We start from the raw sequence: 55962 nt of genomic DNA on the forward strand, positions 1-55962 counted from the left end.
GGGGGGGGGGGGTGGGGGGGGGGGGGGGGGGCGGGGGGGCTGGGGGGGGGGGGGGGGGCCCCCCCCTGGCCCCGGGGGGGGGGGGCCCCGCGCCCCCGCCGCGCCCCCACGGCGACTGCACGGTCACGTCGAGCAGACAGACGCTGACGAGGCGCGCGACGGTGGCGAGGTCGTCCGGATCACCACCTGCCGGCACCCGGTAACCGGCTGCCGGCGCGAGTCGTACCGGCACGGTCCCGGCCTTCCCCGGCTTCAGGAGGAGCGCTGATCGGCTGGGTGCCCGTGGTGTAGACGAGGTCGAAGCGACCGACGCCCAGGGCCTTGGTGGCACGGGCCATCTTGCGGGCGACCGTCTCGGGTGAGCCGATGTAGAGGGAGCCGTGCTCGATCTCGGCCTCGTACTCCTCCTTGCGGATCAGCGGCCAGCCCCGCAGCGCGCCGATGCGGTCACGGACGACCTTGTAGTGCGGCCAGTGCACCTCCCGGGCCTCGTCATCCGTGTCGGCGATGAAGCCCGGCGAGTGCATCCCGACCGGAAGTGTGCGGGTCATGGTGTGTCAGCTGTTACGAGGGCGGGTCTTCTGCCGCCTGTGCGGCTGCCGTGTCGAGGTCCAGCCATGCTTCCTCGGTCAGATCGGTGGCGGCCCAGCGGGCAGCGGACACGACCTCCTCAGGGGTACGGAAACCTGCGACCACGCAGGCCACGCAGGGGTCGCGCAGCGGAAACCGCAGGGCGGCGTGGGGGAGTGCGGTGCCGTGTCGACCGGATACCCCGGCAAGGAGCCGAGTACGACGCAGTGCCGATGCGGAGGCGGGGCCGTAGTCGAAGGTGGCGTCACTCGCGGGGTGAGGACGGCTGAGCAGACCGGAGTTGAACGGGGCGGCGGCCGCCACCGCGACCCCACGTTCGGCGCACGCGTCCAGCAAGGGGCGAGCGGTGCGGTCGAGAAGGGTCCACCGCCCGGCCACCATCACGGCGTCGACCTCCGCCTCTGCGACGATTCGCAGCAGCGGGGCGACCGTGTTCATGCCGACACCGACGGCACCGATGACACCTTGGTCGCGCAGAGCCGTCAACGTGGGCAGGGCATGGTCGAGGGCAGCGTCCAGGTGATCGTCGGGATCATGGACGTAGACGATGTCCACATGGTCCAGTCGCAGGCGATTCAGGCTGCCTTCCAGACTTCGCAGTACACCGTCCCGTGAGTAGTCGGGGCGGCGGACCAGCGTGTCGGGTACAGCGAAGCCTCCTGCTGTCAGGTCGGATCCGGTGGGTGCCGGGTGGGGTTCCAGCAGTCGGCCGACCTTGGTGGAGATGGTGAACTCCGTCCGTGGACGGTGAGCGAGGGCGTCGCCGAGCCGCCGTTCGGACAGTCCGAGTCCGTAGTGCGGGGCGGTGTCGTAGTAGCGCACCCCCTCGTCCCAGGCGACCTCGAGGGTGGCCTGTGCCTGGCAGTCGTCGAGCGGGCTGTAGAGATTGCCGATAGGGGCGGCACCGAATCCCAGCGTGCTGACACGGACGCTCGTACGACCGAGCGTGCGGGCCTTCACGCGGGGATTCCATACCAGCGCGCCGCCGTTGTCCCGAAGACCGCTTCCCGTTCGTCGGCGCTGAGCTCGTCGGTGAGTGATTCGGCGACGGCCGCAACCTCGTCGTACTCGGCGGCGAGCAGGCAGACCGGCCAGTCCGAACCGTACATGAGGCGGTCCGGTCCCATCGTCGCGAACAGTACGTCCGCGTAGGGGCGCAGAGCAGCGGCCGGGGCCCCGCCGGTCCGGGTGACCAGGCCGGACAGCTTCACCGTCACATTCGGGCACTCGGCCAGATCGGTCAGCAGCGCGGTCCAGGAGACGAGGCCGTCCGGACTCACGACAGGATTGCCGGCGTGATCCAGCACGAACCGGACGTCGGGCAACTCGCGCACGGCCCGCACCGCGGAGGGCAATTGGTCGGGGCGGACGACAAGGTCGTAGACGAGGCCCGCTGCCGCGACCGAGGCGATGCCGCGGCGGACCTCGGGGCGCGCCGGCCACTCCGGGTCCGTCTCGTCCTGGATGCCGTGCCGGATACCGACGAGCGCGGATCCTCCGGGTTGCTCCCGCAGTTCCGCGAGGCGGTCGGCGATGCCGGGTTCGGTCAGGTCGGTCCAGCCCACGACCGCCCGCACATGCGGGTCGGTATACGTCAGGGCCAGCAGCTCCGGTGTCTCCTCCGGCACGGCGACGGTCTGTACGACGACGGTGGCGTCGATCGCGTTCCGCTCGAGCGCCGGCCTCAGTTCAGCGGCGGTGAAGGTCCGGCGCAGCGCAGGCACGTCGCTGGTCCACGGCTGATCGCGAACTGACAGATCCCACAGGTGGTGATGAGCATCGATACGCACGGTTCGGTCCTTGAGCGTCGAGAAGGACTGGCGAGGGAAAGGCGCACGCACCCGCCGGGAGGAGCGCGGCGCGGGAGCGCCCTCCTCGCAGCGGCTGAAGCGTGAGGTGCGGCCCGCGGACGGCTCCGGCGTACGTGAGCTCTCAGTCAAGGTGGAAGATCTCCTCCGCGGGGACCCACCACTGTCCCTCGGCCGCGCTGTCCAGGGGCCGCTGGCACGGGTCCGTCAGCGCCCACCACTCGCGCGAGATCGGGTCGGCGGCGATCGCCCCGGTGTCAGCGGCGTAGTCGGTGCCCGTGTACTCGAGGTAGCTGAACAGCAGGCCGTCGCGCAGGAAAATGGAGTAGTTACCGATGTTGGCATGCCTGAGGGCTGCCAGGACGTCCGGCCACACGGCGGAGTGGAGCGCGCGGTACTCCGCCTCCTTCTCCGGACGCAGCCGGATCACGGTAGCGAAGCGCTGTACTTTCATCAGCCCTCCTTCCGCAGCCGCAGCCCGTCCATACCGCCGTCCACGGCCAGGGCGGTGCCCGTGATGGATGCGGCGCCGGGCGAAGCCAGATAGGCGACCGCTGCGGCGACCTCGTCCGCACTGACCAGACGGCCGTGCGGTTGCCGGGCGGCCAGCGCCGCGTGCTCCGCCGCCGGGTCATCCGCCCGGTCGAGGAGCCGGTTGACCCACGGTGTGTCGGCGGTGCCGGGACTGACGGCGTTGACCCGGATCCTTTCGGGCAGCAGGTCGGCGGCCATCGCCCGGGTCAGGGAGAGCACCGCGCCCTTGCTGGCCGAGTACAGCGCCCGCTGCGGCAGGCCGGCTGCCGCAGCGATCGAGCTGATGTTGACGATCGCCGCGTGGGCCGATGCGCGCAGTGACGGCAGTGCGGCCCGGGTGACACGCACAAGCCCTAGGACGTTGATGTCCAGAACCCGGTGCCACTCGTCGTCGGTGTTGTCCTCGATACCGCCCTGCGCACCGATCCCGGCATTGTTGACCAGGACGTCCAGCCCACCGAGGGCTGAGACGGCTTGCTCCACGGCTGTCACGACCGAGGGATCGTCGCCGATGTCGGCCCGGACGTGGACGGCGAAGCCCTCAGCCGCCGCTTCGGCCCGATCGAGCACGGCGACGCGCGCTCCCTGCGCGGCGAGCAGCCGGGCGCTGGCCAGGCCGATGCCCGAGGCACCGCCGGTGACCAGGGCACTGAGTCCGTCGAACGTACCCATGTCAGGTCTGCCCGGATGTCTGGCGCTGCTGGCCGCCGCCGATTCCCACTTCCACGATGTCTCCTTCGTGCCGGGTCGGAGGTGCCCTTGTCCCACTGGCCGCCGCGTGCGGGGGCCGCCCGGCATTGCGTACCGCATGGGGAAGGATCTGCTTCATCTGGCAGGCAGGACCTTAAGGATGGCATCCATTCTGCGCAACATCCTGACAAGTGTGCGTAGTTTCTTGGGGTTTGATGAGATCTTCGCAGGGCTTCTGTCTGAACGTATGTCTGATCTCTTCCCAACGCGTAACGGCAGTGTCATATTGGCCGCCACCAATGAATCAGATTAATACGTGGTGCAAGAGGGGGTTCGCCTTGGGCGACTCGACACAGGCTGCCGGCAAGGGAGATGACGCGACATCGACGTCACATCCCTACCGTCCGGGGTATGAACTGGTCGCGGAACAACTGCTGAACTACATCGCCCAGGAGAACCTGCGGCCCGGCGACCGCCTCCCCACCGAACAGGGTCTGGCCCAGATCCTGGGAGCATCCCGCAACGTCACCCGGGAGGCCGTGAAGGTCCTGGCCGCCATCGGCCGGCTCAATGTGCGGCGAGGCGCCGGTATCTTCGTCGCCGCCTCGGTCGGCGGGCTGCTGGACGACGAACTCTCGCACTTCCGGCCGACCGGCATGGAAGACGTCCGCATGCTCCTGGACTACCGCAAGGTGATCGAGTCGGAGACAGCACGCCGTGCCGCCTCCCTCGCCACCCCGATCGAGGTCCGGGCCATACGGGAGAGCGCGGAGAGCACCCTCGCAGCGGCCACGATGAACGACGTGGACACCTTCGCCAAGGCTGATGCGGCCTTCCACGACGCGGTGGGCGCCGCCTCGCACAACGTGTTCCTGAGGTCGAGTGTCGCCGGTGTGAGGCGCTTGGCATCCCAGTCCGACGTGCTGCTCTTCCACGGTGACGTGCCCGGATCGCTGGAAGTCGCCGCAGGGCAGCATCTGGCCATAGCGGAGGCGGTCGCCGCGGGGGCGGCCGATCTAGCGGAGCGACTGATGGTGGAACACATCGCCACCACACAGAGCCAGTTCGAGAAGAAGATCCGCGACCGGCTGTTCAATCCCGGCACTGACGCGATCCCTTAGGCGCCCCCGGAGCCTGCGAGGAGCGGCAGCTCCGGGACTCCGCCGCCGTCCGCGGAGACGGCGGCCTCGTCATCCGGCCGACCGCGCATGTGCCGTGGCACAGCGGCCGAGCCGCCCAACGCCCTGGGAGCCCCGGCGGACGACCGGGACTCCCAGATACCACCTCCCTCAGGCGATTGGATACGTGTGTCTCATCCGTCTGCGCGCAGGGGCGTCTTCGCGCCGCTGCGAAGAAGTTTCACGGCCGCCTTCTCGGTGGCCGCAGTGGCAGCCCTGCTGACTGCCGTGCCGGCCCAGGCGGCTCCCCCGTCGCCGGACCTCGATGTCTATGTCTCTCCAACCGGCCGGGACGTGGGCTCCGGTACCGCCGCACGCCCCTTCAGGACCCTCGACCATGCGCGGGACTACGTACGCGACGTCGGGCAGAAGGCCAAAGGCGACATCCATGTCCGGCTCATGTCCGGCACCTACCGGCTCAGCCATACGTTCGCCCTGACCGCACAGGACTCCGGCCGCGACGGACACAGGATCGTCTACGAGGCCGCCCGCGGCGCGCACCCGGTGATCAGCGGAGGCGAGCGGATCACCGGCTGGGTTCCGGCCGACGGAACAGGACGGGTGTACAAAGCCAAGGTGGGCGACATCGACACCCGCCAGCTCTATGTGGACGGCGAATTCGAGACCCGGGCGCGGAGCGCCAAGAACCCCTCCGGCTTCAGCCAGACGTCCACCGGCTACACCTTCACCGACGCCGGCCTCAACACCTACAAGCGTCCCTCGGACCTGGAGGTCGTCAGCTCCTGGGGCTGGAAGCTGATGCGCTGCCCCGTGCAGTCGATCGCCGACAACAAGATGACCATGCAGCAACCCTGCTGGCACAACGCCCATCTCCAGCAGGGCCAGGAGATCCAGAACCCGACCTGGCTGGAGAACGCCCGCGAACTGCTCGACACCCCCGGCGAGTGGTACCTGGACAAGGGCGAGGGCGAGATCTACTACATGCCAAAGGCCGACCAGAACCTGTCCACCGCGACCGTCACCGTGCCGCTCGTGCAGGACCTGGTGGACCTCAACGGCACCAGGACCGACCCGGTCAGCAACGTGTCCTTCCGAGGCATCACCTTCTCCTACTCCACCTGGCTCGCGCCCAGCTCCTCCGAGGGTCTCATCGAGGGCCAGGCCGGCTTCCGGATGGTCGGCAACGACCCCGACTTCGACGCGACCCGCCTGAAGTGGCAGAAGACGCCCGGCGCCGTCAATGTCAGCTACGGCCACGGCATCGGCTTCGAGGGCAACACCTTCACCCATCTCGGCGCGGTCGGGCTCAACCTGAACACCGGTACGCAGGGCTCCTACATCACGGGCAACGTCTTCCGCCAGATCGCCGCCACCGGCATCCAGATCGGCGGGGTCGCGGTGATCGACGCTCACCCCGACGACTCCCGGGACACCACCAAGGACACCAGGGTCGACAACAACGTGGTCACCAAGGTCGCCGACCAGTACAACGGCTCCATCGGCATCCTGGCCGGCTACACCGACCACACCGTGATCACCCACAACAAGGTCTACGACCTGCCCTACACCGGCGTCTCCGTCGGCTGGGGCTGGGGCCTCACCGACAAGGGCGGCAACAGCAACTACCCGGGGAATCTGGGCGTACCGGTCTGGGACACCCCCACGACCAGCCGCGACACCGAGGTCACGGACAACGAGATCTACGACATCATGAAGTCGCAGGCCGACGGCGGTGCCGTCTACACGCTGAGCTCCAACCCGGGCGGCGTGGTGGCCGGCAACTACATCCACGGCATACCGTCGCCCGCCTACGGCGCGATCTACCACGACGAAGGCAGCCGGTACTGGACGAACACCGGCAACGCTCTGTGCGACGTCGCATACCAGTGGCTGTTCCTCAACCACGGCATGGACATCAATGCCACCGGCAACTTCACCACCCAGCCCGCCTACTCCGCCCAGGCCAACAGCACGGGCAGCAACATCAGCGGCAACACCACCGTGGGTTCCTGCGACCAACTGCCGGCTTCCGTGGTCGACAACGCAGGCCTCCAGCCGAGTTACCGCCACCTCGACCCGGGCCCCGATGTCCCCGACCACCAGGCGCCCAGCAGGCCCGGCACTCCGATCGCAGTCACCGATTTCCCGACGGTGGCAGACCTCACCTGGGCGGCATCCACCGACGACACCGCGGTCACGGGCTACTCCGTCTACCGCGACGGCAAGCTGATCAGCGCCACCGGCAAGACCTCGGTGCGCCTTCCGGGCCTGACCGCCGGGAAGACATACACCTTCCGGATCACCGCCCGTGACGCCGCCGGCAACGAGTCCGAGCCCAGCCAGGCGCTGAAGGTCACCATGCCTTCCGGCTCCGACCTCGCACTGAAGAAGCCGGTCACCGCCTCTTCGTACTCAGAGGACAACACCCCCCGAAAGGCGGTGGACGGTGACCCGTCCACGCGCTGGGCGCAGGGCCTCGGCCTGCCCGACCCGTCCTGGATCCAGGTCGACCTCGGCGCTTCGTACGACGTGAACGGTGCGATCACCACCTTCGAGAAGAACAACGGCTACAAGTACCGCATCGAGGTGTCGCCGGACGAGGTCCACTGGAAGACGGTCGAGGACCACACCACGGCCAACACCACGACGATGACCGACTACGCCCATACCGACGATCCGGTCGCCGGCCGCTTCGTGCGGCTGACCGTCACCGGATCCAGCTGGAACGGCGGCAGCATCTACGACTTCCAGGTCTACGGCACTCCCAGGACCGTCACGGACCATACGGCCCCTACGGCACCCGGACAGCCCACGGTCAAGCCGCTGCTGCCCGGCCTGGTGGATGTCAGTTGGTCCGCGGCCACCGATGACACCGGCGTGACCAGCTACGTCGTCTACCAGGACGGCAAGCGGATCGGTGTCACCGACGCCACGACACTGCGGGTTTCCGGCCTGGCCGCCGACACGGAGTACTCCTTCACCGTCGTGGCACGCGACGAGGCGCTGAACGCCTCCGACCCCAGCGAAGCGGCTGTCGTCACCACGCCGGCCGACCACGACCTGGCCCTGAACAAGCCGGTCACCGCCTCGTCGTCGTACTCCAAGGACTACGCGCCCGAGATGGCGGTGGACAGGGATCTCTCCACCCGCTGGGCGCAGGGCGCGGGCCTGCCCGACCCGTCCTGGATCCAGGTCGACCTCGGCAAGGACACCGGCGTCTCCAGCGTGGTGACCACCTTCGAGAAGGCCGACGGCTACAAGTACCGCCTGGAGTACTCCACCGACGGCACGACCTGGTCCATGTTCGAGGACCACACCTCCGGCACCACCTCGTCGTCAGCTGTCTACTCCTTCGCCGACAAACCCATCACCGCACGCTACCTGCGCCTGACCGTCACCGATTCCAGCGGGAACGGCGGCAGCATCTACGGGCTCCAGGCGTACGGCGGCTTCTGAGCACTCCGCTTCCGAGCCGGCACCTTTCATACAGAAAACGAAAGCCAGGATGAAAATCACCCATGTCGAAGTACACCGGATCGATGTTCCGGCAGCCAGTCCGCCCTTCCGCTGGCGCGACGGGCTGAGCGGAAGCGCTCCGGCGGGCGACGGCGCAGTCCTGCGCATCGGGACGGACGAGGGAGCCGAGGGAGTGGCGGTATTCGCTCGTCCGGGCGCCCACTCCACCCTGCGGGACCTGGTGGACCGGGTCTTTCGTGCGGAACTGGTCGGAGCCGACCCGTTCCAGCGGGAATGGTTGTGGCACCGGGTGTGGGAGCTGGACCGTATCCACGAACTCCCGCTTCCCACCCTGGGCCTCATCGACATCGCCTTGTGGGACCTGGCCGGCCGCTACCACGGCCAGCCGGTCTGGTGCCTGCTCGGCGGCTTCCGAGAAGCCATCCCCGCCTACGCCTCCACCTCGACGTTCTCCAGTATCGCGGAATTCCTCGACGTGGCGGACCAGTGCCTGGCCCTGGGGTATCGCGGTATCAAACTGCACGCCTGGGGCGACGCCCGCCGCGACGCGGAACTGTGCCTGGCCCTGCGCGACCACGTCGGTCCGAGCGTCCCTCTCATGTACGACGGATCAGCGGGCTTCGACCTGCCCGACGCGATCCGGCTGGGGCGGGCACTCTCCGAGGCCGACTATCTCTGGTACGAGGAGCCGATCCGCGAATTCAGCATCTCGGCCTATCAGAAGCTTGCCGAGACCGTGGACGTACCGCTTCTGGTGGCAGAGACCTCCGACGGTGCGCACATGAACGCGGCGGACTTCATCCGGGCCGGTGCCGCCACCTTCGGTGTCCGGGCCGGCACCACCCTTCGGGGCGGTATCACCGGCGCCATGCGCACCGCGCATCTCGCCGACGCCTACCGTCTGCGGGCCGAGGTGCACGGTTCGGACATCCCCAACCACCACCTGTGCATGGCCATCTCCAACACCACCTACTACGAGTCCCTGGTGACCTCGGTGAACGTTGTCCGTGAGCGCCACGTGGACGACCAGGGCCTGGTGCACGCCCCCGCGGGGCCTGGCATAGCCCTTCCCCTCGATTTCGGCTACGGCAACGAGCTCCTGCCGTTCGTCGAGCAGCCGCGCTGACCGGCGCAAGAACAGAAAGGCAAGGCAAGACAATGGGGTCTTCCCGATCTCCGAGAACCGGCCGGCGTCACTCGCTGCTCCGCACGGCGGCGGTCACGCTGTCCCTGGCCACCACGGCCGTCCTGGCAGGCTGCGCCAGCGCCGACACCACCAGCCGTTCCTCCTCCGGGCAGTCGGTGTTCAAGCCGGTCGCGCAGAAGGAGGGCTCGCGGATAACGGTGTGGGCCGACTCGACCAGACTGCCGTCGGTGCAGGCGTACCAGAAGTCGCACCCCGACGTGAAGATGAAGATCGTCACGTACGACGGCGGAGCCGACGGATCGACGTATCTGCAGTCAAAGGTGCAGCTGTTCGACAGGACCGGCAGCGGGTGGCCGGACGTGGTGTTCGGCGCGCCGACCGACGTGACCTGGGCGTCGGAGGCAACCAAGCCCGGCGCGCAGCCGTTCGCCGCACCCCTGGACGAGAAGCTCGTACCGCAGAGCACTCTGGACGGGTTCGCCAAGGGGTCGCTGACGCCCTGTCAATTCAAGGGCCGTACCTACTGCATGCGCAATGACATCGCGCAGGTCCTCCTGTGGTACAACAAGCCCCTCATGGACAAGTGGGGATACAAGGTTCCCACCACGTGGCAGGAGTACGAAGCCCTCGGCAAGCAGGCCGCCAAGGACCATCCGGGCTATCTGGTCGGCTCGGTCGGCGACACCAACTCCCATGAGTCGTACTTCTGGTCGGGCCAGTGCCCCGCGTTCAGCCTGGTGAAGCCCGACACCCTGCGCACCGACCTGCGGGACTCGAAGTGCACCCGGATGGCGAAGCTGCTGGACAACCTGATCAGCGCCAAGGCCATCGCCACGCAGGGCTTCTTCAGCCAGGGATTCGCCAAGAACAGCGGCAGCAAGGTCCTGATGGCCTACGGCCCTTCCTGGTACGGCCAGTACCTCTTCAAGGCCGGCTTCAAGACCCCGGCCAAGCAGATCGCCGCGGCGCCCCCTCTGACATGGAAGGGAGAGAGCACGACTGCCACGGGCAACGTCGGCGGCGGCGTGTGGATGGTGTCCTCGCACAGCGCCAACCTCAAGGCGTCCACGGACCTGGTCACCTGGCTGACCACCTCCGACGAGAACCAGGCCACCGCGCCCACCTATCCGGCCTACACCCAGGCCGCGAAGGCCTGGCTGGCCAACCCGGCCAACAGGAACTACTTCGCCAACGATGTGAGCGAGCCGTTCAAGCAGGCCGCGAACGAGGTGTGGACCGGCTGGTCGAACACCAGGTTCTCGGACTCCACCGCCTGGTCCAGCGTCGTCCTGCCGGCTCTGACCTCCGGAAAGAGCCTGACCGACACGCTCCCGGCCTGGCAGCAGGAGATCGCAGGCGAGGCCAGGACCCAGGGCTACAAGGTGGTCGATCAGTGACCTTGCTGGAGACCGAGCGCGTCGCCGTCTCCCCCTCGCGCCGCGGCACCACGCCGCGGCGCAAGGGCCGCGGTCGCGCGGGCTACTTCTTCGTCGCCGGCTACGCGCTGCTGCTGCTCGCATTCGGCGTCTTCCCCACCGGGTACGCGTTCTACCTCGCGTTCACCAATGATCGGGGCCAGTTCACCGGGCTCAACCAGTTCGTGAAGGTCATCAAGGACTACCGCTTCGCCCCGGCCTTCAGCCACATGCTGGTCTATCTGGTCATGTGGCTGGTGACCCTCGTCGTCCTGGTCGTGCTGACCGCTGTGGTCCTGCGCAGCCGCGTGCGTCCGGGCACATCGGCGCTCTTCCGCTTCCTGTACTACATCCCCGGCGCCCTCGCCGGAGTGGCGAGCGTTCTGGTCTGGCTGTTCATGCTGGACCCCGACGTCAGTCCGGTGTCCTGGCTGCTCACCGAGATGGGGTTGAAGACGTTCGCCGCCGTCCTGGCGCCCGGCAACCTGCCACTGATCCTCATGCTGATCGCCTTCTGGACCGGCGCCGGAGGCTGGATGGTCGTGATGTACGGGGCTTTGAACAACATCCCCGACGAGGTGCTGGAAGCAGCCCGCATGGACGGCGCGGGACCGTGGCGCACCGCCTGGCACATCCAGATCCCGATGATCCGACAGTGGATCGTCTACATGACAATCATGGCTTTTGCGACGGGCACCCAGTTGTTCGTCGAGCCCCAGCTTCTCCAGACCGCCAGCCTCGGCAGGGTGAGTCCCACCTGGTCGCCGAACCAACTCGCCTACGTCTACGCCTTCCAGCAGGGCGACTTCAACGGCGCCGCTGCCATCTCCGTCGTCCTCCTTGCCGTGGGCCTCCTCGCTGCCGGGCTGCTGGTCGCTCGCTCGAACCTGTTCAAGCTGGATGAGAAATGACACAGACCGCTCTCTTCCTGACGGCCGTGAGGCGGCGTGTCCGTCCTTCCAGGACCCTCCCCTTCCTGGTCGTAGGACTCCTCCTGGCCTTGCTGCTGTTGTTCTTCGTACTGCCGGTGATCTGGCTGCTGCTGGCACCGTCGAAGACCGCCGGCGAAGTGGTGCGGGACAATCCGCTCTCCTTCGGGTCGTTCCATCAGATCGGCACGGCCTGGCGGCATCTGTTCGCCTTCCAGGACGGCGCCATGATGACGTGGCTGCGTAACTCGGCCGTCTACTCGGGCGGTTCGCTCGTCCTGACGCTGGCCGTCAGCGTTCCGGCCGGCTACGCGCTGGCGCTGACGAAGTTCCGGGGACGCAAGACGCTCCTCGTGATCACCCTGGTCACCATGATCATGCCGCAGGCCACCCTGGTGCTGCCGATCTTCCTGGAACTCAACCGCTTCCACCTGATCGGCACCATCTGGTCGGTGATACTCCCGTTCTCCTTCTATCCGTTCGGCGTGTACCTGGTCTACATCTACTTCGGGAGCAGCCTCCCCAGGGACCTGCTGTCCGCCGCGCGGATCGACGGCTGCACGGAGTGGCAGCTCTTCTCACGCATCGCGCTCCCGCTCGCCAAGCCGGTGGTCGGACTGGTCGCGTTCTTCAGCTTCGTGGGCAACTGGAACAATTTCTTCCTGCCGTATCTCGTCCTGCCGAACAGCGAGCAGTTCCCCGTCCAGGTGGGCCTCAACCAACTGCTGACCTCGACGCCGTCCTTCAACCCCGTCGCCGGCGCCGGACTGAACGTCACCATCCCCGAACTCGCCCTGGCCATCATCATCGCCATCCTGCCTGTGCTGGTGCTCTTCGTCTTCTCGCAGCGCACTCTGGTGTCCGGGATGCTCGCCGGAGCGAGCAAGGAATGAGCGGCTTCGCGCCACCCTCTTCGCCACCTGTGTCCATGACGCCGTCCACCCGCCCACCGCGATCGCCCACGGCCACCGCAGAGGGTCATCGGCCGCCCGTCCCCGTCACGACCGCGCCGCCTTCCCGCCTCACTGACGCCCTGTCCGCAAAGGAGACCGTGTGTACCGGCTCGATCCGCGCTACCCCACCGCCCCGCAGGCCGTCCTCCACACGGGATGGCAGGCAGTGGCCTCCCAACTCCCCTACAGCCCTGCGGTGGTGGCCATCGAGGGACCCCCGTCCGTCGACTGGTCCCTCCTCGCTGATCGCCTCGAACACGAGCTGACCGGGCGCGGTACTCCCGTCACTCTGCTCGACATGCGGAGCCACTACGCACGGCCCGCGCACGTCAGGAGCCGTACCGAACGGCCGGCAGACGCCGACGACCCCTACTTCCGCAGGCTCGCCGACAATCCCCTTGACGACCTCTTCGAGATCGTCCCTGTATCCGCACCGCCGAAGGAAGGCCTGCTCCTCGTCTACGGGCCCGGCGCCGCCCTCGTGGATCACGACCTGCTCTGGTATGCCGATGTGCCCAAGCGATATGCGGAGGCCGCCGTCGGCGCCGGTGAGCTGGGCGTCAACCTCGGTCTGCCGGGCGAGAAGCCCGACTTCAGACGGCTGTTCTACATCGACTGGCCGATGATCGACCAGCACCGCGACTCGCTCGCACACCGCCTCGATGCCTGGCTCGACATGCAGCGCCCCGACCAGCCGACGTGGATCGACGGAGCTGGCCTGCGCGCCACGTACGCCGCTCTGGCCCGCAAGCCCGTGCGCACCCGCCCGTACTTCAACTCCACGCCCTGGGGAGGCCATTGGGCACAGCGCGAGCTCGGCTTCAACCCCGACGCCCGCAACACCGCGCTCGGCTACGAACTGATCGCGCCCGAGGCCGGCATCCTCATAGGCACCGGACCGCAGGATCAGGCCGAGGTGCCGTTCCAACTCATGTGCGTGCTGGAACCGGACAACGTGTTGGGGGCACAGGTGCACGCCCGCTTCGGCACGTCTTTCCCGATCCGCTTCGACTACCTGGACACCGTCGGCGGTGGCAGCCTCTCCGTGCACTGCCACCCGAAGGAGTCATATATGCGGGAGCGTTTCGGCTGGGCCTACACCCAGCACGAGACGTACTATCTGACCCTCGGCAGCACCGACACCAAGGTGTTCCTCGGCCTGCGTGAGGATGCCGACGTGGACGTCTTCCGCAAGGAGGTGGAGAGGGCCGTCACCGACGGAGTGCCCATGGACCCTGAGGACCACGTCCTGGCCTTCCCCGCCGAGCAGGGCCAGCTGTTCATGATCCCGGCGGGCACTCCTCACGCCAGCGGTGCGGGCAACCTCGTGCTGGAGATCAGCGCCACCCCCTATCTGTACAGCCTGAGGTTCTACGACTGGCTGCGGCCCGGTGCCGACGGCAACCCGCGCCCCGTGCCCTACGAGCACGGGTTCGCCAACCTGGAGACCGGACGACGCGGTGAGGCCGTCGCCCGCGACCTGGTTCAAAAGCCGCGCACCCTGCGCGAGGGCACCGGTTGGCGGGAGGAGGTCATCGGCGAGCTGGCCGAGACGTTCTATGAGGTCAGGAGGTTCGTGCTTGACGCCGAGGCCGAGGCCGCCGACGACACGCAGGGACGGTTCCACATACTGAACGTGGTGGAAGGGGAAGGCCTCACGCTGCACACGGCGGCCGGAGACCGGCACGAACTCGCTTACGCGGAGACGCTCACCGTGCCGGCCGCGGTCGGCCGCTACACCCTGCGAGCGGCCGGTGGCGGCCCGGTGCGTGTCGTGAAGGCGTTGGTCCGTTGATTCCTGTCCTGGAGATCGGCGGCACCCATGTCACCGCGGCGCTCGTCGACCCGCGCGACGGGCGTGTCACCAGCCGTACGCGCAAGCCGCTCGACGCGGACCGCGATGCCGAAGACATCCTCGGCATCGTACGAGACTGCGCCGACGGGCTGTCGGTACCTCCTGGTGCGCGGTGGGGCGTGGCGTTGCCCGGGCCGTTCGACTACGCAAGGGGGGTCGCCCTCTTCAAGGGCGTGGGCAAGTTCGACGCCCTGTACGGGATGGACATGCGAGCAGCACTCCTCGACGGACTGCGGCAGCGTCCCAGCGACGTCGTGTTCCTCAACGACGCCCACGCCTTCCTGACCGGCGAGTGGTCCGCAGGTACCGTCCGTGGGCACCGCCGCGCCGTGGGCATCACGCTCGGCACCGGTGTCGGCTCGGCGTTCCTCGCCGACGGCCGCATCTGCAACAACGGCCCCGGCGTACCACCCGAGGGGCGGATGGACCTCACCGAGATCGATGGCCGGCCGCTGGAGGTCACCGTCTCACGCCGGGCGATCCTCGCCCGCTACGGCGATCCCGCCGCCGATGTGCACGACATCGCTGGACGAGCCAGAGCGGGGGAGGAGCGGGCCCGATGGGTGCTGGATGACGTCTTCACCCGACTGGGCGTCGTGCTGGGCCCGCGCTTGGTGGACTTCGGCGCGACCGCCCTGGTCGTCGGAGGCTCCATCGCCCGCTCCTGGGACCTCGTCGCCCCCGCTCTGTCCACCGGTCTCGTGACCGGAGGCTGGACGCCGGACGACCCGCGCGCCGACGCGGATTCACCGCCTGCCGGAGTCCCGGAGTGCCCCGCAGGAGACGCGCTCCCTGGTCCGGGTCACGCCTCGGCGGCCGGCGCACGGCGTACTCATGCGATGAAGCCTGCCGGCCCCGCGGGGGACGCCGCACTGGTGGGTGCGGCCGGCGCGGTGGTGGCGTAAGACCGACGTGCCATGACTTCACCCTCGGTCCGACGGCCTGTGGCGACCAGGCCGCCAAGAAGCGGTATTCGGCGGGCGAGCCAGGATGGGCGCGCTACGACCGGCGTTCAGGTTCTGCCAGCCACTTGAGCTGCTGCGGGCATCGGCCGCCGGGCGGGGAGCGGCAGCGCGACCCCGACGGCGAGGACGGCGGTGCCGAATACCCCGGCGAGCTGCTGGACGATCCGCGTCGTGGTGCCGGCGTCCGGGATGCGCGCACGGTCGAGGCATTGGAAGGCGCCGGCCATGACGGCCAGGTCGGCCGCGCTCATGCCGAAGCCGCGGACGACGAGCGCGCGGGAGAGGACAAAGCCGTACCCGGTGCCGGTGCCGGTGCCGATGATGAACGGCAGTGTTCCCGCCGCGGTCGGCAGCAGGCCCGCCACGACGGCCTGGCACGGCCCGACCTTGTCGGTGAGATTGCCGGAGCGAGGCCTGAACGGCCGTGATCACTCGTCCGGTGGAGGGTACAGCCAGCGCCGCAGCAGGCGGCTCAGCCGCGGCATCACCAGGTACGTCAGCGTCGGCAGCAGCACCACCGGGAACACGGCGGCCCGCAGCGGCAGGGGCCAGGCGCTCGTGCGGGGCGTCACCAGCGCCTGGATCAGCAGCGTGAACGGATAGGCGCCGAGGAAGGTGGTGAGTACCATCTTCCAGCGGGGCGGTGCCTGCACAGTGGTGCCGGGCAAGCTGAACCAGGTCTCCATCCCGGACGTCGACTGCCGTTCGCTGCCGATCTCCGTGGCGACACCCCTGATCCGCGCGTGCCAGGCCGCACGTTCGTCCGACTCCAGCCACGCGGTGAGCCGGTGCGCATCGGACCAGCGCAGCACCGCGTGGAAGCGGTGCCCCTCCTCGGGGCGCAGCCATGAGACGCCCTCGTTGCCCGGGAACTGTCTGGCGCAGTGGGCGATCCCGTGCGTCCAGTCCTCGAACTCCTGCTCCTTGCCGGGGCGCACCTCCCAGGTAAGGATCGTGGTGACCGGCTCGCCCCGCCGTACTTCGGTGGTGCTCATGCTCAACAGGTGTGCCACGTACAGCGCGAGTCATGCCTGGTGACCGAGCCCGGTCGCGGTGAGTGCCGAATCCGTTCCGGAAGGCACGCTCGTGCGCCTGGAGCCTCTGGATCACCGTCATGCGGCGGACCTGGCGGTGGCGGCGGAGGAGGACCGCGGCTGGTACCGGTTCACCTCGGTGCCCACGGCGGCCGAGGTCGGCGGGTACATCGCCCAGCTCGCGCGTGCCGCGGCCGGGAAACTCGCCCCGTACGCGCAGGTGGACCGGGTGTCGGGGCGGGCGGTCGGGGCCACGGCCTATCGGGATCCGCTGCTGTGGCCGGCCGGAGGCGGCGTGTGCGCGATCGAAGTCGGGTACCCCTGGCATACCGAGGCGCGCAACAGCTGCTCGCGGGCCGCGATCACGGGGACGGTCGGCTCCGTGGCTCCGCGATCTTCTCGGTCACCGCGGCGGAGCGGCCCGATTGCCGAGCGAAGCTCGGACAGCGGATCGCTCGAAACCTGGAACGCCGACGACCGGCGACAGGTCTGCCCGCGTCGAGCTGAGCGCGTGCTCTTACGTGTGGCGTCGACGCGGGTACCTGGTGGGTACCTGTCCGGGACCACACACGAAGGGGATGCGACGATGCAGATCGATCTGAAAGGCCGCACGGCACTGGTCACCGGCTCCACACAGGGCATCGGCGCGGCGATCGCCGCCGGTCTGGCGCGTGCCGGGGCCCGGGTGGGCGTCAACGGCCGCAGCCCGCAGCGCGTGGACGACAGCGTCGACCGACTGGCACGGGAGGTGCCCGGGGCGGACTTCGTCCCGGTCGCGGCGGACGTGACGAGCGAGGAGGGCGCCCGTCAGGCCACCGAGGCCCTGCCGGAGGTGGACATCCTCGTCAACAATGTGGGGATCTTCGGCGCCGAGGACCCCCTGAAGATCACCGATGAGGAGTGGCGGCGCTACTTCGAGGTGAACGTGCTGGCCGCCGTACGGCTCACCCGCCTGTACCTGCCGGGCATGACCGAACGGGGCTGGGGGCGCATCCAGAACATCGCCAGTGACTCGGCGGTCGTCATCCCGGCCGAGATGATCCACTACGGCATGTCGAAGACCGCGCTGCTCGCGGTGAGCCGGGGCTTCGCCAAGCAGGCGGCCGGCACGGGCGTCACGGTGAACTCCGTGATCGCCGGCCCCACCCACACCGGAGGCGTCGAGGACTTCGTCTACGAACTCGTCGACCGCGACCTGCCCTGGGACGAAGCCCAGCGGGTCTTCATGCGCGAGCACCGGCCCCAGTCGCTGCTCCAGCGTCTGATCGAGCCGGAGGAGATCGCCCACATGGTGGTGTACCTCAGCTCCGACCAGGCCTCGGCCACCACCGGCGGCGCACTGCGGGTGGACGGCGGATACGTCGACTCCATCCTGCCGTGACCGGCCGTACGCCACGGCTCTCCCGGCTGCGGGTCACCGGCCGGCCGGGCCGAGGATTCCTGTCACGAGCCGGTGGGCGTACGCGGCATCGAGGCCGTCCGGGCGGAAGAGGAAGCGGTACATCAGGGGGGCGAGGACGCCGTCCATGACCGTCTCGACGTCGGCTGTCTCCTCCCCGCGTTCGGCCGCGCGGGCGAGGACGACGTCGATCTGCTCGGCGACGTAGGCGGAGCACTGGCCGGCGTTGCTGCCGTCCGGGTCGCCGAGCAGGGCGTCGCGGATGTAGGCACGGCCGATGGGGGAGGCCATCTCGTCGAGGAACTGCTCGGCCCAGGCCGTCAAGGTCGGACGGCAGGGCACCGTGGCCCCCAGGTGCGGTCTCGGGCCGCAGACGCTCGACCGCCACGTCCGACAGCAGCTCCTGGAGGTCCCCCAGCGGCGGTGGATCCGCGACCCTGGCCGCCTACCACGTGCTCAGCCACCTCTCCATGAGCCTGCCCGCCATCACAGCGGGCGCAGCCACCCAGCAGTATGGGCTGCGCACCACCGCCCACACCTACGCCATCGCCGCCGCCCTGCTTGCCTTCGCGGCCCTGTCGGCACTCGCCGTGTCACGGGGCAGGGCAGCCCACAGCGCACACACCGGCCTTCCGTCCTGACGAGACCAAGGGAAAACGACTGATCATGAGCAGCCCACTGGCCACCGACCCGACGGCCGTCCCCTCCTGGACCGTGGGCGACATCGTCGTCCACCGCATCGACGAGGTCCTCCTGCCGCCCGCCACCGGACCGTGGCTGCTGCCCGACGCCACCCCGGACGTCGTCACCGGCCAGGACTGGCTGCGGCCCCACTTCGCCGACGACGAGGGCATCCTGCGCCTGGACAGCCACAGCTTCGCGTTCACCCTCGGCGGCTTGCGCATCCTGGTGGACACCGGCATCGGCAACGGCAAGGAGCGGGCCAACCCCGCCTGGCACAACCTGGACACCGACTACCTTCAGCGCCTCACCGCCGCCGGATTCGCCCCGGACACGATCGACCTGGTGCTCCTCACCCACCTGCACGCCGACCACGTCGGCTGGAACACCCAGGAGGTGAACGGTGAGTGGGTTCCCACCTTCCCCAACGCCCGTCATCTGACCTCCCGCACCGAGAGGGAGTTCTGGGCCGGGTACGACATGGACGAGGCGCGCAGGCAGATGTTCCGCGACTCCGTGATCCCGGTCGAGCAGGCGGGACTGCTCGACCTCATCGACGTACCCGCCGAGGGCGTCGATGTCGCCCCGGGCCTGCGTCTGCTGCCCACCCCCGGTCACACCCCCGGCCACATCGCCGTGGAGCTGAACAGCCGCGGACAGACGGCTCTGATCACCGGCGACTGCATCCACCACCCCGTCCAGCTAGCCCACCCCGCCATCGGCGCCTGCGTCGACATCGACCCCGAACAGTCCGAGGCCTCGCGCCGCGACCTGCTCGGCACTCTTGCCGACACGGACACCCTCGTCCTGGGCACCCACTTCGCGCCGCCCACCGCCGGCCGCGTCATCACCCACGAGGGCGTCTACCGCCTCTCGCCCGTCCCGGCCGACTCGCACTGACCCGGCGACCGTCCAGCCCTCACGGCCAGCGAGCCGGCGCAGCCGAGCACGTGCTGTCGGCAGTCGATGGCCGAGACGCTCGTGGCTCTTCGCGACGGAGGTCTGACCAGCACCAGCAAGGATCCCGGCGACGGCCGCAAGACGCTCATCCACGCGGGTCCGGCCGGCACGGGGCACGCCCGGACCGGGGGACTCATCGCCCGGACCGGGCGACTCAGGCCGTCTTGCTCAGCGTCGACAGTTCGTCGGTGTCGATGACGTGCGCGTGGTGCGGGAAGACCTTCTCGGTCAGGACGCGGTGGACCTCGGGGTCGGGATCGGCGGTCGCGTCCTTGAGCACGTAGAGCTGGAAGTCGTCGTCCGCGGCCCTGCCGAAGGGTTGTCAGTACCACTCCGCCGGTGGACAGCCCGGCGAGAACCAGCGTGTCGAAGCCCTGGTCGCGGAGGATGGCGCGCAGGTCGGTGGTACTGGCGAAGGCGCTGATGCGGGGCAGGAAAGGGCCGTGTGGGCGCGGGAGAGCACGTGGTCCGGATCGGGGGCGCCGGCCAGGATGGCCGGCTAGTCGTTCCAGATCCACAGCGACAGGAAGATCGCCACGGTCGCCGTGGCCCGGCGCGGCGGCGGCATGACGATCGTCCGTCAGATCCGCAGCGTTCCGGCGCCGTCCACGGTCGCGGCCTCGATGATCTCGCCGGGGATCGAACACAGGAAGCCGAAGTGGACGAAGACCGCGAACGACAGGTAGCCGCCACCGACGTCGGTCAGGGCCAGTCCCGGACAGGTGTGGTCCAGGTGCGGGAAGGTCAGGACGCGGAGGGTGGGCAGCAGGATCACCGCGGGCGGGATCATCAAACCGGCTGCGAAGACCGCCAGGACGATCCGGCGCAGGCGGGCGGAGCGGCGGGACAGCCAGAAGCTGAGGGCCGCGCCCAGCGGGATGATCAGCAGTACCGAAGCGACGACCGAGACCGCGGAGTTGGTCAGGCCGATCTGGACGATACGGTCGGGTCGGGCGAGGGCGTCCGTGAGGTTGTGCGTCGTCGGCGGAGCCGGGGGCCGGCCTGCTTCATCGCGATGCGGTTCCTATTTATCCCATTAGGATGCATTTTGTGATCAGATCGGGACGGCTCCGGCGTCGCCGCCCTCCATACGACGGCGGGCGGGAAGTCGTACTGCTGTCACCGGTGGTCCTCACCGTCCTCATCACCGGCCTGGCATTCGCGACTCCCAGAGAGATCGCCTTCAGCCGCCTCCTGCCCGCGGCACCCGCCCTCGCCGCCGCGCTGTGGTCCGTCGTCCCGACCATCCTGCTGGGGGCGTGCTGTCTGCTGGTCATGATCGGGCTCAGCTTCGTCTACTCCGATCTGGGGACGCCGTACACGGCTGCCGCGATCACCACGGTCACTCTGGCGGCGGCATACGCCAGTCATCTCCGGCTCCAGCGGGAGGAGCTGCTCTTCCAGGTCCGGCTCGTCGCCGACGCAGCCCAGAAGGTGCTGCTCCGCCCGCTGCCGCGCCGCATCCGCGACGTCGAGATCGAGTCGCTGTATGTGGCGGCCCAGGAGCAGGCCCGGATCGGAGGCGACTTCTATGAGGCGGCCGACACGCCGTACGGGGTACGGCTGCTCATCGGTGATGTGCGCGGCAAGGGACTCCCAGCGGTGGGAGCGGCCTCGGCGGTGATCAACTGCTTCCGGGAGAACGCGTACGACCAGCCCGATCTGAGGGGCGTCATCCATCGCCTGGAGACCAGTATGGCGCGTTTCAGCCTCGCGTCCCTCGCCACGGATCAGCTGGAGCACTTCGCGACCGCGCTGATCGTGGAGATCCCGTACGGCGGCGGGCAGGTCAGAATCCTCAACTGCGGGCACCCACCGCCGCTGCTCGTGGAGCGAGGGGAGGTCCGGGTCCTCGAGTCCGCCGCGCCTTCGCCGCCCCTCAATCTGGGAACCCTCCTCGGAGACCAGTACACCGTCGACTACGTCACCTTCGGCGCGGGCGACCAGATGCTGCTCTACACCGACGGTGTGACGGAGACCCGGGACCGCGAGGGCACGTTCTTCCCGCTGCCGGACTGGATGCGACAGTTCGGCCCGGCGCCGCCCCGTGAGCTGCTGGACAGGCTTCACCGGGACCTGCTCCGCTACAGCGGCGGAAGGCTCGATGACGACATCGCGGCCCTCGCCGTGCGCTGCCGGGACTCGCCGGGTGAGGAGCGCTCCGCGTAGTCGGTCGGCAATCGCTCCGGGTGAGCTCGGTGCCAGGTCCGTCAGTGACAGGCGTAGGTGAGGCGGACGGTCGCCGTCCGGGTGGCGGGGGAGAGGATGTGCAGCGTGGCTGTGGCGGGAAAGCGGCCTCGGCCCTGGAAGGTCCACCGAAGATTCAGCCGTGCGATTCGCTGTCCTTGGCCGACGGTGGTGTGCAGCAGGCCGGAGGACGTGCCGTCGTTGCGTTCCCAGCGATAGGTCAGTGTGCCCTTGCGCCCGTTGGTGCCGACGACACCGGTGATGTCCGTGGTCCGGCCGCATCCCAGGGTCCGGTCCGCGGAGCTGACGGTGACCCGGTCCACGGCCAGGTCCGGGGTCCTGTGTTCCTGCCACCAGAGAAACAGGAGCACGGCGCTCACGACGAGCGCGGGCAGGGCATGCCGGCGCAGACGTCGACCCCGCGGTGGGTGCGCGGCGGGCGCCGCGAGGGCGGACAGGGCCGGGCGCGGGCGATGTGCCAGAGCGGCGGTCACCCCGGGACCGAAGCGCAGCACGGTGGGGCCGAGGCCGTCCGGCCGTGTGGGCGCCCCTGGCGCGTCCACGAGCGTGGCCGCGGTGAGGGTGTCGGGTCCGTGGATCCAGTGGCTGGCCAGTCCGGTCGCGCTGTAGTCGTCGCTGTCCTCGCGCCGGGAGAGGGACGGGTGCTCTTCGGGAGTGGTCATCGGATCTCGCACTGCCGGGTCAGGAGTTGCTGCGACGCGCCGCCGTCGGCGGCGGTGGGAGCGGTCGTGGCCTGCACCGTCCAGTAGCAGCCGGTGCCCTGGAAGTCGTGGTCGACGGTGAGTGTGTACTGCGTGGCGCCGCTGCGCTGGTACGACGTGGGCTGACCGTCCTGCGCGCCGGGCTGTCCGCCGGTGTCGCCCGAGAACCAGCCGACGGTGATGGTGAGGGGGCCGGTGCCGTCCGTGGTGACGGTGATGGTCGCCGTCGCCGTCGCCGGGCCCGTCTGCCGGAACTCGGACAGGGTGACGTCCTTGACCCCGGGTGCGGCCGGTGCCGAGGTGCCGGCCGTGGCGGTGGGGGAGCTCGGTGTGGTGCTGGGTGTGGTCGTCGCGCCGGTGCTCCCGGTGGGCCCGGGGGAGTCCGCCGGGGTGGTACCGAGTGCCGTGGGCGACGCCGAGGCGTCGGTGCCCGAAGCGGAAGGGAAGGTGCCGGGCGTCGCGGAGTCCGTGACGGTCGAGGGCGTGACCGTGTCCGGCGGGTGCGGGCTCGCGCCGGAGGCCGCAGCGGCGCTCGAGGTGGCCAGGACCTGCGCCGCCTGCCCGGCGTCCGGGGCGGAGCCCCGGCCGATGCCCTGGGCGAGCAGGACCGCCGCCAGCAGGGCAGCTCCGGACACGACGATCCCGGGCCACGAGGGCCGCCACTCGTGGAGCCGGCCCGTCCCCGGCGCCCGGCTGAGCACCGTACGGGCCGTGTCGGTGGCCGCGGAGGGCGCTTGGGGTACGGAGGGGCGGAGCAGCAGGGCGACGAGCGCGGCGAGCAGGCCACGCCCGCGCTCCTCCCAGTCGTCCCCGTAGCCGGCGACGGCGCTCTGCTCGAGGTCGGTGACGAACGCCATCGCGTCCGTGGGGCGGTCCGCCGCCGACTTGGCCAGCCCCCGGCGGACCAGCGAACCCACCACCTCGGGCACGTCCTCGACCGGGACGGGACCCTCCACATGCTGCAACGCCAGCTCGGCCAGGCTGTCACCCGTGTAGGGCTTGCGGCCCGTCAGACACTCGAAGAACGTGGCGGTGGCCGCGTACACGTCGCCGGCGAAAGAGGCAGGCGCCCCGGTCCACTGCTCCGGAGCCATATAGGCGGGGGTTCCGGCGATGCCGGCGCTCACGCCGGCGTCCACCGCGATGCCGAAGTCGACGAGCTTGGACACTCCCTCCGGCGTGACCAGGACGTTCTCGGGCTTGTAGTCCCGGTGGACCACACCGACCCCGTGCGCGTCGGCCAGACCGAGCAGCGACCCCTTGAGTACGGTCAGCGCGGCCTCGGGTGCCATGGGGTCCTGCCTCGCCAGCAGCGTCCGCAGGGAGACCCCGTCCACGAGCTCCATCACGATGGCGGCGCCCTCAGCCGCCTCCACGTATTCGTAGAGACAGGTGACGTACGGGCTCTCCAGCCCGCCGAGCAACTGCGCCTCGGCGCGGAACCCGTGCACGAAGCCCGGCCGGGTCCGCAGCGACTCGCTCAGGTACTTCACGGCGACCGGCACACCGGTCTCCTCGTGAACGGCGCAGACCACCCGCCCACTGGCTCCGGAGCCGAGTTCGAGCGACTCGGAGTACCCCGGTACTGCCCATGCGTTCATCGCCATCCCCCAGGGACTGTGGCACCCCCGCGGTTCCTGGGCGTCCCAGGAGCATCCGGCCACGCGCACAAAGACACGATTCCGGCCGGACTGGTTCCAGCCATCGGGTCCCGCCGCGCTGTCCGGTGCCGGCGATCGCCTCAGCAGTCCTCAGTGGCCCTTCGCACAGCAGTCGTCCGCGTCGGCGGTGCTCGGCACGGCTTCCAGGCGGCAGAAGCAGGACGCCTCGACCGGTACGTCCGCCGTCGCGGCGGCGATCTTCAGCTGCTGGGCCACGAGACGCGCCTCGCCGGTCTTTCCCAGGCGGAGGAGACATTCGTGGAACCCGTGCAGGGACCAGACGTTTCCGGGGTGCTGCAACGGGCGGGCAAGCGTGTCGTCGAGTCCGAGATCGGCCCGGTAGACCGCTTCGGCCTCCGCGACGCGCCCCTGTTCGAGGAGCAGGGCTCCGTAGGCGTGCCGGGTCGGCTGCATCCACCCCCACGGCTCGTCGTAGGGAAGGTTGTCGTCCAGCTCGATCGACCGCTCGAGCGCCGCGAAGGCGGCGTCGTAGTCACCCTTGCGGTACGCGAGTTCACCGTCGAGCATCGCCGACGCGACCGCGAGGATGTCGGTGCAGGTGTTGTTGAACAGCATGCGAGTCGCCGAACTTCTCGTCGGCGACGATCGCCGCGCTGTTGTCCGTCACCACGCGACGGTAGTCGCCGCAGAGCACCTCCAGGTGCGAGGGCATGTGCTGAAGGTGCCCGGCGTCCGGCACCAGGCCGCGCAGCCGGTCGGCGACGCGCAGTGCCGCCTCGGGCGTCGGGGACATCTCCATCAGATGGACGTACAGGTGCAGGATGCCCGGGTGCGCCGCGCCGCCGTCCATGACGAGCGCACGGTCGAGGACGGCCTTGGCCTCGCGTGTGCGGGCGCCTTTCGCCGGCTCGCCGGTGCGCAGGTCCCACAGTTGCCAGGGCGTGAGGTTCATCAGCGCGTCGGCGTAGAGGGTGGCGACGTCCAGGTCGTGCGGGGCCAGCTCGTAGACGGCACGCATCCTGTCGGCGTACGGCGCGTTCCACACCGAGCAGTCCTCGACAGCTCGCGCCTTCGGGTAGCGGGCGCGCAGCGCGTCGATCAGAGCACGTTCGACGGGCGTGGCGGTGGCCGCCTTCTCCTGGGCCAGCTCGACGGCCGCGTGGGTGCGTTCGACGGTCCGCGCGAGGTCCTGCTCGTCGAAGAAGTCCCACGGCTTGTTGTAGTTGGGGCCGAGCGCGTAGGCGATGCCCCAGTACGCCATGGCGCAGTCGGGGTCGGCTGCGACGGCGGCCTCGTAGCAGGAGACGGCCTCCTCGTGGTTGAACGCGTACGTCCACACAAGCCCGCGGTCGAACCACGTCTGGGCCTCGGGGGACGAGGTCGTCACCGGACGCCGATGGGTGCCGAGGTCGTAGTACTCCATGGGTGCCTCCCGAATCCGCGACCGCCCGGGTCCCCTGTGCCGCAGCCTAGTCGTGACCTCACGGGTGAGGGCATCACCCGATCAGGGCTCATGGCTCCCGGCTCAGCGGATCGCCAGCAGGCTGTACAGCAGCGGGATCCGGGGCTCGGGCAGCCGCCACCAGCCGGACGGCGTACGGACCATCTGTGGCCAGCGCGGCCAGGGCAGCTCGTCGGACTCCCGCAGTCGCCGGATGGTCATCCCCGCTTCCGTCGCCGCGTTGACGACCTCGTCGATCCCGTGCATCCATTCGTAGCTGTCCCGCGCGCCCTCGACCGCCGGGCCGTCGGTGTACGTGTACGTCGCATCGCGGTGAACAGGCCCGCGGCCGCCGAGATAGTCGTGGCGCAGCAGCAGCTCGGGGCCCTCCCCCGGAGCGGGCTTCGGACCGAGGGCGTTCAGCAGCGGGTGGAATTCGACGACGTACAGCCGACCGCCGGGGCGCAGCAGGCGGCTCACGGTCTGTGCCCACAGCGGAAGATCGGGGAGGTAGCACAGGGCTCCCTTGCCGGTGTAGACGACGTCGAAGCGCTGCTGCCCCAGGGCTTCGGCGGCGTCGTAGACATTCGCCCGTACATACGTCACGTCGAGTCCCGCCCGGTCCGCGACGGTGCGGGCCGCCGCCACGGACGCGGCGGAGAAGTCGAGTCCCACGGTCCGCGCCCCACGCTGGGCGAAAGCGATCGTCTCGGTGCCGAGGTGGCACTGGAGGTGCAGGACGTCGCGTCCGCCGAGGTCCCCGAGGTCATCCCATTCGAAGGGGGCGAACCAGCGTGCGGGGTCAGGGGTCTGATCGAGCCCGTAGAACCGGCTGGCCACGTGCACCGGGGTACGCGCGTCCCAGTTCTCCTGGTTGGTCCGCATCAGCCGTTCGTGCTCATCGATGCTCATGGACACCATCCAAGCGTGAACAGGCGGTGGGCGACAGTCAGTAGGCGCTCGAGTCGCCAGCAAGATTCTATAGGATTCGAGCTCGCATCCTCAGTTCGCGTACCCGGCCAGGGGGTCGATATGGCCGGATTCTGGAGCCCCTCAACGTCGTGCCATACCCTCCCTTACCGGCTCTGGTGAGGTTCAAGGGGTTGACTGCGAGCAGTGTGTGACTGAGCATCGCCCTACCCAATTTCCTATTTGATTCTGGGGAGTGGTGGAGATGCGTCCCCCGACCCGTTCCGTTCTGCCAGGAGTTGTCGCTGTCGCTGTGCTCATGGCGGGCTCGGCGGCCTGCACCATCAAGTCCTCCGATGGGCCTTCCGGCGCCGGGACCCAGGCTCCCGTGTCCGGCAAGTCGGGTACGGGCACTGCCGAGTTGGCCGACGGGTCGGGCACCAAGGTGGCCCTCGTACCCGGCGGCGCCCACCCGTACTTCCAGCCCTGGAAGGCGGCGGGGGCCGCGGCAAAGAAGAAGTACGGCCTCGGGGACGTCACCTTCGACGAGACCTCCGAGTGGGACCAGCAGAAGCAGGACAACCTGGTCTCCACGCTGGCGGCTCGCGGCTACAACGCGTTCGGGGTCTTCGGGGTGTCGCCCACCGACATCAACACCACCTTCGCGGACCTCAAGTCACAGGGTTTCGCCGTGGCTTCGCTCGCCTCCTGCCCGGCCGGCGGCACCGACAAGGCCGACTTCTGCCTCTCCACGGACGTGGAGGTCGCCGCCTACAAGGCGGCCAAGGCCACGATCGACGCAATGGGCGGCAGGGGCACCCTCGTTCACCTCACCGGCAACAACGTGGACGCCAACACGCAGTTGCGCATCAAGGGTGTGGCCAAGGCGGTGAAGGAGTCCGGCGGCAAGGTGAAGCTGCTCCAGACCATCACCGACGTCGACAAGGACCTACAGACCGCGCAGAAGGCGGTCTCCGACCTGCTCGCGGCCAAGGGCGACCAGATCCAGGGCATCGTCACCACCGCCTACAACCCCGCCGTCGCCGCCGCCGACGCGGTCGGGAGTTCCGGATCCAAGGCCAAGGTCGTGGCCATCGACGACGACGCCAAGATCCTGAGCGGTGTCAAGGACGGCTCGGTCGCCGCCACCGTGGTGCAGAACCCCGTGGGCCAGGCCGAGGTAGGTACCTGGGCGCTGGCACTGCTTCAGACGAAGCAGTGCGTCATGCGCCGACCGGGCCAGATCATCGACTCCGGTTCGTTCGTGGTCACCAAGGCGAACGTCGGCACCTACGACTCGGCCAGGAAGGCGAAGACCGAGCAGCTCAAGAAGCAGTTCGCAGACACGTACCTCGTCTGCAAGTGACCGCCGACGGCACTACGGAAAGCGGGCCCCGCACGATGACCTTCATCACGACCGCCACGGCGCTGCTCGCCGACATCGCGGTGGAGAAGGACCGCACGGACGCGGTGCAGTCCTTCGTCAAACAGGAGACGATCCTCGTCGACGTCACCACCGGGGACGGCCTCCGGGGAACCGGCTACGCCTACACGATCGGCACCGGCGGGTCCTCCGTCCTGGCCCTGCTCCGGGAGCACCTGCTGCCTCTCCTCGTCGGCACGGATGCCCGCAACATCGAAGCGGTGTGGCAGCGGCTGTTCGCCGCGACGCGGGCCACCACCACCGGAGCCATCACCTCCCTCGCCCTCGCCGCCGTGGACACCGCGCTGTGGGACCTGCGGTGCAAGCGCGCCGGTGAACCGCTGTGGCGGCTGGCAGGCGGCCACCGCCAGGAGGTCCCGCTCTACGACACCGAAGGCGGCTGGCTCCACCTGAGCACCGACGACCTGGTCCGGTCCGCGCTCGAGGCACAGAAGGCCGGCTGGGCCGGCGTCAAGATCAAGGTGGGAAAGCCGAACGTGGCCGAGGACGCCGAGCGGCTGCGGGCCGTCCGCGAGGTGGTCGGCCCGTCGATGCACATCATGACCGACGCCAACCAGTCACAGACCATCTCCTCGGCGCTCCGCCTCGCGGCCGCGCTCGAGCCCCATGGGCCGTACTGGCTCGAGGAACCCCTTCCGGCCGACGACGTCAGCGGACACGCCCGTCTGGCGGCCGCGACGAGGATTCCCGTGGCCGTCGGGGAGTCCCTGTACTCCGCCATGCAGTTCCGCACGTACCTGGAGTCGGGCGCCGCCTCCGTCGTACAGGTCGATGCCGCACGCATCGGCGGCATCACGCCGTGGCTGAAGGTCGCGCACACCGCGGAGAGCCACAACGCCATGGTCTGTCCGCACTTCCTGATGGAGCTGCATGTCAGCCTGGCCGCCGCGGTCCCCAACGGCATGTTCGTCGAGTACATTCCGCAGTTGCGAGCGGTGACCCGCACCGAACTGACGGTCCGTGACGGACTGGCCGTCGCACCGGACGTGCCGGGTATCGGGATCGACTGGGACATGGACGCCGTCGACGACCGGAGGGTGGCATGAAGGCGCCCGCCATGACACCGGAGAACGACAGCCGGGCCGACGGTGCCGCCGCCGCACCGCAGTCCCCGCAGAGACTGCCGTTCTGGGTGAACCAGCAACTCGGTCTCCTGGTGCTCACCGTCGCTCTCGCAGCGCTGTTCGGCGCTCTGCGGCCGGCGTTCCTCGACGAGCGGCTCGTGCTGTTCCCCCTGCTGCGGGACATCTCGACGCTCACCGTGGTGGCGCTCGCCCAGATGGTGGTCCTCTCCGTGGGACACATGAACCTCGCCGTCGGCCGGATGGCCGCCTTCGGCGCTCTCTTCGCGGGCCTCGGCTACGACCGGCTCGGTCTGCCGCTTCAACCCGGCCTGCTCCTGTGCCTGTTCGCCGGCGTCGCCATCGGCGCCCTGACCGGCTGGATCATCGCCCGTACCGGGGTGAGCTCCTTCGTGGTCACCCTGGCCATGGACTTCGCCCTGCTGGGACTGGTCTCCCTGCTCTACTCGGCGCTGACCGAGAACGCCGCCTTCACCACGCAGCCGAACGGACTCATGGACCTGCGCTCCACCTCGCTCGCCGACATCTGCGTCGGCCGCATCTGCGGATCCCCGGCCGTTCCGCAACTGGCGCAGTTCACGGTCCTGGCGCTGGGCGGCCTCGGTCTCCTCTACGGCCGCACCCGCATGGGCCGGGAGCTGCTGCTGACCGGGGCCAACCCCGCGGCGGCGGAACTGTCGGGCATCCCCACGGGCCGCCGCGTGATCCTCGCGCACACCCTCTCCGGACTGCTCGCCGCGCTCGCCGGCTTCATGGCCGCCGTCAGCACCGGCACGTTCCGCGCCTCCATCGGCGACGACTTCATGCTGCCCTCGTTCCTCGGCGCGGTCCTCGGCGGCACCCTCCTCACCGGCGGCGTCGTCTCCGTACTCGGCGTCCTGCTGGGCACTTCACTGGTCGGCGTGATCCGCAAGGGCCTGGATCTGCTCGGCGTCGGCCTGGAGAGCCTGAACATCTACCTCGGCTGCGTCCTCCTGCTCGCCCTGTCGGCCGACCGGGTGCGCACCGTCGTGTCCTACCGCAAGGTGGTGCGCTCCACGTGATCACCATCAACGATCGCGGAGCCCGGACCGGCGCGGTCCTGCGCCGCATCTCCCGCTCCACGACCATGACCCTGCTGTGTGTGACAGTGGCCGGATACCTCGCCCTCGGTGTGGCCTCCTCGGGCGAGTTCTTCCAGGGACCGTCGGTACGGACCTTCCTCCAGTACCTGGCCACGCCCATCCTCATCGGGCTGGCCCAGACGGCCGCTCTGTGCGTCGGACAGCTCAACCTCGCCGTCGGCGCCCTGGGCGGCTTCACGGCCTGTCTGACGGGTGTCCTGATGGCCCACGTCGGTGTTCCGGCACCGATCGCCGTCGTGGCGGGCGTGCTGGCGGCGACGCTGGTCGGTCTGGCGACCGGTGTGTTCATCGTGGCGACGCGGATCAACGGCTTCATCGTCACGCTCGGGACGATGACCATCCTGCTGGGAGCCCAGTACCGGCTGGTCGGCACGCGCACCATCGACGGCTACTCACCGACCCTCAAGCACCTCGGCCGGGCGGCCCCCCTGAACCTCCCGCTGGTGTTCCTCACGGCGCTCGCCGCCGCGGCCCTGCTGACCGCGTTCCTGTACCGCGCGACCGCCGGTCGCCGGCTCCTCGCGGCAGGCGGCAACCCGCTGGCGGCGAGACTGTCGGGCATCTCCACCGACCGGCAGATCGTGCTCGCCCACACCCTGTCCGCTCTCCTGGTCGGTGTCGCCGCCGTGACCGCGACGGCGTCGCTGCCCGGCGTCAACCGCAGCGTCGGCGGAGACTGGCTGCTGCCGAGCTTCGCCGCCCCGATCATCGGAGGTGTCGCGCTGGGCGGCGGATCCGTCGCGGTGTTCGGCACGGTACTGGCGGCGTTCGTCATGCGGCTCATCGACGCCGCACGCGCCCAGTTCTCGCTCGACCCGAGCTGGGTCAATTTCCTCATCGGCCTGGTCGTGCTCGGCACAGTGGTCGGTGGCCGCCTCCACCAGACACATATGGAAAAGAAGGGCAAGGCGCAAGGCCGTACCCCGCCGGCACCGGCCGGCCGGGAAACGACGGCTGACGCCGCTCTGCCGAACGCGGGAGGTGCGCGATGAGCGATGTCCTTCTCGAAGGCCACGAGATCGTCAAGGTCTTCCCCGGCGTACGGGCCCTGGACGGCGTCGGCCTGCGCCTGACGGCCGGATCCGTGCACGCGCTGCTGGGCGAGAACGGCGCCGGCAAGTCCACCCTCATCAAGGTCCTGACCGGTGTCCACCCGCCCGACGGCGGCCGGCTCACCCGGCGCGGCGAAGAGGTCCGTCTGCGCTCGCCGCTGGAGGCCACCCGGACCGGCATAGGCGTCGTCCACCAGGAACGCAATCTCATACCCGACTTCTCGGTGGCGGAGAACATCACGCTCCAGAGCCCTCCCTCGCGCCGTGGGCTCGTCGACCGGGAAGCCATGAACGCGCCCGCCCTGCGCTGCCTGGCGGAGCTGGGTCTGGACCTCGACCCGCACCGGCCGGTCCGCGAACTGTCGGTGGCGCAGTAGCAGTTGGTGGAGATCGCGAAGGCGCTCCACACCGAGAGCGAGGTACTGCTGCTCGACGAGCCGACCGCTTCGTTGTCCCCTCGGGAGGCGGAACGCCTCTTCGATGTCATCCGGCGGCTGACGGCCCGTGACACGTGCGTCGTCTTCGTGAGCCACAAGCTGGAAGAGGTCTTCGCGATCTGCGACACCGTCACCGTGCTGCGCGACGGCAGGTCCGTGCTGGAATCAGCACCGCTCACCGAGCACACGCACGACGACATCGTGAACCTGATGGTGGGCCGCGCGCATACGGCGACCGAGATGCGGCCGCGCACCACGGAGCGGACGGCAGCCCCGGTCCTCGCACTCGACGGGATCTCCACCGCCGACGGCCACCAGGACATCTCCCTCGAGGTGCGGCCCGGTGAGATCGTCGGTCTCTACGGACTCGTCGGCGCCGGACGCAGCGAACTGGTCAGGGCCGTTCTGGGCCTGGACCGGGTCACCGGCGGCGAGATCAGGGTGCACGGCAAGCCGGCCCGGATCACTGCCCCCCGCCAGGCGCTGCACGAGTTCGGCATCGGCTACCTGACCGAGAACCGCAAGGAAGAGGGCGTCTTCCTCGAGCAGCCCATCCACCGCAACATCACGGTCACCGTGTGGAAGAAGCTGGCCACAGCCCTCGGGTTCGTCTCCGCCTCCGACGAGCGGAACGTGGCGCAGGACCTGGTCGACCGTCTCGGTATCCGTGTCTCGGGACTCGAACAGAGCGCCGGTGAACTGTCCGGCGGCAACCAGCAGAAGGTGAGTCTGGCGAAGTGGCTCGCGGCCGACACCAGGCTGTTGATCGTCGACGAGCCGACCGTGGGCGTCGATGTCCGTACCAAGCACGGCTTCCACGAGCTCCTCTGGGAGCTGGCCCGCGGAGGTCTGCCGATCCTGCTGATCAGCAGCGACCTCACCGAGATGATCACGCTGGCGGACCGTGTCCTCGTCATGGCCGACCATCGCATCCGCGGCGAGGTCGTCAACGACCGCGACTACGAAGGGATGAGCGGCCGGATCATCCGCGTCATCCACGACCGTGCGCTCTCGGCAGTGACCGCTGAGGAGGGCGCGGAATGAAGCGCGTGGCACAGGCGGTCCGGGTCGGCCCGGAGCAGCCGGAGAGGTACCGCGAGTCGTACCGCGACGAGGCCGGGCGGTGCTGGACACCCTGCGGGACTGCCACATCAGGAACTACTCGATCCACCTGCTCGCACCCTGCCGGCAGCCGGTGGAGGAGGAGGAAACCGCATGAGCGTCACGCCGCTCCTCGATGCCCACCACCATGTGTGGGACCTGGCCGTGCGGGACCAGGAATGGATCACCGGTCCGGAACTCGCGCCCCTGCGCCGGACCTTCTCGCTGTCCGACCTGCGTCCGCCGGCCGAGCGCGCCGGAGTCGGCGCGACCGTGATGGTGCAGACCGTGACGGTCCCGGAGGAGACCCCCGAGATGCTGGCGCAGGCGGCCTGCGACCCCCTGGTCGCCGGGGTCGTCGGATGGACCGACCTGACAGCTCCCGATGTCGCGGACACGCTGGCCCGGCTGCGCGAACTACCCGGTGGCGGCAGGCTGGTGGGCATCCGGCACCAGGTGCAGTCGGAACCCGACCCGCGCTGGCTGGTGCGGGAGGACGTCCTGCGAGGCCTGTCCGCGGTGGCCGACGCCGGACTGGCCTACGACCTCGTCATCCTCCCGCACCAGCTGCCCGCGGCCACCGCCGCGGCCCGCCGTCTGCCGGGGCTCAGGTTCGTCCTGGACCACATCGGCTAACCCCGCATCGCGGAGGGCGCGCTCGAACCATGGGCCTCGGAACTGCGGGCCCTGGCGGCTGAACCCGACACCTGCTGCAAGCTCTCCGGCCTCGTCACGGAGGCCGACTGGCACAGCTGGACAGTCGACGACCTGCGCCCTTTCGCCGAGACGGTCCTCGGCGCCTTCGGACCGGACCGGGTCATGTACGGCTCCGACTGGCCCGTGTGCACGGTGGCCGCCGACTACGCGGAGGTGCTCGAAGCGGCCCGTGCGCTGACGCTCGGGCTCAGCGTGGACGAACGGGGTGACGTCTTCGGCGGCACGGCCCTGAACGCCTACCGGCTCCGGGCGCCCTCACCTCGGTAAACTGCTTACGTGTCCGAGGGAAGAAGCCAGTCCGCCGGTCCTGGTCGCCAGGTTCTCTCGGACAGCGTCTACGAGCAGATCAAGGCCATGGTCATGGACCATGAGATCGCCCCGGGCGCACGCGTGGGGATCGAGGCGCTGTCGCGTGCTCTCGGGGTCTCGCCCACGCCCGTCCGAGAGGCGCTGGCCAGGCTCGAGTCCGACGGACTCGTGGTGAAAAGGTCGCTCTCCGGGTACCGGGCGACCGAGTTGCTGACCCGCGAGGGCCTCGAGGAACTCTTCGAAATGCGGCTCCTGCTGGAACCGAGGGCGGCGGCTCTCGCCGCCGTCAACGCCACAGAGGAGCAACTCGACGCCATCGAACGGCTCGTGGAGGAGATGCAGACCCATCCGGGGCCGACGGGGCGGTACGCGGACTACCGCGACTTCGCCGCTCTCGACCAGCGCTTTCACGACGCGATCGCGGCGGCCTCGCAACGTTCGCTGCTTGCCGACGCGGTGGAGCGGCTCCACTCCCATCTGCATGTGTTCCGGCTCAGAAGTGCCAGGAGCGCCGACGACCCGACGCTCGCGGAACACGAACGTGTCGTACGCGCGATACTGCGCCGCAAGCCCGACCGTGCCGCGGAAGCCATGGTGGAACACCTCACACGCAGCCTTCGGCGCCAGCTCAGCCAGGACCCGAAGTCCTGACCGGCGTCCCGGAGGTCCGGCGCGCGGCCGGGGTCAGTCCGTGGCCGTCGTCGACTGCTCCGGCTCGTCCAGCTTGAACCGCCGTCGGACGTCCGGACGCCCGAGCAGCTTCCGCGGGTAGCCGGGGCCGGGGCGCGGGGTCACGTCCTCCCAGGCCAGCGGCTCCTTGCAGTGGGAGCAGACCACCTCGCCGTGGGTGTCGTGGCCGCAGGTCTCGTGGCGGGTGACCACCGGCGGCCCGGCCTCGTCCGCCAGCCACCGGTCGCCCCAGCTGGTCATCGCGAGGATGACGCCATAGAAGTCGCGCCCCGACTCGGTCAGCAGGTACTCGTGGCGGACGGGCTGCGTCTCGTAGACGCGTTTCTCGATCAGCCCCGCCTCCACCAGCCTGCGCAGCCGTTCGGACAGTGTGTTGCGGGCGATGCCCAGCTCCTGCTGGAACTCGTCGAACCGGCGGATGCCGTAGAACGCCTCCCGCAGCACCAGGGGGGTCCACGAGTCGCCCAGCAGATCCATGGTCCGGGCCACCGAGCAGGGCCAGTTCGCGAACGACGTACGCCTCATACGTCGATGATACGAGTCTCTCAATGAAACTCAGCAGGCAGTGGAGCCATTCGCTCTTGCGCGAGTGAGTCCTGTTACGCAACTATGCAGGTCATCCGAGGAGGATCGAGGGAGAAGGAGTCAGGTGTCATGGAGTGGACGGGACAGGTGTACGCGGACACCCCGACGGTGTCCGCCAGGACCTACATCGACGCGAGCCCCGAGCGGTTGTGGGGGTACGTGAGCGACATCCACCTGATGCCCGAGCTCAGCGTCGAGTTGCAGGAGGTCGAATGGCTCGACGGCGCTACCGGCCCCCGCGTGGGCAGCCGGTTCCGCGGGCGCAGTGCCCACCACGCCCTGGGCGAGTGGCAGACGGTCAGCACGATCGTCGACTGCGCGGAGCCGCGCCGGTTCGCCTGGGCGGTGGGCGACCCCGGCCACCCGATGAGCGTGTGGCGCTTCACGCTGCACCCGCAGGACGCCGGCACGGTGCTGGAACAGTGGGCCCAGCTCGGACCGGCCCCGTCCGGGCTGAGCGCCGCGATCGAGGCCATGCCCGACAAGGAGCAGAAGATCGTGTTCGTCCGGCTGCGCGAGTTCGAGACCGGCATCAAGTCCAATCTCGCCGCCATGAAGAACCTCGCCGAACGGGAGAAGTGATGCGCACCGCGACCACCATCGAGGGCTCCGGCGAAAACTGGCGCGAGACCGCCGAGTTCGTCGTGGAAGCCGAGAAGCTCGGCCTGGACATGTGCTGGGTGGCCGAGGCCTGGGGGAGCGACGCCCCCTCGCCGCTGGGCTATCTGGCGGCCCGAACCGAGACACTCCTGCTCGGCTCCGGGGTCATCCAGCTAGGCACCCGCTCCCCGGTCACCATCGCGCAGACCGCGATGACACTCGCGCATCTGTCCGACGGCCGGTTCCGCCTCGGCCTCGGTGCCTCCGGGCCGCAGGTCATCGAAGGCCTGCACGGCATCCCCTTCGCGCGACCGCTGACCCGGATGCGGGAGACCGTCGAGATCATCCGCGCGGCCTTCACCGGCGAGAAGATCGCCTTTCAGGGCCGCCAGTACACCATCCCCCTTCCCGAAGGGGAGGGCCGCCCGATGCGGCTCAGCATGAAGCCGGTACAGGTGCCGATCTACCTGGCCACACTGTCACCCAGGATGCTCGAACTCACCGGCGAGATCGCCGACGGCTGGCTGGGCACCAGCTTCGTCCCCGAAGGCGCCGACGCCTACTTCACCCACCTCGACACCGGGCTGGCCCGTAACGGCCGTACCCGCACCGACCTCGACATCTGCCAGGGCGCCGAGATCGACATCGTCCCCGACGAAGGCCGGCTGGCCGGCGTCGTCGGCAGCCGCAAGAAGGAACTGGCGTTCTCGCTGGGCGGGATGGGCTCCGGCTCGACCAACTTCTACAACAACGCCTACAGCCGCCAGGGCTGGGCGGATGTCGCCGCCCAGGTCCGCGAACGCTGGCAGGCCGGCGACCGCGTCGGCGCCACCGGCCTCATCACCGACGAGATGGTCCTCGCCACCACCCTGATCGGCACCGAGGAGATGGTCCGCGCCCGGCTCGCGGACTGGCGCGCCACGGGCGTGGACACCGTCCGCCTCTATCCGGCGGGCGACACCCTCGCGGCGCGCCTGGACAACCTCGGACATGGCATCGACCTCGTCCGCGCCCTCGACCCCAGGTAGCGTCCCGGTCCCCGGCCGTCGCCGCCCGCCGGTTCCTTGAGTCACCTCCCCCGGAAAACGTGCGTGCGTACGGGTTCTCGGCCGTGCCAGGATGGCGACGGGAAGCGAGGTCTCGTGGACGAGTTGAGGCGATTCCGCCGGGCGCTGGTCGCATGGGCGGCCGGCGGAGCGCGGGCGGCTGCGGCCGCCGCGATGGCGCGGGAGCTGGCCGGCGGCGGGGTGCGGACGATCGTGCTCGTCGAGGGAAGCAGCGATCAGATCGCGCTCGAAGCGCTGGCCACGCGCCACGGCCGCGACCTCGGCGCGGAGGGCGTCGCGGTGGTACCGCTCGGAGGCGCGACGAACATCGGGCGTTTCCTGGACGTGTGCGGTCCTCCGGGGCTCGGCCTGCCGCTGGCCGGTCTCTGCGACATCGGCGAGGAGCGGCATTTCCGGCGTCATCTGGAGCGGGTCGGGCTCGGCTCCGGTCTCACGCACGCCGGACTGGAGACACTCGGGTTCCATGTGTGCGTCGCCGACCTGGAGGACGAGCTGATCCGTGCCGTCGGGGCCGAGGGCGTGCAGCAGGTGATCGACGCCCAGGGCGAGTCGCGTCCCTTCCACACCTTCCAGGGCCAGCCGGCGCAGCGGGAACGGCCCGTGGAGCACCAGCTACGGCGCTTCATGGGCACGCACAGCGGCCGCAAGGCGCTCTACGCACAGGCGCTCGTGGCGCACCTGGACCTCGGACGAGTTCCCCGGCCCCTGGAGCGCCTCCTCACGCACGTCTGACCCGGCCGGCGCTCCTGGTTACTTGAGGCCGCTGAGCATGACGCCGCGGATGTAGTACTTCTGAAGCAGCAGGAAGAGGATCAGGACCGGCAGGATGCTCAGGACGAGGCCGGCCATGACGATGGGCATCGTGCGGGTCGGGTCGACGTAGTCCTGGAGGAGCTGGATGCCGACGGGCAGGGTCATCACGTCCGGGTTGGCGGTCGAGACGAGCAGCGCCCAGATGTACTCGTTCCAGGCGTCGACGAAGGTCAGCAGCCCGAGCGTCACCACGACCGGCTTGGTCTGCGGCACCACGATCCGCCACCACACGGCGAACTCGCCCGCACCGTCGATGCGCGCGGCCTCCAGGACCTCCTCCGGGATCGCGACCATGAACTGGCGCATCAGGAAGATCCCGAACCCGTTGACGAGGAACGGCATGGCCAGCGCCACGATGCTCACGGTCAGACCCGCGCCACCGCGCCCGAACAGGTCGTTGCCGCCCGCCAGCGGCCAGTGCACCAGGATCAGGAAGTGCGGGATGAAGAAGAGGAACGGCGGGAACATCATCGTCGACAGCACGAGCCGGAAGACGAAGTCCCGTCCGGGGAAGCGGAGTTTGGCGAGGGCGTAGCCGGCGAGGGACGACGTGAGCAGCACCGATCCGGTGATCACGGCGGTGGCGATGACGCTGTTGCGGAAGAGCACCGGCAGATCGAGCTGGTCGATCGCCGCCCGGTAGTTGGACAGGCCGAACGCCTCGGGCAGGAACCGGTACGGCAGCGTGCCGGACTCGCCGGGCCCCTTGAAGGACGTCATCACCATGTCGAGGAACGGCACCACGGTGAGCACGGCGCCGGTCACGACCACCAGATACGACACCCATGGGAAACGGCGGCGGCTCATGCGTCCTCCCCCTTGCGCCGGAAGATCCACAACTGCGCCAGGGTGACCATGAGGACCACCACGAACAGCACGAAGGCGGCGGCGCTCGCCGTGCCCCAGTCGCCGTAGGCGAAGGCCTGCCGGTACATCTCCAGCGCGGCCACATCGGTCGCGTCACCCGGTCCGCCCTTGGTCATCACGATGATGAGCGCGAACGACTGTAGGCCGGTGAGGAACTGGGTGATGCACACGAACAGCAGGGACGGCCGCAGCAATGGCAGCGTGATCTTCCAGAAGACGGTGACGGGCCCGGCGCCGTCGAGTGCGGCGGCCTCGTAGTACGACTCGGGAATGGACTTCAGTCCGGCGGTCAGGATGAGGATCGCCGAGCCGAGGGAGGCCCAGGCCTGTACGACCACGACCGAGGGCAGCGCGGTGTCCGGGTCCTGGAGGAACGCCACCGAGCCGAGCCCGAGGGTGTTGAGGACGCCGTTGACGAGGCCGCCCGGCTCGTACATGTACTTCCATACGTTGCCGACGGCGACCACGGTCGTGAGGATCGGCAAGAAGTACAGGGTGCGCCACAGCCCCTGGAACCGCAGCTTGTCGATACAGGTGGCGACGAGCACGGAGCCGGCGAGCGCGAGCGCCACGGTGCCCAGGGCGAACAGCAGCGTGTTGGTGAGGACCGGCGCCAGGAACGTCGATCCGTCCGCGAAGAGGCCGGCGAAGTTGTCCAGGCCGATCGGATCGATGTCACCGAGGTCGAATCCGGCCCAGCGGGACATCGACAGCAGCAGCGCGAAGCCGAGCGGCAGGACGAGGAAGACGGCGAAGAACAGCAGCGTCGGCGTCAGGAAGAGGTAGGCGACGACGGCCTGGCGGCGCCGGTGCCGATCACGGCCGCGGACGCCGACGGCGGACTTGTCGCGCGCCGCCCGCTCGGCCGACTCCGGTGCCAGGGTGGCGTTCACCATGAGCGCGACACCTCCTGATCGACCTGACGGCGGGTGGTGCGCAGGGCCTCGTCGACCGACTGCTGGCCGGTCCACAGGGCCTCGATGTTCTTGCGCAACAGCGACTTGGCCTGCTGCGCGCCCGGCACGTTCGGCTCCGGCACCGCGTACGCCAGCGCGTCCAGGAACGGGTGCAGATTCGGATCGCCGCCCGCGCCGAGGAGTTTCCGCATGTCGTCGGCACGGCCGGTCAGGGAGCCGACCGACACTTGCAGGGCGCTCATCCGGGTTGTGCCGCTCACCTTCTCGGTGTTGAGCCAGTGCAGGAACTCCCAGGCCTCGCGGGGGTGTTCACTGGCAGTGTTGACCCCGAGCATGAAGCCGGTGGAGAGGGTGGCACGCTTGCCGTCCGTCTCCGGGAGGGGCACCGGTGCCACGCCGATGTCGCGGTAGCCCTTGCCCATCAGGGCCTTGAGGTTCGCGGTCCACCAGCCGGCGCTGATCACCATGGCCACCCGCCCGGACGCGAACGCCTTGTAGACATTGACGCCGGGAGCGCTCGCGCCCTTCACGACAAGGCGGTGCTCCAGATCGAACACGGCCCGTCCTGTCGGCGAGTCGATGGCGGTGCGCCTGCCGTCCGCCGAGACGAACCGCCCGCCGGCGGAGTTGAGCAGTGCGAGGGTCTGGCCGACGGTGGTGGAGTCGTCGTACGTCGACAGCCCGAACCCCTGGACCAGCGTGTTGCCGTAACCGTCCCGCCTGGCGGTGCCGTACGCCGTCTCCTCCAGCTCCCGCCAGGTGCGCGGAGGACCGTCGACTCCGGCCTCACGCAGTAGCCGCCTGTTGTAGTAGAGGGCGTAGGTCTGCATCTCGGTGGGGTAGCCGTACACCTTGCCGCCGACCGTGGCGGAGCCGACCGCGGCCTCGCCGTAGCCGCGCCTGATCTCCTCGGCGTACTCGGGCGGAGCGGGCCGCAGGACGCCGGCCTGGACGAGCTGGCCGTTCCAGAGGCAGTACGGGTGGAGGATGTCGGCGCTCTGACCCGCGGCCTGCCGGACCATGAACGTGGTCAGCAGGTCCGTGAACTCGACGGCCTTCGTCCGCACCTTGATCCGGTCGTGCGTGGCGTTCCATTCGTCGACCGGGCCCTGAAGGGCTTCCTTGAGCTCCCCGCTCGCGTAGTGGGAGAGCAGGGTGAGGACGATCGGATCCCCGGGCCGCCCGGTGCCCCGGTGCGGCGCGGCACATCCGGAGGCGAGCAGCGCCGAGGGGAGCGCGAGCGCGAAGTGACGGCGGCTCAGTCCGCCGACGGGACGCGACGGTGTCATCGGGCGGACTCCCGGCGCATCACGCGGAACACCCGGGTCGTGGTGAAACCGGCCTTGCGGTACAGGTGGCCCGCCGCGGACTGCTCACCGGTCCACAGGAACCACGCCGAGTGCGCACCACGCGCCCGCATTCGCTCCAGTACCAGATGGAGCAGGACCTTGCCGAGTCCGGTGCCGCGCATCTCCTCCAGCACACCGAACGGGCCGAACCGCTCGTCCACGGACTCGTACGCGCCGTGCATCGCCCAGCCGACCAGCCGGCCCGAAGGGTCCCGGGCGACGACGATCCGGTCGAGCGGCGTGCCCGAGGCGAGGCACTCCCGGATCGCGCGCGCCCAGTCCGGGTTGAAGCGGCTCCCGGCGAGCGTGACGAGTTCCACCAGGTCGTCGTCGGACGGCGTGGCGAACCGATAGCCGCGCGCCGTCAGTTCGTCCCGGCGGCAAGCGACATCCTCGGGGTGGCGATAGCCGACCAGAGCGCGGTCCATCGCCGCCGCCTCGTACAGAGTGCGAAAGCCAAGGGACTCAAGGAGCCCGGCCGCTTCCGGGTACGCCTCGGCGTCCAGTCCGGGGAGGATGTAGTTCGGGGTGTACGAGGAGAAGTCCACCCGGGTGCGGCCGTGGCCGTGCAGCCAGTCGACGGCGTCGGTCAGCAGCCGGCGGCCGAGTCCGCGCCCACGGGCGGCCGGATCGACGAAGAAGAACGCAATCCATCCCTGCTCCGGCTCGAGGTCGGCGCCGGCCAACGGCGTCAGACGGCGCACCGCGTAGGCCGCGCCGACGACACGGTCACCGTCGACGGCGACCCGCAGCCCTTCGGGATCGAAGTTGGCGTCGAGCAGCACCAGGGACCGGAAGCGGTCCGGCGTGATGGGGTCGGTCGGCGCACTCCGGCGCCACGCCTCCACCAACCGCGGGCCGTCGCCTGCGCGAAAGCCACGCACCCCGGCCCGGGATGTCGTCGTGCGACCGGTCACCGACGGGGGTGCGACGCGGTGGTCCGTGCCCATCCATTGCCCCCGTCTGCCGGTGACCTCTCGAAGCGGTGGACGGAAACGTACCTTCATGTCCATCAATTTCGCAATTGTCCACCACCCGTTCGTGCCAAGGGTGGCTGCCGCGCTGGGCTCCGCGATGCAGTCTGGCAACGTGATGGCAACGGCTTCTGCCCGGTATCACGGCGGGCACCACCCACGGCGTGATCCGGACGACGACGGTGAGCATCACCTGTGGGCCGAGGCGCGCCACACGATGACCAGGCCGTACCCGGCCCCCTTGACGACGTCAGATCCGCAGGCCGTCGCCGGCAGCCGCATGAAGCGAAGGACAACCTCCCACGCATGCAGGATGTCCCATCCGAACAAACTGACGTCGACCAGCGAGAGCCGAGCGAGCAGCACGCAGGAGGTCAAAGAACTGCCCTGCCCGTTGTTCACAACCATCCGTTGTTCAATAAGGTGAACCGGCGTGGATCTCGAAGCAGTACGTACCTTCGTCGCCCTCGCGGAAGCGGGCCAGTTCCAGAAAGCTGCCGTCGACCTGTCGATCACCCAGCAGGCCGTTTCCAAGCGCATCGCCGCGCTGGAGCGGAACCTCGGCGTGCGGCTGTTCACCCGCACGCCGCGCGGCGCCGAGCTCACCATCGACGGGCAGGCGTTCCTGCCCCACGCACGCGAGCTGCTGCGCGTCGCCGAGCGCGCGGTCGCGTCCGTGCGCACCGTCCGCCGTCCGCTGCGCGTCGACGTGATCGCCTCGCGCAGCGCGGCGGCGGGCATGATGCGCGGCTTCCACCGCGCGCACCCCGAGATCGACCTCGACGTGCTGATGCTGCTCGACATCGACACAGCCATCGCCGCCATCCGGTCCGGTACGGTCGACGCGTCCTTCCGCGCCGTCGCCGTACCCGGCCGTCCCCTTCCCGAGGACATCGAGTCCGCCCGGGTGCTCGACGAGCCGCTTCAACTCCTCACCGGCCCAGCCCACGCACTGGCGCGCGCCCGGTCGGTGACCGTCGCCCAGCTCGCCGGGCACCGGATCTGGATGCCCGGCCTCGCCCCCGGCACCGAGTGGGCCGCCTACTACGACGACCTCGTCGCCGAATTCGGCCTCACCATCGAGGCGACCGGCCCCAACTTCGGCTCCGACGCGCTCCTCGACACCATCGCCGACACCCCGGCTCTGGCCACCTTCATGGGCGAGCACACCCGCCTCATCTGGCCCGCCGACCACGGCCTGCGCCGCATCCCGGTGACCGACCCGACGCCCGTCTACCCGCACTCGCTCCTGTGGCACCGCGACAACCCCCACCCAGCGCTGGCCACACTCCGTGCACACCTCGCCGCCACAACGGCCGGCCACGACGCCGCCGGGACCTGGGCGCCGGGCTGGGTGGTTCCGCGCTGAACGCCTCCGCGCTTCGCTCAATGCCCGCCCCGGCAGGAGTGTCCGCCGCCACCGCCCGTTGCTGGCGATCAGCCGGGTGGCCGCGGCGGCTCCTGTCAGCCCCATCGGAGCGACTCCGGAGGGCAAAGCCATCTGGGAGACCACACGATTGCCCAGGACGGGCCGAAGAGGAGCCCGAGCTGGGCGTCGAGTGCGGCGACGGCCTCCTCTGCGACCCCGGCGGCACCCGCTACCGCGACGCCTGCTTCTCCTCGTACCCCAGGTGTGGCGGCACGGTGACTGGATCACCGTCACGGAACAGCTCGTTGATCGTCCACGGCCGCTCCGACAGCACGTTGAACCGCAACGGTGTGCGCCTGAGCAGCGCCGACATCCAGTACGCCGTCGAACGTCTCCCCGAGATCGCCGAGGTCCTGGTCATCGGCACGGAGGAACCCGACGGCGGCCACTGGATGCCGCTGTTCGGGCTCCTCGCGGCCGGAGTGCCCCTGGACGACATGCTCCGCGAGAACATCCGTTACGCACCGGCAAGAAACTCGAGGTCACGGTCGAACGCCTGCTCAAGGGCGGCCCGGTCGAGCAGGTCGTCGACCCGGCCGCCGGGACCGGTCGGCATGGCAGCCGCACAGATCACCCTCGCGCCTCGCACTCGACGTCAGATCACGCGGAAGAGGTCGGCGGCGGCGTGGACGTCGGTGAGGTCCTCGATGGAGCGGAGGTTGTCGCACAGAGCGTCCAGGACCGAGTCGGCTTCGGCGGCGCGCGGGGCGCCGATGACCACGCCGAAGGCCCGGAAGCCCAACCGGCGCTTGGCGTCGTTCCAGCCGCGCATCCATTCCTCGGTGACGCCGCAGTCGTCGTCGGTGATCATCACGATGTCGCCGCGCGCGCGGGCCGAGTCGGCGAACTCCTCCTCCAGCAGTTCGCCGGCCACTGACAGCGGCGCCTGGTAGCTGGTTCCGCCGCCGAGGAAGGTCTCCGCGAAGTCGAGGACCCGGTCGATGCCGGCGGGAGGACGGCCGGCCGGGAAGCGGAAGACCTGGATCTTGTCGGCGGCGGAGAACAGGATGCCGACGAAGTCACGCCCCGCGTGGCGGGCCTGATCCAGCAGCGCCAGGGCGCACGCCTTCGCCCACGCCTCCCGGGTGACTCCGCCGGGCCCTGCCTCGTACATGGAGTGCGAGGTGTCCACGCACGCGATGACGGCGCCCCGGCCGGTGCCCTGCTCTCCCTGGCTGTCGTAGAGCATCAGCTCCCCGGCGGCGTAGCGCACGGCGAACACCGCACGCAGCTCGGGCAAGCCGAGGTTGGCCAGCTCGGAGGGGATGACACGAGCGAGGTCGTTGCCGAGCGTGACGCCGACCAGTTCTCCGGCGGCGTTCTCCACCTTGCGGGCGCGCTCACCGCCGGCCATCTGCCGGAAGCGACCGATCAGCTCGGCCCACTGCGCGAGCCGGCCGGTGCGCAGCCGCTCGGCGAGCCGGGCGCGCTGGTCGAACGGCATCCGCTCCAGCTCGCCGGGGGCAACGCCCCATGCCCGCATCAGCGCGGCCTCGTTCCGCACGGCCTCGGCGGCCTTCGCCGCCGCGTTCCGCGCGGCGGCACGGATACCGGGGGCCGCCACCGCGAGGGCCTGCGCGGCGTCCTGGGCGGCCTGCCGCGCAGCGGCCTCGGTGGCCTCGGTGGCCTCGACCGCCTGTCGCACGGCGTCGGCCGCAGGGACCGGCACGGTGCCGACCCCGTCGGACCAGTCCGCCTCGCCCGCCGCCCGCTGGAGCGGTTCGCCCACGGCGGTCGCCGCGTCTTCGGCGCCCTGTTGGGCCCTCTTCGCCTGCTCGGCCCGTTCCCGGGCCTCCCGGGAACGCTCCAGCATCACGCGCAGCGCGGCGGCCTGGGCGAGCACGGCCATCGCGGCCGCGTAGGGGTCGCCGGTGGTCTCCCGGCGCAGCTCGGCGAACTCCGGTGACTCCACCAGTGAGGTGATGACCTGGTGGTTGACCAGCCGGGAGGGGGCCATCTCCGCGCGCTCGCGCAACCGCGGGCTGACCTTGTAGGCGGCCAGGAACGCGTCGGTCAGAAGGTCGGGGGCGTAGTCGTAGTGCTCGCTCAGCTCCTCGCCCAGATCGCGCAGTCCGGCCGACTGCTCGTAGGTGTCGCGCCAGGTGATCCGGTCGAACCGGTCCGCGATCACTGCCGCGGTGTGCCGCTCGGAAGCGGCGGCGGACAGGCCCAGCCACTTCCCGGACCGGCTCGCCAGTTCGTCGAGCCTGCTCGGTGCTCCGTCCATGGTTCCGATCCCCCCGGGTGTTCAGAGCTGGGCCTGCACCGTGCTCGCGTCCACGCCGAGGGCCTCGGTGAGCACGCGGGCGCGGACGGCGCGCTGGCGTCCGGTGACCCGGTCGATGGCCGCGGTGGAGCGGCCCGCGCTCACCGCCTCCCTGCGTAGCTTCTCCAGCCGCTGCCCCGCGGTGGCGAGCTTGTTGTGGGCCTTCTTGATGACCCAGTCGCTCAGCGCCTCGCGGGACTGCCCGGCCATGGCGTCGAGCTGGGCCTCCAGTTCCTCGATGGCGTCGGCCAGGTCGAGCGCCTCCTTGGCGTCGGGGTTGACCAGTTGCAGCACCTCGCGCTCGACGGTCGGGCGGTCGGCGGGGGAGTCCCACAGCACGTGGGTCAGCACCGACAGGTCGGTCTCGGCGACCGCCGGGCGGCCGTCGAGGTACGCGGACGCCTGGAGCAGGCCCACCGCCTGCCGCCAGCGGCGGTCGGAGGCGACGAGTTTCCTGCGGCGCAGGGCCGCCCGCAGCGTGCACACCGCGTCCACGATCAGGTCGGGGACGTCCACGGCCGGGACGGCTTCGGTCACCGCGTGCTGCAACGCGGCCAGCTCGACCGTGGTCCGTGCCGGTGCCGCCGGGCGGCTGACGGCGGAGCGGACCAGCGCGGCGAAGTTCGAGGGGTCCGCCAGGTATCCGACCTCGAGCCGCACCAGCAGCCGGTCGTAGATCGCGGCCGCATCCTCTTCATTGGGCAGTTCGTTGCTCGCCGTGATGGCCCCGACCAGCGGGCAGCGGATCGGCTCGCCGCCGTTCTCGGGATGGTAGATCCGCTCGTTGAGGTAGCCCAACGTCTCGTTCAGCGCTGCCGTGGAGCACTTGAAGATCTCGTCGATGAACGCGACATGCGCGGTCGTGGCACGGCCCTCGTAGACCTGGCGGTACTCGCCCCGGGCCAGCGCGGCGACGTCGATGGGGCCGAACATCCGTGTCGGCGCGGTGAACTTCGACAGGAGGATCTCCCAGTAGGCCGCCCCCTCGACCCTGCCCGTGAGCTCCCGGGCCATCTCGGACTTCGCCGTTCCGGGCGGGCCGAGCACCAACGAGTGCTGGCCGGCCAGCAGCGTCACCACCAGCGTCCGCACCACATCGGCCCGCTCGTAGAAGCGGTCCGACAACTCGTCGCCGATCGCCCGCAGCCTCTTGGCCGTGTCCTGCGCGTCCACATTCAACTCCTCGCCGATGGCGCCCCGTTGGGCCCACGAGACGGCCCTCCTCCGAAGCTAGACGAAGTGACTGGTGGTTGAGGCCGATAGCGGTCACGCCGGGTCGGATCAGGCCGTGGCGTCGGCGCGGGCGGCCATGTCCAGGGCATGTCGGAGATCATGTCCTCCTGGCCGCCGACCATGCGTCGGCAGCCCGCCTCGACGAGGATGCCGCGGGTGTCGAGGCCGTACCGGGTGGCGGCCGCCTGGCTGGCGGCGGACCTTCTCCGGCTCGGCTGGCTGGTGCGCTCCGGCCAGCACTACCGGCTCGGCGCGAAACTGGAGGACCTGTTCGAGGCCACCCGCGAGACCGTCCACCTCGGCGTACGGGAGGGGGCTGGAGGTGGTCTGCCTCGAACGCATCCACGGGCACGAGGCCCTGCGACTGCCCTCCCGCATCGGCGGCAGCCTGCCGCTGAGCTGCACCGGCGTCGGCAAGGCCCTGCTCGCCGGGCGCCGAGCTGACCGAGGAGGTGCTCTCCCGGCCGCTGCTCAGCCTCACCCCCACTCCATCACCGACCCGGCACGCCTGCGTATGGCCCTGGAGAAGATCCAGGTCTCCGGCCTGGCCTACGAGGGGCAGGAGGCCGCCCTCGGCGTGAGCTGCATCGCGGCCCCCGTCTTCGCCGGTGGCACGACGGTCGCCGCCCTCTCCGTGGCCGTACCCGGATCCCGCTTCAGTCCCGCCCGACTCGCCCCGGCCGTACGGACGGCGGCACTGGGGCTGTCCCGAGCGCTGCGGGGCAGTGGCTGACCGGGCAGGCTCAGCGCATGCTGAAGCTGTGCCCCGCCCTGCGACACCCGATCCGCCCGAGGTGCCTGGCCCACTCGAGGAGCCCGGTCCACCCGAGGTTCCTGGCCCGGCCACGGGTCCCGGCCGCCTCGAGTCGGGCCCCACGCCTCGGACCGCCGTGGCGTGGCTCCCCCCGGCCGGACTGTGGCCCGCCATCCAGCGCATCCGGGCCGAGCACGACCCGCAGATCCGCCGTTGGCCGCCCCACGTGAACCTGCTCTTCGGCTTCGTACCGGAGGAGGACTTCCCGGCGGCACTCCCGCTGCTGGCCGCCGGGGCCGCCGGGTGCCGGCCCTTCGACATCCGGCTCGGCGGGGTCCGCGCCTTCCGCCACCGGTCCTACGCCACCGTGTGGCTCGACCCCGCGGCGGCCGGTGCCGCGCCCTGGACGGAGCTCCGGCGCGCGCTGGCGGAGCCCTTCCCGTACTGCACGGACCGCTTCCCGCGCTTCACCCCGCACCTCTCGCTCGGGCGCACTCGCATCCCGCGCGTCCTCACGGCAGAATGCGCCGCCCGGCTCGGCGTGCTGCACGCACGTGTGGCCGAGATCGCACTGCTGTCCCGCCGAGGTGCCGGCCCCATGCGGACCCGCGCCACGATCGACCTGGGCACCGGCGCGGTACACCACCATCTCGGACCGGACCCGCCCACCGGCGGCTACGAGCCACCGGAACGGCACTGACCGGCCGACGGCAACCGCCCCGTCCGGCGCCTCCCCTGCGGCAACCCCGTGCGTCGGCGTTCAGGACAGGGGCAGCCGCATGATCGTCAGGTCGAGTCACCGGCCGAACTTGGTGCCGACCTCCGGCACCGTGCCGACATGGTGGAACCCGAACCGTTCGTGCAGCCGGATCGCGCGGTGTTCGCGGCTTCGATACCGGCGATCACGACGTGGTGGCCGGCCTCGCGCGCCGAGGCGATCAGGGCACCCCGCAGTGCGGAGCCGACGCCGAGCCCGTGCCGGCCCTCGCGGACGTGGACGGAGTCCTCCACCGTGTGCCGGTATCCGTCCAGTTCCCGCCACGGGCCGTAGACCACGAGCCCGACCGCCTCGCCCTCCACCTCGGCCACGAACGCCGGTCCGCGCTCCAGGTGGACCGCCAGCCAGGCCGCCCCCTCGGCGGGGGGCTGCGGGGTCTGCGTCCACAGGACCGTCGAGTGCTCGATCGCGTGGTTACGGATCGCGCGGATGACGTCCACGTCCCCGGAGTGTGCCGGGCGCACAGACACAGCGTCGTTCCTCTCTCAGCGCCTACCTCGTGCTGTACTTCACGACCGGCGCCGTCGGCACTGCCCTCGCCGCACCCCTGCTCAACTCGCTCGGCCGGCCGGGCATCACCCTCACCGCCCTCGCCGTACTGCTCCTTGCCGTTCCCCTTGTCAGCAGGCCGAGTTGGTCTGGGTGAGCAGGCCCAGCCGCCACGGGAGTACTGGAGCTTGCAGGAGGGGATGGGCAGGGTCTGGTCTTAGCCCGCGCGGATCATCTCGCCGTGACTGATGTCCTTGGTCCAGGAGCCGGCCGGGAAGCTGACGTCGCTCGCCCGCGCGAACGGGTTGCTCTCGGTGGCGGCCAGCGGTGTCCACGACCCGGCGATGCTGCCGGAGGTCCAGGAGCGGAAGTAGCGCTTCCCGTCCGAGCCGATCGCCTCGACGACCAGCAGATGCTGGTTACGGAGGGGTCGGACGCTACGCGCCCTTTCGGCCCGGCGGAGTTCGACGGGACGAACACTGGCCGACTCGTCGGGCGTTACGGATGATAGGAGCCTCAGAGGGCGCGTAAATCCCCTGCGTTGCATTCGGTTCTCGCCGCTGCACCAAACGCGCAAGTCCCCCTTGTCGGCGGGAACGCACGCGTGCTTCACGAGAGAGCGACCTGTCAGCGGCAGCGGCGGGAGTTGAGCCGGGCGGCCTGGCGCGTGAGGTGGTCGCGCTCGGCGAGGTTGGGTGCCCTCTGGGCCGCCTCGGCGTACAGCCGTGCCGCCGTCATCAGGTCGCCGTCGCGCTCGTGGAGGTACGCCGCCACCGCGGTGTGGCGGGGGAGTGAGTCGTCCAGCGCCGCGAGCGCCGCCAGGCCGGCGCGCGGTCCGTCGGCCTCGCCGACGGCGACCGCGCGGTTGAGCCGGACGACCGGGCTGTCGGTCAGGTGCGCGAGCTCGTCGTACCACTCGACGATCTGCACCCAGTCGGTCTCCTCGGCGGTGGGCGCGTCGGCATGGAGTGCCGCGATGGCGGCCTGGGCCTGGAATTCGCCCAGCCGGTCGCGGGCGAGGGCCGTCTGGAGGATCTCGACGCCCTCGGCGATCGACTCGGTGTCCCACCGGCTGCGGTCCTGCTCGGCGAGCGGCACCAGGCTGCCGTCGGGCGCGGTCCGGGCTGCGCGCCGGGCATGGTGGAGCAGCATGAGCGCGAGCAGCCCGGCCACCTCGGGGTGGTCGATCGCCGCCGTGAGCTGCCGGGTGAGTCGGATGGCCTCGGCGGCGAGGTCGACGTCGCCGGAGTAGCCCTCGTTGAAGACCAGGTAGAGGACGCGCAGCACGGTGGCGACGTCGCCGGGCCGGTCGAACCGCACGCCGGAGACGGTGCGCTTGGCCCGGCTGATCCGCTGCGCCATCGTCGCCTCGGGCACCAGGTAGGCCTGGGCGATCTGGCGGGTGGTCAGCCCGCCGACAGCACGCAGCGTCAGCGCCACCGCGGACGCCGGTGTCAGCGACGGGTGGGCGCACATGAAGTAGAGCTGAAGCGTGTCGTCCACCGCGGTCGCGGGCCCGGGTGCCGGCTCCTCGTCGACAAGGTCCTCACGCCGGCGGCGGGCGGCGTCCGCCCGGGTCGCGTCGAGGAACCGGCGCCAGGCCGCGGTGACCAGCCAGCCCTTCGGATCCCGCGGCGGGTCGGCCGGCCAGACGCGGACCGCCTCGACCAGTGCGTCCTGCACGGCGTCCTCGGCCGCCGCGAAGTCGGCTCCGCGGCGGACGAGGATCCCGAGCACGCTCGGCGTGAGGCTCCGGAGCAGGGCCTCGTTCATCGATGAGATCAGTCCGTGATGGTGGGCGGCGCGGCCAGGAAGGGGCGCAGCTCGAGCCACTCGTGGATCGGCTTCCCGCCCGCGCCAGGGGCGGCCGACAGCTCCCCGGCCAGCTCGACGGCGCGCTCGTAGCTGTCGACGTCGATCACCATCCAGCCGGCGATGAGGTCCTTGGTCTCGGCGAACGGGCCGTCGGTGACCGGCGGGCGCCCCTCACCGTCGTACCGGACGAACGTCCCCTCGGGGGCCAGCGCCTGACCGTCGACGAACTCGCCGGTCTTCTCGAGCCGGGCCGCGAAGTCCTGCATGTACTGCATGTGCGCCGAGATCTCCTCCGGCGTCCACTGGTCCATCGGCACGTCGTTCACCGCAGCCGGAGCTCCGCGGTAGTGCTTGAGCAGCAAGTACTTCGCCATCGTGTTTCTCCTCGGTGCTGGTGCGACCCATTGTCGTCGCGTTCACCCCTGGGACGGAGCCGGTCACGGGTTCTCGACATCACCTCCGATTTTTTTTGGGGCTCTCGTAGATCAACGGATCCATGACGGGTCGTCGCGACTCGCGCACTGTACGTGACGCCCGCCGTGGCTGGCCGAATCCGCCTGTCAACTGCCGAGGACGCTTTCACCGACCCGGTCGCCCAGGTCACCCGGCCGGTGCGGGCGCTGCTCGCCTTCGCCAAGGTGCAGTTGGAACCCGGTGAGGAGGCGACGGTCCGCTTCGTACAGCTGGACCGTCTCGGCACCGGGCAGTGCCCCGGTGTTCCGTACCCGCGCGCATACGGTGAACCGCCCGTCAGTGGGTACCAGTTGGCGGTCGCCCGTCAGCCCGAGTTCCTCCTGCACACCGGGCAGCCGTAGGTCCTCGACGTCGCAGCCCTCGCCGGAGGTGCCGATGCCGAACATTCCGGCCTTGTCGCGCCGACGACCACCACGGCGAGATCCGCTCCCGCGGCAGACGCGATCGCGGCGGGGAACCCGGACCGGTCCTCGACCCGGATGGGGCAGCCCTGAGCGCATTCCCAGGGACGCTGACGCGAACGACGTCATGCTGCTGCTCAAGGCGAACGACGGCGTACTGCGCTGGTCCGGCGATCCCGCACAGGAAAGCCGACGACTCGTCGTGTGGTTCCTCCGTTCTCTCCCCACCTGACCTGCCGCTCCGTGGTCCGTGTATTCGCTGGGCCATCAGGGTGGATCTGGGGCCGGAGTGGCTTTCCATGAGGGGGCATGGATTTATACATAATGTGATATTCGACCCCAAGGGAAGAGTGCGTATCCAGGAGTGGAGTGGCCATGCCCGACCACACGCATCCGCGGCGGGCGACAGCCTGGATGAGGACGACCGGCCTGGAGGAAGTCGACGCCGCCCACGCGCCCGGTTCCACCGTGCTGGAGCCCGGACGGCTGTACCGAGGGATCACCGGCAGGGACGACCGGGCGCGCCCGGTCAGTGATGAGGAACTGGCGGCGCTGGACGACCCCATGGCGGTCGAGTTCTTCCGAGCGGGCATGTTTCCCACCACCGTGCAGGACCTGCTGTCCGGACTCCCTCCGACGGCCACCGCCTCCCGCAAGGTGTATCTGATCAGCGAAGCCGGGCAGATCCCGCCGGATGCCATCGGTGAACGCGACATGCGGTTCGCGATCACCACCGCCGTGGAAGCCAGCCAGGTCGACCTTCTGGTCAGCACCCAGGCGGGTGGCGACCCCGAGGTGGGATTCCTTCAGGTCGCGGCGTGGGATCCCGAAGCGAAGGTCTTCAACTTCTATGCCCGGCTCGGATCCAGCTGGGTGTGGTCGGGCAACTCCTGGCACGCATTGGAGCCGGAATCGCGAGGCAGGGGGTGCTTCGACAGCCACGTCAACGGCGGCGTGGTGATGAAGGAGTTGAGGATTCCCTGGCTGAACTGGCAGTCCGAGCGGGCCACTGTCCGGCTCGCCGAGGACGACCCGCTGCGCCATGACCAGCTGTTCCAGCAGGTCATCGGAGCCCAGCAGCTGGAACTGACCGTCAGGTCCCTCATCACCCGCTGGACGGCGGCCCGCCTGGCCGCGGTCACCGCGAACGGCGTTGTGGACCATCCGGACCGGCTGCTGCGCCACCTGTTCACCAGCACCACGGTCAACCTGACCAGCACCGACAGACAGAGCAGCAACATCACGGCGGACAGTCCCGAACTGACGCTGCCCACGGGCTTCTGGCTGAACCAGGACGTCCTGTTCGACGACCTTCGCCTGTTCACGCAGGCCGTCCCGCCCAGGGCACCTGCCGCCCGGTACCTGGCCGGCCTGACCCGGTTCGGATTCCGGCTGGAGGAGAAACACAGCGCGTTCTCCCAGGCAGGCGACACGTTCTTCGCCTTCGTGGTGCCCGAGGCCGCCCACGAGGACAACGAAGTGGTCCGGCAGATGGTCCGCAAGGGGCTTGTCTCGGCCAGGTTCGCCGCCTGCGTACTGATGGTGGACTTCCCCAACCCGGTCTTCAGCCCTGCCCGCAGCCACCTCATGCAGTACGTGCCGACCACGCCCACCAAAGCGGTGGAGTTGTGCGGCAAACTCGCCCAGGCCATCTTGGAGGCCGCGCGAAACCTGCCCGCCAACAGCCCCGAGGGCCGCTTCGCCGAGCACTGGCAGGTACCCGAGGACGACTGGCGGGCGGTGTTCGGACAGCGGGTGGACGCCTATCTGCGCAAGGTCACCGAGCACATCCGCACCGAATCCGGCTTCGACGACTACGTCCGGCTCGCCGAGTACCGCCGTCGACAGTTCCGCCTCAGGAAGCTGAACGAGTTCGAACTCACTCTGCCGGTCACCGACATTCCCCCCGGTGCCCCGCCGCTGGCGATGCGCGAGGACGCCACCGTCGCAGAGATGATCTGACGCCGCCCTCCGCCCTCACGAGCAAGGAGAACGCCATGGCCGGACTGGAAGCCTACGGACCTCCCGGCAACCTCGACGACCTGGACGACTTCGGTCGCAAGGCCTGGAACACGTTCATCTCCGACACGGTCGACGAGGCCATTCAGGGCCCCGACCCCCAACAGGTACGGAACGACAGCCCAAGACCGCAGTTCTACAACCTGACCAGCACCGACACGGCCGCGGACGTTCAGCGCGCCCCCATCAGATGGACCGCGTTCCCCCGCATCATCAAGATCACCTCCATTTCCGACCTCCAACGATGGCAGCGCGCCGACGCCAGCCGTGACGTCCAGGACGAGTACTGCGAGTGGAGCGTGACCCGCGACGGCTCGGGAAAGATCACCCAGGTCACCTTCACCTGTGAAGGTCCCGAGTACTGGGAGATCCTGGCGCAGACGAACCCGGACAAGACGCTCGAGCTCTACCAGAGATTCATCGGTCCGGACGTGCGTAAGGAGGATCTGTTCTCGCCGAGCGGCCGATACCAGCCGCGCAACAAGTGGAACAACTCCACGAGCCACGGCGTCATGCACTTGATTCAGCAGAACAACACACTGGGCGCAGAGATCGAATTGGCCGCGGCGGCCACCGTCCGGCGCGTCATCAACGGCATGGAACTGGTCACCGAGCAAGAGCTCATCGCCTGTAGCAAGTATGGCGCCGCGGAGCGCAACAGTGATCCGCACATCGGCGCGGGAGTCAACGCCCTGGCCCGCCAAAAGGCCGACATCAGCCTCGCCGACCCGGTCGGCCTGTACTTCGACGACCTTTCCACGGACGGCTGGGAGACCCCGGACGGCTCCGACCCCAAGAGCTACTGGAACTATCTGAGGGGCGACTCGGAGCACCGTGTCCGCGCCGTCTACCAAGTGCCCCCGGACAAGGGCTTCGGCGTCGGGGACATCACCATCGGCGGGAGGCCCATCGAATTCGGAGCCCAGATCGCGGACTTCATCACCATCAGGCTCACCGGGGTCGCCTGCCGGTTCGGCGAGTCCATGGCGCAGCCGCAGACCGCCTGTAAGGAGTTCCCCGCGGTCGACATGCGGGAAGAGGCTTTCAACGCAGCCGCGTTCTCGGCCTCCGGCCGCTTCCTGGATCCCCGTCCCACCCTCTCCCACCGCTCTTCACGCATCATCTGACAGGCACCACAGGCACCACAGGCACCACAGGCACCACAGGCACCACAGGCACCCCACAGGCACCACAGGCACCCCGGCAAGGACAGGTGCGGATCAGTTCCGGTGGCCCTCACTGTTCGGCAGACCAGTGGCCAGCACGTCGAAAGCGCGCTTCAAACGGTCTTCATGGTCCGCACTGATCTCGGCGAGGGCACCGCCGGCCAGCCGCCGCTGCGCGGTTTCGACGGCAACCGTCCGGTAGGCGGCAACAAGGAGCGCGGCGGTCAACGCGCTGTCGCCGGAGAACCGCCTGTCGGCGCTGAGCTCCGCCGCCAGCTCTTTCTCGATCTCGAACTGGAAGGCCCGAAGGCGCGCGATCAGTGCGGGCGAGGCCATCACCGTCCGCAGGAACGGCTCGACTCCCTCGCCCAGCCCTGACAGCGCATGCCGTTGCTCGGCGAATGCGAGCGCCGCTTGGCGGACCGCCTCGACGGCGTTGACGTCGTCGGCCCGCTCACGGATCACGGTCCGCATGACGGCGACGAAGTCAGGGAGTCGGTCGAGCAGCAGGTCTCCATTGCGCTCGAAGTGTGCGAAGACCGTCACCTTGGACACCCCGGCACCCGCGGCGACCTCGGCGATGGTCACGTCCTCGAACCCGCGCTCAAGGAAGAGGCCGGTCGCGACCGTTGCGATGCGAGCCCGGGTCCTCGCCCCGCCTCGGGATCCCGTCGATGCGCTCCAGGGCGGCGTTCACGGCTACGTACCGCAATTCGGGGTCCAGTACGGCCAGCCCGATCGGTGACTGTTCCACCAACCGCACCGACAAGGCCACGTCCTGCTCGATCTTGCGCAGGGTTTCCTGCTCCGCGCACAGCCCGAGGGCGTAGTAGTCGCCCTCGTCGTTCTGAAGACGCATGTTGCGGAACTCCAGCAGCCGAGTCCTGCCGTCCTCCTGCCGCATGGGGAAGGTCCCGGCCCAGCTCTCGCCCGTCCGCATGACCTCGTCGAACAGACGCAGGACGAGGTCGAAGTGTTCTGCGGCCACCAGCAGGCGAGCGGCGTACCGGCCCAGCGCTTCGGCTGCCGTGTAGCCGAACAGCGACTCCGCCGGCGGACTCCACAACACGATCCGCCCGCGCGCATCCAGCACGACGGCTGCCATGCGCAGCACGTCCAGGAGACCGCCCGGCTCCGCCGCACCGGACGACGGCAGGAGGGATTGGATTCAGGACAGTTACTTCGTGTATCGCCTTGTGCCTGCACGGTGTCCGGCTGCCCTGTCGAAAAACGCCTGCGGCCACCGGGGGGCTCCGTCGTACGCTGACGCCTGCTGTCTTGCCGAAGGAGGGCGCATGGGGATGCGGAGCCTTACCCGTACCGAAGCCGAGCGACGGGCCGCGTTGTTGACGGTGGAGCGATACGACGTGGACATCGATCTCACGGCCCTGCCCGAGGGACCCGAGGTCCGATGCGTCTCCACCGTGACCTTCATCTGCCACGAGCCGGGCGCGGACACCTTCGTGGACTGCGCGGCACAGGTACTGAGCGCCACGCTGAACGGCACCCCCCTCACGCCCACCGATGACGGCCGGGTCCCGCTGCCCGCCCT

The 55962-nt window shown here is 69.7% G+C and carries 53 protein-coding genes and 9 pseudogenes (1 of these 62 running past the window's edge); 31 read left to right on the top strand and 31 right to left on the bottom strand.

The window, feature by feature from the left end:
- Positions 1-179: 179 nt before the first annotated feature.
- The 5 genes from ACWGJM_RS14080 to ACWGJM_RS14100 form a co-directional block, all read right to left on the bottom strand.
- Positions 180-551 carry a hypothetical protein gene (locus ACWGJM_RS14080; protein WP_453411927.1) on the bottom strand — a complete coding sequence of 124 codons (372 nt, stop codon included), beginning with the start codon at positions 549-551 and terminating at the stop codon, positions 180-182.
- A gap of 13 nt (positions 552-564) precedes the next feature.
- On the bottom strand, positions 565-1551 hold the full coding sequence (locus tag ACWGJM_RS14085) for an aldo/keto reductase (protein ID WP_453411928.1): 987 nt from the start codon (positions 1549-1551) through the stop codon (positions 565-567).
- Positions 1548-2381 carry an amidohydrolase family protein gene (locus tag ACWGJM_RS14090; RefSeq protein ID WP_453411929.1) on the bottom strand — a complete coding sequence of 278 codons (834 nt, stop codon included), beginning with the start codon at positions 2379-2381 and terminating at the stop codon, positions 1548-1550. Before ACWGJM_RS14090 ends, ACWGJM_RS14085 begins: the two co-directional genes overlap by 4 nt.
- A gap of 142 nt (positions 2382-2523) precedes the next feature.
- Positions 2524-2853 carry an L-rhamnose mutarotase gene (locus ACWGJM_RS14095; RefSeq protein WP_453411930.1) on the bottom strand — a complete coding sequence of 110 codons (330 nt, stop codon included), beginning with the start codon at positions 2851-2853 and terminating at the stop codon, positions 2524-2526.
- On the bottom strand, positions 2853-3605 hold the full coding sequence (locus ACWGJM_RS14100; protein ID WP_453411931.1) for an SDR family NAD(P)-dependent oxidoreductase: 753 nt from the start codon (positions 3603-3605) through the stop codon (positions 2853-2855). The genes ACWGJM_RS14095 and ACWGJM_RS14100 overlap by 1 nt, the downstream gene beginning before the upstream one ends.
- A 356-nt stretch (positions 3606-3961) precedes the next feature.
- On the opposite strand from ACWGJM_RS14100, the gene ACWGJM_RS14105 reads away from it, so the two are divergent.
- The 8 genes from ACWGJM_RS14105 to ACWGJM_RS14140 all read left to right on the top strand — a co-directional run bounded on the left by ACWGJM_RS14105 (position 3962) and on the right by ACWGJM_RS14140 (position 15443).
- Positions 3962-4744, top strand: a complete 783-nt coding sequence (locus ACWGJM_RS14105) for a FadR/GntR family transcriptional regulator (protein ID WP_453411932.1) — start codon at positions 3962-3964, stop codon at positions 4742-4744.
- Positions 4745-5008: 264 nt separating this feature from the next.
- Positions 5009-8218 (top strand): discoidin domain-containing protein, encoded by a 3210-nt coding sequence (locus tag ACWGJM_RS14110; RefSeq protein WP_453411933.1) that lies wholly within the window; start codon positions 5009-5011, stop codon positions 8216-8218.
- Positions 8219-8267: 49 nt separating this feature from the next.
- Positions 8268-9365: an enolase C-terminal domain-like protein gene (locus tag ACWGJM_RS14115; RefSeq protein ID WP_453411934.1), complete on the top strand. Its 1098-nt coding sequence runs from the start codon at positions 8268-8270 to the stop codon at positions 9363-9365.
- A gap of 32 nt (positions 9366-9397) precedes the next feature.
- Positions 9398-10783: an ABC transporter substrate-binding protein gene (locus tag ACWGJM_RS14120; RefSeq protein WP_453411935.1), complete on the top strand. Its 1386-nt coding sequence runs from the start codon at positions 9398-9400 to the stop codon at positions 10781-10783.
- Positions 10780-11712, top strand: coding sequence for a carbohydrate ABC transporter permease (locus ACWGJM_RS14125; protein ID WP_453411936.1), 933 nt, complete (start codon positions 10780-10782; stop codon positions 11710-11712). Before ACWGJM_RS14120 ends, ACWGJM_RS14125 begins: the two co-directional genes overlap by 4 nt.
- Entirely contained in the window at positions 11709-12623 is a 915-nt protein-coding gene (locus ACWGJM_RS14130; protein WP_453411937.1) for a carbohydrate ABC transporter permease, read from the top strand. The genes ACWGJM_RS14125 and ACWGJM_RS14130 overlap by 4 nt, the downstream gene beginning before the upstream one ends.
- Before the next feature lie 160 nt (positions 12624-12783).
- Complete coding sequence (locus tag ACWGJM_RS14135) at positions 12784-14478, top strand: class I mannose-6-phosphate isomerase (protein WP_453411938.1); 1695 nt, start codon at positions 12784-12786, stop codon at positions 14476-14478.
- Positions 14475-15443: an ROK family protein gene (locus ACWGJM_RS14140; RefSeq protein ID WP_453411939.1), complete on the top strand. Its 969-nt coding sequence runs from the start codon at positions 14475-14477 to the stop codon at positions 15441-15443. Before ACWGJM_RS14135 ends, ACWGJM_RS14140 begins: the two co-directional genes overlap by 4 nt.
- A gap of 107 nt (positions 15444-15550) precedes the next feature.
- Here the strand turns inward: ACWGJM_RS14140 and ACWGJM_RS14145 are convergent, their stop codons facing one another.
- The 3 genes from ACWGJM_RS14145 to ACWGJM_RS14155 all read right to left on the bottom strand — a co-directional run bounded on the left by ACWGJM_RS14145 (position 15551) and on the right by ACWGJM_RS14155 (position 16792).
- A complete protein-coding gene (locus ACWGJM_RS14145) occupies positions 15551-15868 on the bottom strand; it encodes a hypothetical protein (protein WP_453411940.1) in 318 nt (105 codons plus the stop codon).
- Positions 15869-15931: 63 nt separating this feature from the next.
- Positions 15932-16498 (bottom strand): antibiotic biosynthesis monooxygenase, encoded by a 567-nt coding sequence (locus ACWGJM_RS14150; RefSeq protein WP_453411941.1) that lies wholly within the window; start codon positions 16496-16498, stop codon positions 15932-15934.
- 117 nt (positions 16499-16615) lie between these two features.
- The gene (locus ACWGJM_RS14155; RefSeq protein WP_453411942.1) at positions 16616-16792 is read right to left on the bottom strand and encodes a hypothetical protein; all 177 of its coding nucleotides are present in this window, start codon (positions 16790-16792) and stop codon (positions 16616-16618) included.
- A 331-nt stretch (positions 16793-17123) separates the two neighbouring features.
- On the opposite strand from ACWGJM_RS14155, the gene ACWGJM_RS14160 reads away from it, so the two are divergent.
- The gene (locus ACWGJM_RS14160; RefSeq protein ID WP_453411943.1) at positions 17124-17918 is read left to right on the top strand and encodes an SDR family NAD(P)-dependent oxidoreductase; all 795 of its coding nucleotides are present in this window, start codon (positions 17124-17126) and stop codon (positions 17916-17918) included.
- 33 nt (positions 17919-17951) lie between these two features.
- Here the strand turns inward: ACWGJM_RS14160 and ACWGJM_RS14165 are convergent.
- Positions 17952-18371, bottom strand: a pseudogene (locus tag ACWGJM_RS14165) (TetR-like C-terminal domain-containing protein); the annotation flags it as partial.
- Between the two features lie 35 nt (positions 18372-18406).
- Between ACWGJM_RS14165 and ACWGJM_RS14170 the strand changes: the two are divergent.
- Together ACWGJM_RS14170 and ACWGJM_RS14175 are read left to right on the top strand one after the other, a co-directional pair.
- Positions 18407-18577, top strand: a complete 171-nt coding sequence (locus ACWGJM_RS14170; RefSeq protein ID WP_453411944.1) for a hypothetical protein — start codon at positions 18407-18409, stop codon at positions 18575-18577.
- 25 nt (positions 18578-18602) lie between these two features.
- Entirely contained in the window at positions 18603-19517 is a 915-nt protein-coding gene (locus ACWGJM_RS14175) for an MBL fold metallo-hydrolase (RefSeq protein ID WP_453411945.1), read from the top strand.
- 214 nt (positions 19518-19731) lie between these two features.
- Here ACWGJM_RS14175 and ACWGJM_RS14180 read toward each other — a convergent pair whose 3' ends face one another.
- From ACWGJM_RS14180 to ACWGJM_RS14190, 3 genes and pseudogenes are all read right to left on the bottom strand, one after another.
- Positions 19732-19857, bottom strand: a complete 126-nt coding sequence (locus ACWGJM_RS14180; protein ID WP_453412013.1) for a hypothetical protein — start codon at positions 19855-19857, stop codon at positions 19732-19734.
- Positions 19858-19939: 82 nt separating this feature from the next.
- A pseudogene (locus tag ACWGJM_RS14185) lies at positions 19940-20224 on the bottom strand (hypothetical protein); the annotation flags it as partial.
- A complete protein-coding gene (locus ACWGJM_RS14190) occupies positions 20158-20367 on the bottom strand; it encodes a hypothetical protein (protein WP_453411946.1) in 210 nt (69 codons plus the stop codon). The pseudogene ACWGJM_RS14185 and the gene ACWGJM_RS14190, both read right to left, overlap by 67 nt.
- Positions 20368-20627: 260 nt before the next feature.
- Here ACWGJM_RS14190 and ACWGJM_RS14195 point away from each other — a divergent pair, with 260 nt between their 5' ends.
- Positions 20628-21746 carry a PP2C family protein-serine/threonine phosphatase gene (locus ACWGJM_RS14195; protein ID WP_453411947.1) on the top strand — a complete coding sequence of 373 codons (1119 nt, stop codon included), beginning with the start codon at positions 20628-20630 and terminating at the stop codon, positions 21744-21746.
- Between the two features lie 41 nt (positions 21747-21787).
- Here the strand turns inward: ACWGJM_RS14195 and ACWGJM_RS14200 are convergent, their stop codons facing one another.
- From ACWGJM_RS14200 to ACWGJM_RS14215, 4 genes and pseudogenes are all read right to left on the bottom strand, one after another.
- The gene (locus ACWGJM_RS14200; protein WP_453411948.1) at positions 21788-22447 is read right to left on the bottom strand and encodes a hypothetical protein; all 660 of its coding nucleotides are present in this window, start codon (positions 22445-22447) and stop codon (positions 21788-21790) included.
- Positions 22444-24087, bottom strand: coding sequence for a serine/threonine-protein kinase (locus tag ACWGJM_RS14205; RefSeq protein ID WP_453411949.1), 1644 nt, complete (start codon positions 24085-24087; stop codon positions 22444-22446). The genes ACWGJM_RS14200 and ACWGJM_RS14205 overlap by 4 nt, the downstream gene beginning before the upstream one ends.
- Positions 24088-24237: 150 nt before the next feature.
- Positions 24238-25531: pseudogene (locus ACWGJM_RS14210) on the bottom strand (hypothetical protein).
- A gap of 102 nt (positions 25532-25633) precedes the next feature.
- A complete protein-coding gene (locus tag ACWGJM_RS14215; protein WP_453411950.1) occupies positions 25634-26461 on the bottom strand; it encodes a class I SAM-dependent methyltransferase in 828 nt (275 codons plus the stop codon).
- Between the two features lie 262 nt (positions 26462-26723).
- Here ACWGJM_RS14215 and ACWGJM_RS14220 point away from each other — a divergent pair, with 262 nt between their 5' ends.
- From ACWGJM_RS14220 to ACWGJM_RS14250, 7 genes and pseudogenes are all read left to right on the top strand, one after another.
- Positions 26724-27824: a sugar ABC transporter substrate-binding protein gene (locus ACWGJM_RS14220; protein ID WP_453411951.1), complete on the top strand. Its 1101-nt coding sequence runs from the start codon at positions 26724-26726 to the stop codon at positions 27822-27824.
- A 35-nt stretch (positions 27825-27859) separates the two neighbouring features.
- Positions 27860-28948, top strand: a complete 1089-nt coding sequence (locus ACWGJM_RS14225; RefSeq protein WP_453411952.1) for a mandelate racemase/muconate lactonizing enzyme family protein — start codon at positions 27860-27862, stop codon at positions 28946-28948.
- On the top strand, positions 28945-30027 hold the full coding sequence (locus ACWGJM_RS14230; protein ID WP_453411953.1) for an ABC transporter permease: 1083 nt from the start codon (positions 28945-28947) through the stop codon (positions 30025-30027). Before ACWGJM_RS14225 ends, ACWGJM_RS14230 begins: the two co-directional genes overlap by 4 nt.
- Positions 30024-31100, top strand: a complete 1077-nt coding sequence (locus ACWGJM_RS14235; RefSeq protein WP_453411954.1) for an ABC transporter permease — start codon at positions 30024-30026, stop codon at positions 31098-31100. The genes ACWGJM_RS14230 and ACWGJM_RS14235 overlap by 4 nt, the downstream gene beginning before the upstream one ends.
- Positions 31097-32641, top strand: a pseudogene (locus ACWGJM_RS14240) (sugar ABC transporter ATP-binding protein). Before ACWGJM_RS14235 ends, ACWGJM_RS14240 begins: the two are co-directional and overlap by 4 nt.
- A 171-nt stretch (positions 32642-32812) precedes the next feature.
- Positions 32813-33682, top strand: a pseudogene (locus ACWGJM_RS14245) (amidohydrolase family protein).
- A gap of 9 nt (positions 33683-33691) precedes the next feature.
- Positions 33692-34375 carry a GntR family transcriptional regulator gene (locus ACWGJM_RS14250; protein ID WP_453411955.1) on the top strand — a complete coding sequence of 228 codons (684 nt, stop codon included), beginning with the start codon at positions 33692-33694 and terminating at the stop codon, positions 34373-34375.
- A 33-nt stretch (positions 34376-34408) separates the two neighbouring features.
- Here ACWGJM_RS14250 and ACWGJM_RS14255 read toward each other — a convergent pair whose 3' ends face one another.
- The gene (locus ACWGJM_RS14255) at positions 34409-34939 is read right to left on the bottom strand and encodes a winged helix-turn-helix transcriptional regulator (RefSeq protein ID WP_453411956.1); all 531 of its coding nucleotides are present in this window, start codon (positions 34937-34939) and stop codon (positions 34409-34411) included.
- 129 nt (positions 34940-35068) lie between these two features.
- Between ACWGJM_RS14255 and ACWGJM_RS14260 the strand changes: the two genes are divergently transcribed.
- The 3 genes from ACWGJM_RS14260 (at position 35069) to ACWGJM_RS14270 (ending at position 37398) form a co-directional block, all read left to right on the top strand.
- Positions 35069-35581, top strand: coding sequence for an SRPBCC family protein (locus tag ACWGJM_RS14260; RefSeq protein ID WP_453411957.1), 513 nt, complete (start codon positions 35069-35071; stop codon positions 35579-35581).
- On the top strand, positions 35581-36627 hold the full coding sequence (locus tag ACWGJM_RS14265) for an LLM class flavin-dependent oxidoreductase (protein WP_453411958.1): 1047 nt from the start codon (positions 35581-35583) through the stop codon (positions 36625-36627). Before ACWGJM_RS14260 ends, ACWGJM_RS14265 begins: the two co-directional genes overlap by 1 nt.
- Before the next feature lie 114 nt (positions 36628-36741).
- The gene (locus ACWGJM_RS14270; RefSeq protein ID WP_453411959.1) at positions 36742-37398 is read left to right on the top strand and encodes a TOPRIM nucleotidyl transferase/hydrolase domain-containing protein; all 657 of its coding nucleotides are present in this window, start codon (positions 36742-36744) and stop codon (positions 37396-37398) included.
- A gap of 18 nt (positions 37399-37416) precedes the next feature.
- Here the strand turns inward: ACWGJM_RS14270 and ACWGJM_RS14275 are convergent, their stop codons facing one another.
- From ACWGJM_RS14275 to ACWGJM_RS14295, 5 genes are all read right to left on the bottom strand, one after another.
- The gene (locus tag ACWGJM_RS14275; RefSeq protein WP_453411960.1) at positions 37417-38286 is read right to left on the bottom strand and encodes a carbohydrate ABC transporter permease; all 870 of its coding nucleotides are present in this window, start codon (positions 38284-38286) and stop codon (positions 37417-37419) included.
- Positions 38283-39242, bottom strand: coding sequence for a carbohydrate ABC transporter permease (locus ACWGJM_RS14280; protein WP_453411961.1), 960 nt, complete (start codon positions 39240-39242; stop codon positions 38283-38285). Before ACWGJM_RS14280 ends, ACWGJM_RS14275 begins: the two co-directional genes overlap by 4 nt.
- Positions 39236-40552 (bottom strand): ABC transporter substrate-binding protein, encoded by a 1317-nt coding sequence (locus ACWGJM_RS14285; RefSeq protein WP_453411962.1) that lies wholly within the window; start codon positions 40550-40552, stop codon positions 39236-39238. The genes ACWGJM_RS14280 and ACWGJM_RS14285 overlap by 7 nt, the downstream gene beginning before the upstream one ends.
- The gene (locus tag ACWGJM_RS14290; protein ID WP_453411963.1) at positions 40549-41562 is read right to left on the bottom strand and encodes a GNAT family N-acetyltransferase; all 1014 of its coding nucleotides are present in this window, start codon (positions 41560-41562) and stop codon (positions 40549-40551) included. The genes ACWGJM_RS14285 and ACWGJM_RS14290 overlap by 4 nt, the downstream gene beginning before the upstream one ends.
- Positions 41563-41775: 213 nt before the next feature.
- On the bottom strand, positions 41776-41994 hold the full coding sequence (locus tag ACWGJM_RS14295) for a hypothetical protein (protein ID WP_453411964.1): 219 nt from the start codon (positions 41992-41994) through the stop codon (positions 41776-41778).
- Between the two features lie 25 nt (positions 41995-42019).
- Here ACWGJM_RS14295 and ACWGJM_RS14300 point away from each other — a divergent pair, with 25 nt between their 5' ends.
- Both ACWGJM_RS14300 and ACWGJM_RS14305 read left to right on the top strand, forming a co-directional pair.
- The gene (locus ACWGJM_RS14300) at positions 42020-42955 is read left to right on the top strand and encodes a LysR family transcriptional regulator (protein ID WP_453411965.1); all 936 of its coding nucleotides are present in this window, start codon (positions 42020-42022) and stop codon (positions 42953-42955) included.
- A 212-nt stretch (positions 42956-43167) separates the two neighbouring features.
- Positions 43168-43556: pseudogene (locus ACWGJM_RS14305) on the top strand (acetoacetate--CoA ligase); the annotation flags it as partial.
- Positions 43557-43610: 54 nt separating this feature from the next.
- Here the strand turns inward: ACWGJM_RS14305 and ACWGJM_RS14310 are convergent.
- The 3 genes and pseudogenes from ACWGJM_RS14310 to ACWGJM_RS14320 all read right to left on the bottom strand — a co-directional run.
- Complete coding sequence (locus ACWGJM_RS14310; RefSeq protein WP_453411966.1) at positions 43611-45242, bottom strand: VWA domain-containing protein; 1632 nt, start codon at positions 45240-45242, stop codon at positions 43611-43613.
- A 21-nt stretch (positions 45243-45263) separates the two neighbouring features.
- Positions 45264-46460 carry an AAA family ATPase gene (locus tag ACWGJM_RS14315; protein ID WP_453411967.1) on the bottom strand — a complete coding sequence of 399 codons (1197 nt, stop codon included), beginning with the start codon at positions 46458-46460 and terminating at the stop codon, positions 45264-45266.
- A 102-nt stretch (positions 46461-46562) separates the two neighbouring features.
- A pseudogene (locus ACWGJM_RS14320) lies at positions 46563-46705 on the bottom strand (4-hydroxy-2-oxovalerate aldolase); the annotation flags it as partial.
- A 131-nt stretch (positions 46706-46836) separates the two neighbouring features.
- Here ACWGJM_RS14320 and ACWGJM_RS14325 point away from each other — a divergent pair.
- Positions 46837-47247, top strand: coding sequence for an IclR family transcriptional regulator (locus tag ACWGJM_RS14325; protein ID WP_453411968.1), 411 nt, complete (start codon positions 46837-46839; stop codon positions 47245-47247).
- Between the two features lie 157 nt (positions 47248-47404).
- Positions 47405-47968: a 2'-5' RNA ligase family protein gene (locus tag ACWGJM_RS14330; RefSeq protein ID WP_453411969.1), complete on the top strand. Its 564-nt coding sequence runs from the start codon at positions 47405-47407 to the stop codon at positions 47966-47968.
- 86 nt (positions 47969-48054) lie between these two features.
- Here ACWGJM_RS14330 and ACWGJM_RS14335 read toward each other — a convergent pair whose 3' ends face one another.
- Entirely contained in the window at positions 48055-48486 is a 432-nt protein-coding gene (locus tag ACWGJM_RS14335) for an N-acetyltransferase family protein (protein WP_453411970.1), read from the bottom strand.
- Positions 48487-48545: 59 nt separating this feature from the next.
- On the opposite strand from ACWGJM_RS14335, the gene ACWGJM_RS14340 reads away from it, so the two are divergent.
- A complete protein-coding gene (locus ACWGJM_RS14340; RefSeq protein ID WP_453411971.1) occupies positions 48546-48692 on the top strand; it encodes a hypothetical protein in 147 nt (48 codons plus the stop codon).
- On the opposite strand, the pseudogene ACWGJM_RS14345 reads toward ACWGJM_RS14340, so the two are convergent.
- The 3 genes and pseudogenes from ACWGJM_RS14345 to ACWGJM_RS14355 all read right to left on the bottom strand — a co-directional run.
- Positions 48667-48956, bottom strand: a pseudogene (locus tag ACWGJM_RS14345) (non-reducing end alpha-L-arabinofuranosidase family hydrolase); the annotation flags it as partial. The gene ACWGJM_RS14340 and the pseudogene ACWGJM_RS14345 overlap by 26 nt on opposite strands.
- A gap of 206 nt (positions 48957-49162) precedes the next feature.
- Complete coding sequence (locus tag ACWGJM_RS14350; protein ID WP_453411972.1) at positions 49163-50308, bottom strand: RNA polymerase sigma factor; 1146 nt, start codon at positions 50306-50308, stop codon at positions 49163-49165.
- An 8-nt stretch (positions 50309-50316) separates the two neighbouring features.
- Positions 50317-50724, bottom strand: coding sequence for a YciI family protein (locus tag ACWGJM_RS14355; RefSeq protein WP_453411973.1), 408 nt, complete (start codon positions 50722-50724; stop codon positions 50317-50319).
- 165 nt (positions 50725-50889) lie between these two features.
- Here ACWGJM_RS14355 and ACWGJM_RS14360 point away from each other — a divergent pair, with 165 nt between their 5' ends.
- The 3 genes from ACWGJM_RS14360 to ACWGJM_RS14370 all read left to right on the top strand — a co-directional run bounded on the left by ACWGJM_RS14360 (position 50890) and on the right by ACWGJM_RS14370 (position 54371).
- On the top strand, positions 50890-51165 hold the full coding sequence (locus ACWGJM_RS14360) for a fibronectin type III-like domain-contianing protein (RefSeq protein ID WP_453411974.1): 276 nt from the start codon (positions 50890-50892) through the stop codon (positions 51163-51165).
- Between the two features lie 435 nt (positions 51166-51600).
- Positions 51601-53187, top strand: a complete 1587-nt coding sequence (locus ACWGJM_RS14365; protein ID WP_453411975.1) for a hypothetical protein — start codon at positions 51601-51603, stop codon at positions 53185-53187.
- A gap of 35 nt (positions 53188-53222) precedes the next feature.
- Positions 53223-54371: a hypothetical protein gene (locus ACWGJM_RS14370; protein WP_453411976.1), complete on the top strand. Its 1149-nt coding sequence runs from the start codon at positions 53223-53225 to the stop codon at positions 54369-54371.
- Between the two features lie 93 nt (positions 54372-54464).
- On the opposite strand, the gene ACWGJM_RS14375 is transcribed toward ACWGJM_RS14370, so the two are convergent.
- Together ACWGJM_RS14375 and ACWGJM_RS14380 are read right to left on the bottom strand one after the other, a co-directional pair.
- Positions 54465-54998 (bottom strand): TetR/AcrR family transcriptional regulator, encoded by a 534-nt coding sequence (locus ACWGJM_RS14375; RefSeq protein WP_453411977.1) that lies wholly within the window; start codon positions 54996-54998, stop codon positions 54465-54467.
- Between the two features lie 73 nt (positions 54999-55071).
- Positions 55072-55578: pseudogene (locus tag ACWGJM_RS14380) on the bottom strand (PAS domain-containing protein); the annotation flags it as partial.
- A gap of 127 nt (positions 55579-55705) precedes the next feature.
- Here ACWGJM_RS14380 and pepN point away from each other — a divergent pair.
- Positions 55706-55962 carry the 5' end (the start) of an aminopeptidase N gene (gene pepN, locus ACWGJM_RS14385; protein WP_453411978.1) on the top strand. It continues 2179 nt past the right edge of the window, so only the first 257 of its 2436 coding nucleotides appear in the window; the start codon lies at positions 55706-55708; its stop codon lies off the right edge, out of view.

It is taken from the genome of Streptomyces sp. NPDC054834 (assembly GCF_053611185.1).

Coding starts and splice junctions, on each gene's coding strand:
- ACWGJM_RS14080 (WP_453411927.1), bottom strand. CDS start 551: ATGACCCGCACACTTCCGGTCGGGATGCACTCGCCGGGCTTCATCGCC.
- ACWGJM_RS14095 (WP_453411930.1), bottom strand. CDS start 2,853: ATGAAAGTACAGCGCTTCGCTACCGTGATCCGGCTGCGTCCGGAGAAG.
- ACWGJM_RS14100 (WP_453411931.1), bottom strand. CDS start 3,605: ATGGGTACGTTCGACGGACTCAGTGCCCTGGTCACCGGCGGTGCCTCG.
- ACWGJM_RS14115 (WP_453411934.1), top strand. CDS start 8,268: ATGAAAATCACCCATGTCGAAGTACACCGGATCGATGTTCCGGCAGCC.
- ACWGJM_RS14120 (WP_453411935.1), top strand. CDS start 9,398: ATGGGGTCTTCCCGATCTCCGAGAACCGGCCGGCGTCACTCGCTGCTC.
- ACWGJM_RS14130 (WP_453411937.1), top strand. CDS start 11,709: ATGACACAGACCGCTCTCTTCCTGACGGCCGTGAGGCGGCGTGTCCGT.
- ACWGJM_RS14150 (WP_453411941.1), bottom strand. CDS start 16,498: ATGAGCACCACCGAAGTACGGCGGGGCGAGCCGGTCACCACGATCCTT.
- ACWGJM_RS14160 (WP_453411943.1), top strand. CDS start 17,124: ATGCAGATCGATCTGAAAGGCCGCACGGCACTGGTCACCGGCTCCACA.
- ACWGJM_RS14170 (WP_453411944.1), top strand. CDS start 18,407: ATGAGCCTGCCCGCCATCACAGCGGGCGCAGCCACCCAGCAGTATGGG.
- ACWGJM_RS14175 (WP_453411945.1), top strand. CDS start 18,603: ATGAGCAGCCCACTGGCCACCGACCCGACGGCCGTCCCCTCCTGGACC.
- ACWGJM_RS14190 (WP_453411946.1), bottom strand. CDS start 20,367: ATGATCCCGCCCGCGGTGATCCTGCTGCCCACCCTCCGCGTCCTGACC.
- ACWGJM_RS14200 (WP_453411948.1), bottom strand. CDS start 22,447: ATGACCACTCCCGAAGAGCACCCGTCCCTCTCCCGGCGCGAGGACAGC.
- ACWGJM_RS14205 (WP_453411949.1), bottom strand. CDS start 24,087: ATGAACGCATGGGCAGTACCGGGGTACTCCGAGTCGCTCGAACTCGGC.
- ACWGJM_RS14215 (WP_453411950.1), bottom strand. CDS start 26,461: ATGAGCATCGATGAGCACGAACGGCTGATGCGGACCAACCAGGAGAAC.
- ACWGJM_RS14220 (WP_453411951.1), top strand. CDS start 26,724: ATGCGTCCCCCGACCCGTTCCGTTCTGCCAGGAGTTGTCGCTGTCGCT.
- ACWGJM_RS14225 (WP_453411952.1), top strand. CDS start 27,860: ATGACCTTCATCACGACCGCCACGGCGCTGCTCGCCGACATCGCGGTG.
- ACWGJM_RS14230 (WP_453411953.1), top strand. CDS start 28,945: ATGAAGGCGCCCGCCATGACACCGGAGAACGACAGCCGGGCCGACGGT.
- ACWGJM_RS14255 (WP_453411956.1), bottom strand. CDS start 34,939: ATGAGGCGTACGTCGTTCGCGAACTGGCCCTGCTCGGTGGCCCGGACC.
- ACWGJM_RS14260 (WP_453411957.1), top strand. CDS start 35,069: ATGGAGTGGACGGGACAGGTGTACGCGGACACCCCGACGGTGTCCGCC.
- ACWGJM_RS14265 (WP_453411958.1), top strand. CDS start 35,581: ATGCGCACCGCGACCACCATCGAGGGCTCCGGCGAAAACTGGCGCGAG.
- ACWGJM_RS14275 (WP_453411960.1), bottom strand. CDS start 38,286: ATGAGCCGCCGCCGTTTCCCATGGGTGTCGTATCTGGTGGTCGTGACC.
- ACWGJM_RS14280 (WP_453411961.1), bottom strand. CDS start 39,242: ATGGTGAACGCCACCCTGGCACCGGAGTCGGCCGAGCGGGCGGCGCGC.
- ACWGJM_RS14285 (WP_453411962.1), bottom strand. CDS start 40,552: ATGACACCGTCGCGTCCCGTCGGCGGACTGAGCCGCCGTCACTTCGCG.
- ACWGJM_RS14290 (WP_453411963.1), bottom strand. CDS start 41,562: ATGGGCACGGACCACCGCGTCGCACCCCCGTCGGTGACCGGTCGCACG.
- ACWGJM_RS14295 (WP_453411964.1), bottom strand. CDS start 41,994: ATGGTTGTGAACAACGGGCAGGGCAGTTCTTTGACCTCCTGCGTGCTG.
- ACWGJM_RS14310 (WP_453411966.1), bottom strand. CDS start 45,242: ATGGACGGAGCACCGAGCAGGCTCGACGAACTGGCGAGCCGGTCCGGG.
- ACWGJM_RS14350 (WP_453411972.1), bottom strand. CDS start 50,308: ATGAACGAGGCCCTGCTCCGGAGCCTCACGCCGAGCGTGCTCGGGATC.
- ACWGJM_RS14355 (WP_453411973.1), bottom strand. CDS start 50,724: ATGGCGAAGTACTTGCTGCTCAAGCACTACCGCGGAGCTCCGGCTGCG.
- ACWGJM_RS14365 (WP_453411975.1), top strand. CDS start 51,601: ATGCCCGACCACACGCATCCGCGGCGGGCGACAGCCTGGATGAGGACG.
- ACWGJM_RS14370 (WP_453411976.1), top strand. CDS start 53,223: ATGGCCGGACTGGAAGCCTACGGACCTCCCGGCAACCTCGACGACCTG.